At 69.7% G+C, this 44,056-nt stretch carries 42 protein-coding genes and 2 pseudogenes; 25 read left to right on the top strand and 19 right to left on the bottom strand.

Features of this window, described 5'->3' with window-relative positions:
* Positions 1 to 115 precede the first annotated feature (115 nt).
* The 8 genes from ACH4EW_RS30465 (at position 116) to ACH4EW_RS30430 (ending at position 7,004) form a co-directional block, all read left to right on the top strand.
* Positions 116 to 760: an HAD family hydrolase gene (locus ACH4EW_RS30465; RefSeq protein WP_398262453.1), complete on the top strand. Its 645-nt coding sequence runs from the start codon at positions 116 to 118 to the stop codon at positions 758 to 760.
* 42 nt (positions 761 to 802) lie between these two features.
* On the top strand, positions 803 to 2,011 hold the full coding sequence (locus tag ACH4EW_RS30460; RefSeq protein ID WP_398262451.1) for an MFS transporter: 1,209 nt from the start codon (positions 803 to 805) through the stop codon (positions 2,009 to 2,011).
* On the top strand, positions 1,980 to 3,152 hold the full coding sequence (locus ACH4EW_RS30455; protein WP_398262449.1) for an acetoin utilization protein AcuC: 1,173 nt from the start codon (positions 1,980 to 1,982) through the stop codon (positions 3,150 to 3,152). Before ACH4EW_RS30460 ends, ACH4EW_RS30455 begins: the two co-directional genes overlap by 32 nt.
* A gap of 121 nt (positions 3,153 to 3,273) precedes the next feature.
* The gene (locus ACH4EW_RS30450) at positions 3,274 to 4,089 is read left to right on the top strand and encodes a phosphatase (RefSeq protein WP_398262447.1); all 816 of its coding nucleotides are present in this window, start codon (positions 3,274 to 3,276) and stop codon (positions 4,087 to 4,089) included.
* A 128-nt stretch (positions 4,090 to 4,217) separates the two neighbouring features.
* Complete coding sequence (locus tag ACH4EW_RS30445; protein ID WP_014046653.1) at positions 4,218 to 4,430, top strand: helix-turn-helix domain-containing protein; 213 nt, start codon at positions 4,218 to 4,220, stop codon at positions 4,428 to 4,430.
* A 110-nt stretch (positions 4,431 to 4,540) separates the two neighbouring features.
* Entirely contained in the window at positions 4,541 to 4,639 is a 99-nt protein-coding gene (locus ACH4EW_RS30440) for a 30S ribosomal protein bS22 (protein WP_003948845.1), read from the top strand.
* A 187-nt stretch (positions 4,640 to 4,826) separates the two neighbouring features.
* Entirely contained in the window at positions 4,827 to 5,921 is a 1,095-nt protein-coding gene (locus ACH4EW_RS30435) for an NAD-dependent epimerase/dehydratase family protein (RefSeq protein ID WP_398262445.1), read from the top strand.
* Between the two features lie 15 nt (positions 5,922 to 5,936).
* Positions 5,937 to 7,004 (top strand): lysophospholipid acyltransferase family protein, encoded by a 1,068-nt coding sequence (locus tag ACH4EW_RS30430; protein WP_398262443.1) that lies wholly within the window; start codon positions 5,937 to 5,939, stop codon positions 7,002 to 7,004.
* 89 nt (positions 7,005 to 7,093) lie between these two features.
* Here ACH4EW_RS30430 and ACH4EW_RS30425 read toward each other — a convergent pair whose 3' ends face one another.
* From ACH4EW_RS30425 to ACH4EW_RS30415, 3 genes are all read right to left on the bottom strand, one after another.
* Complete coding sequence (locus ACH4EW_RS30425; RefSeq protein WP_398262441.1) at positions 7,094 to 8,281, bottom strand: DUF5667 domain-containing protein; 1,188 nt, start codon at positions 8,279 to 8,281, stop codon at positions 7,094 to 7,096.
* A gap of 224 nt (positions 8,282 to 8,505) precedes the next feature.
* Positions 8,506 to 9,282 (bottom strand): ECF subfamily RNA polymerase sigma factor, BldN family, encoded by a 777-nt coding sequence (locus ACH4EW_RS30420; RefSeq protein ID WP_398262439.1) that lies wholly within the window; start codon positions 9,280 to 9,282, stop codon positions 8,506 to 8,508.
* 366 nt (positions 9,283 to 9,648) lie between these two features.
* Positions 9,649 to 10,599 (bottom strand): HAD family hydrolase, encoded by a 951-nt coding sequence (locus ACH4EW_RS30415; RefSeq protein ID WP_398262437.1) that lies wholly within the window; start codon positions 10,597 to 10,599, stop codon positions 9,649 to 9,651.
* Between the two features lie 169 nt (positions 10,600 to 10,768).
* On the opposite strand from ACH4EW_RS30415, the gene ACH4EW_RS30410 reads away from it, so the two are divergent.
* From ACH4EW_RS30410 to ACH4EW_RS30375, 8 genes are all read left to right on the top strand, one after another.
* Entirely contained in the window at positions 10,769 to 11,044 is a 276-nt protein-coding gene (locus ACH4EW_RS30410) for a glutaredoxin family protein (protein WP_398262435.1), read from the top strand.
* 272 nt (positions 11,045 to 11,316) lie between these two features.
* Positions 11,317 to 12,084, top strand: coding sequence for a redox-sensing transcriptional repressor Rex (locus ACH4EW_RS30405; RefSeq protein ID WP_398262433.1), 768 nt, complete (start codon positions 11,317 to 11,319; stop codon positions 12,082 to 12,084).
* Positions 12,081 to 13,574, top strand: a complete 1,494-nt coding sequence (locus ACH4EW_RS30400; RefSeq protein WP_398262431.1) for a glutamyl-tRNA reductase — start codon at positions 12,081 to 12,083, stop codon at positions 13,572 to 13,574. The genes ACH4EW_RS30405 and ACH4EW_RS30400 overlap by 4 nt, the downstream gene beginning before the upstream one ends.
* A complete protein-coding gene (gene hemC / locus ACH4EW_RS30395; protein ID WP_398262429.1) occupies positions 13,571 to 14,551 on the top strand; it encodes a hydroxymethylbilane synthase in 981 nt (326 codons plus the stop codon). The genes ACH4EW_RS30400 and hemC overlap by 4 nt, the downstream gene beginning before the upstream one ends.
* Entirely contained in the window at positions 14,548 to 16,218 is a 1,671-nt protein-coding gene (locus ACH4EW_RS30390; RefSeq protein WP_398262427.1) for a uroporphyrinogen-III synthase, read from the top strand. Before hemC ends, ACH4EW_RS30390 begins: the two co-directional genes overlap by 4 nt.
* 147 nt (positions 16,219 to 16,365) lie before the next feature.
* The gene (gene hemB / locus ACH4EW_RS30385) at positions 16,366 to 17,364 is read left to right on the top strand and encodes a porphobilinogen synthase (protein ID WP_398262425.1); all 999 of its coding nucleotides are present in this window, start codon (positions 16,366 to 16,368) and stop codon (positions 17,362 to 17,364) included.
* Between the two features lie 151 nt (positions 17,365 to 17,515).
* Positions 17,516 to 18,730 (top strand): hypothetical protein, encoded by a 1,215-nt coding sequence (locus ACH4EW_RS30380; protein WP_398262461.1) that lies wholly within the window; start codon positions 17,516 to 17,518, stop codon positions 18,728 to 18,730.
* Between the two features lie 121 nt (positions 18,731 to 18,851).
* Positions 18,852 to 19,781 (top strand): tyrosine-protein phosphatase, encoded by a 930-nt coding sequence (locus tag ACH4EW_RS30375; protein WP_398262423.1) that lies wholly within the window; start codon positions 18,852 to 18,854, stop codon positions 19,779 to 19,781.
* A gap of 176 nt (positions 19,782 to 19,957) precedes the next feature.
* Here the strand turns inward: ACH4EW_RS30375 and ACH4EW_RS30370 are convergent, their stop codons facing one another.
* Positions 19,958 to 20,770, bottom strand: coding sequence for a DUF6597 domain-containing transcriptional factor (locus ACH4EW_RS30370; RefSeq protein ID WP_398262421.1), 813 nt, complete (start codon positions 20,768 to 20,770; stop codon positions 19,958 to 19,960).
* Positions 20,771 to 20,860: 90 nt separating this feature from the next.
* On the opposite strand from ACH4EW_RS30370, the gene ACH4EW_RS30365 reads away from it, so the two are divergent.
* Together ACH4EW_RS30365 and ACH4EW_RS30360 are read left to right on the top strand one after the other, a co-directional pair.
* A complete protein-coding gene (locus tag ACH4EW_RS30365; protein WP_398262419.1) occupies positions 20,861 to 21,433 on the top strand; it encodes a TIGR03086 family metal-binding protein in 573 nt (190 codons plus the stop codon).
* 385 nt (positions 21,434 to 21,818) lie between these two features.
* The gene (locus ACH4EW_RS30360) at positions 21,819 to 22,916 is read left to right on the top strand and encodes a MarR family transcriptional regulator (protein WP_398262417.1); all 1,098 of its coding nucleotides are present in this window, start codon (positions 21,819 to 21,821) and stop codon (positions 22,914 to 22,916) included.
* Positions 22,917 to 22,950: 34 nt separating this feature from the next.
* On the opposite strand, the gene ACH4EW_RS30355 is transcribed toward ACH4EW_RS30360, so the two are convergent.
* From ACH4EW_RS30355 to ACH4EW_RS30340, 4 genes are all read right to left on the bottom strand, one after another.
* Positions 22,951 to 23,739 carry a DUF4253 domain-containing protein gene (locus tag ACH4EW_RS30355; protein WP_398262415.1) on the bottom strand — a complete coding sequence of 263 codons (789 nt, stop codon included), beginning with the start codon at positions 23,737 to 23,739 and terminating at the stop codon, positions 22,951 to 22,953.
* Between the two features lie 83 nt (positions 23,740 to 23,822).
* Positions 23,823 to 24,488, bottom strand: a complete 666-nt coding sequence (locus ACH4EW_RS30350; RefSeq protein WP_398262413.1) for a 1,4-alpha-glucan branching protein — start codon at positions 24,486 to 24,488, stop codon at positions 23,823 to 23,825.
* 30 nt (positions 24,489 to 24,518) lie between these two features.
* Entirely contained in the window at positions 24,519 to 24,770 is a 252-nt protein-coding gene (locus tag ACH4EW_RS30345; protein WP_398262411.1) for a DUF397 domain-containing protein, read from the bottom strand.
* Positions 24,767 to 25,552, bottom strand: a complete 786-nt coding sequence (locus tag ACH4EW_RS30340) for a Scr1 family TA system antitoxin-like transcriptional regulator (protein ID WP_398262459.1) — start codon at positions 25,550 to 25,552, stop codon at positions 24,767 to 24,769. The genes ACH4EW_RS30345 and ACH4EW_RS30340 overlap by 4 nt, the downstream gene beginning before the upstream one ends.
* A gap of 151 nt (positions 25,553 to 25,703) precedes the next feature.
* On the opposite strand from ACH4EW_RS30340, the gene ACH4EW_RS30335 reads away from it, so the two are divergent.
* The gene (locus ACH4EW_RS30335) at positions 25,704 to 26,171 is read left to right on the top strand and encodes an ATP-binding protein (RefSeq protein WP_398262409.1); all 468 of its coding nucleotides are present in this window, start codon (positions 25,704 to 25,706) and stop codon (positions 26,169 to 26,171) included.
* Here ACH4EW_RS30335 and ACH4EW_RS30330 read toward each other — a convergent pair.
* A complete protein-coding gene (locus ACH4EW_RS30330) occupies positions 26,096 to 26,899 on the bottom strand; it encodes a HEAT repeat domain-containing protein (RefSeq protein WP_398262407.1) in 804 nt (267 codons plus the stop codon). The genes ACH4EW_RS30335 and ACH4EW_RS30330 overlap by 76 nt on opposite strands.
* Positions 26,900 to 27,167: 268 nt before the next feature.
* Here ACH4EW_RS30330 and ACH4EW_RS30325 point away from each other — a divergent pair, with 268 nt between their 5' ends.
* Positions 27,168 to 27,623 (top strand): VOC family protein, encoded by a 456-nt coding sequence (locus tag ACH4EW_RS30325; protein WP_398262405.1) that lies wholly within the window; start codon positions 27,168 to 27,170, stop codon positions 27,621 to 27,623.
* Positions 27,624 to 27,803: 180 nt separating this feature from the next.
* On the opposite strand, the gene ACH4EW_RS30320 is transcribed toward ACH4EW_RS30325, so the two are convergent.
* Both ACH4EW_RS30320 and ACH4EW_RS30315 read right to left on the bottom strand, forming a co-directional pair.
* The gene (locus ACH4EW_RS30320; RefSeq protein WP_398262403.1) at positions 27,804 to 28,490 is read right to left on the bottom strand and encodes a hypothetical protein; all 687 of its coding nucleotides are present in this window, start codon (positions 28,488 to 28,490) and stop codon (positions 27,804 to 27,806) included.
* Positions 28,491 to 28,577: 87 nt separating this feature from the next.
* Complete coding sequence (locus tag ACH4EW_RS30315) at positions 28,578 to 29,318, bottom strand: DUF4232 domain-containing protein (RefSeq protein WP_398262401.1); 741 nt, start codon at positions 29,316 to 29,318, stop codon at positions 28,578 to 28,580.
* A 310-nt stretch (positions 29,319 to 29,628) separates the two neighbouring features.
* Between ACH4EW_RS30315 and ACH4EW_RS30310 the strand changes: the two are divergent.
* Positions 29,629 to 29,781, top strand: a pseudogene (locus ACH4EW_RS30310) (helix-turn-helix domain-containing protein); the annotation flags it as partial.
* Between the two features lie 216 nt (positions 29,782 to 29,997).
* Positions 29,998 to 31,077 (top strand): transcriptional regulator, encoded by a 1,080-nt coding sequence (locus ACH4EW_RS30305; protein WP_398262463.1) that lies wholly within the window; start codon positions 29,998 to 30,000, stop codon positions 31,075 to 31,077.
* Between the two features lie 44 nt (positions 31,078 to 31,121).
* Here the strand turns inward: ACH4EW_RS30305 and argS are convergent, their stop codons facing one another.
* Positions 31,122 to 32,894 (bottom strand): arginine--tRNA ligase, encoded by a 1,773-nt coding sequence (gene argS / locus ACH4EW_RS30300; RefSeq protein WP_398262457.1) that lies wholly within the window; start codon positions 32,892 to 32,894, stop codon positions 31,122 to 31,124.
* Positions 32,895 to 33,051: 157 nt separating this feature from the next.
* Here argS and lysS point away from each other — a divergent pair, with 157 nt between their 5' ends.
* Positions 33,052 to 34,815, top strand: coding sequence for a lysine--tRNA ligase (gene lysS / locus ACH4EW_RS30295; protein WP_398262399.1), 1,764 nt, complete (start codon positions 33,052 to 33,054; stop codon positions 34,813 to 34,815).
* A gap of 136 nt (positions 34,816 to 34,951) precedes the next feature.
* Here the strand turns inward: lysS and ACH4EW_RS30290 are convergent, their stop codons facing one another.
* The 3 genes from ACH4EW_RS30290 to ACH4EW_RS30280 all read right to left on the bottom strand — a co-directional run bounded on the left by ACH4EW_RS30290 (position 34,952) and on the right by ACH4EW_RS30280 (position 38,458).
* Positions 34,952 to 36,355, bottom strand: coding sequence for a DUF2637 domain-containing protein (locus ACH4EW_RS30290; protein ID WP_398262397.1), 1,404 nt, complete (start codon positions 36,353 to 36,355; stop codon positions 34,952 to 34,954).
* A 184-nt stretch (positions 36,356 to 36,539) separates the two neighbouring features.
* Positions 36,540 to 37,409: a DUF3558 family protein gene (locus ACH4EW_RS30285; RefSeq protein ID WP_398262395.1), complete on the bottom strand. Its 870-nt coding sequence runs from the start codon at positions 37,407 to 37,409 to the stop codon at positions 36,540 to 36,542.
* A gap of 233 nt (positions 37,410 to 37,642) precedes the next feature.
* A complete protein-coding gene (locus tag ACH4EW_RS30280; RefSeq protein ID WP_398262455.1) occupies positions 37,643 to 38,458 on the bottom strand; it encodes a DUF3558 domain-containing protein in 816 nt (271 codons plus the stop codon).
* A gap of 170 nt (positions 38,459 to 38,628) precedes the next feature.
* On the opposite strand from ACH4EW_RS30280, the gene ACH4EW_RS30275 reads away from it, so the two are divergent.
* The gene (locus tag ACH4EW_RS30275) at positions 38,629 to 39,822 is read left to right on the top strand and encodes an RtcB family protein (protein ID WP_398262393.1); all 1,194 of its coding nucleotides are present in this window, start codon (positions 38,629 to 38,631) and stop codon (positions 39,820 to 39,822) included.
* A 25-nt stretch (positions 39,823 to 39,847) separates the two neighbouring features.
* On the opposite strand, the gene ACH4EW_RS30270 is transcribed toward ACH4EW_RS30275, so the two are convergent.
* From ACH4EW_RS30270 to ACH4EW_RS30255, 4 genes are all read right to left on the bottom strand, one after another.
* The gene (locus tag ACH4EW_RS30270) at positions 39,848 to 40,606 is read right to left on the bottom strand and encodes an SDR family NAD(P)-dependent oxidoreductase (protein ID WP_398262391.1); all 759 of its coding nucleotides are present in this window, start codon (positions 40,604 to 40,606) and stop codon (positions 39,848 to 39,850) included.
* A 54-nt stretch (positions 40,607 to 40,660) separates the two neighbouring features.
* Positions 40,661 to 40,996, bottom strand: a complete 336-nt coding sequence (locus tag ACH4EW_RS30265) for a YnfA family protein (RefSeq protein WP_398262389.1) — start codon at positions 40,994 to 40,996, stop codon at positions 40,661 to 40,663.
* A 148-nt stretch (positions 40,997 to 41,144) separates the two neighbouring features.
* The gene (locus tag ACH4EW_RS30260) at positions 41,145 to 42,602 is read right to left on the bottom strand and encodes an FAD-dependent monooxygenase (RefSeq protein ID WP_398262387.1); all 1,458 of its coding nucleotides are present in this window, start codon (positions 42,600 to 42,602) and stop codon (positions 41,145 to 41,147) included.
* The gene (locus ACH4EW_RS30255) at positions 42,599 to 43,336 is read right to left on the bottom strand and encodes a Mut7-C RNAse domain-containing protein (protein ID WP_398262385.1); all 738 of its coding nucleotides are present in this window, start codon (positions 43,334 to 43,336) and stop codon (positions 42,599 to 42,601) included. Before ACH4EW_RS30255 ends, ACH4EW_RS30260 begins: the two co-directional genes overlap by 4 nt.
* Positions 43,337 to 43,536: 200 nt before the next feature.
* Here ACH4EW_RS30255 and ACH4EW_RS30250 point away from each other — a divergent pair.
* Positions 43,537 to 44,056: pseudogene (locus tag ACH4EW_RS30250) on the top strand (IS200/IS605 family accessory protein TnpB-related protein); the annotation flags it as partial.

The following is a 44,056-nucleotide window of genomic DNA, read 5'->3' as shown; positions in this document are numbered from 1 at the left end:
GTACTGCAGGGGGGACCCTGTGGGAGAGTAGGACGCCGCCGAACTCCTTTTCGGGAAAGCCCCGTGCCCTTGTGGCACGGGGCTTTTCTGCGTTCTGAGCGTCTAGGCTCGAACCATGCGCTACGAACTGGTCATCTTCGACAACGACGGTGTGCTCGTGGACAGCGAGCCGATCTCCAACACCATCCTGGCCGAGTACCTCACGGAGCTCGGTCACCCCACCTCGTACCAGGAGTGTCTTCGCGACTACATGGGGTCTGCCGTGGACCGGGTGCACGATCTCGTCGAGGAGAGGACCGGGGAGAAGCTACCCGCGGACTTCGACGAGACGCTCCACTCGCGGATCTTCGCTGCGTTCCAGCAGGAGCTGGAGCCGGTGGCGGGTGTCGACGACGTGCTGGGGAAGCTTGTCGCCGACGGGGTCGCCTACTGCGTCGCGTCCTCCAGCAGCCATGAGCGGATCAGAGTCGGGCATCGCAAGACCGGCCTCGACCAGTGGTTCGAGGAGGAGTGGATCTTCAGCGCGGAGGATGTGGGGCAGGGAAAGCCGGCGCCCGATCTGTTCCTGCGTGCCGCCGAGCGGATGGGCGTACCTCCTGAGCGGTGCGTCGTCATCGAGGACAGTCCGCTCGGAGTGGAGGCGGCCAGGGCCGCGGGGATGGATGTGTACGGGTTTACGTCGATGATGCCGGCGGACCGGCTCGCCGGGGTGATCGGGCACTTCTCCGACATGAGTCAACTGCGGGAACTGCTCGCCTGATCCATCTACCCACGGGTAGAGACTGGCCCTACGCTCACGGCCATGACAGATGCTCGGTTGCGGCACGGCAGGGCCTCCCTCGCGTTGAGCTTCTTCGTACAGGGAGTCACCTTTGCCCTTCTCGTGACGCGGATTCCCGCCATCCAGGACCGGTACGGGATATCCGACGGGCTGTTGCCGGTGTTCCTGGCCGCTGTACCGATCCTGGCCGGGACGGGCAGCGTGGTCACCGAGAAGGTGGTCGCGCGGGTACGGCCCGGGGCGGTACTGAGGTGGGCGCAGCCTGTCGTGCTGCTCGCGCTGCTCGGTGCCGGGGCCGGGAGCGCGTTGTGGGAGGCGGCACTGGCACTCGGTGTGTTCGGGCTTGCCGTCGGGGCGCTGGATGCCTCCATGAACATGATGGGGGTCAGCCTTCAGCGGGCGTACGGGCGTTCCATCATGCTCGGGTTCCATGCCGTGTACAGCCTGGGCGGGATCGCCGGGGCGTCCATGGCGTGGGCCGGGGCCCACTGGGATCTGTCGCTGCTGGTCTCGTACCTGCCGGCGGTTGTCGTGCTGCTGCCCGTAGCGTTCATCGGGAGCCGGTGGTACGTGGCCGGCGTGTCGGTGAAGCAGGGGCCGGGGGAGGCGCAGGGGAAGGGGGCCGCCTCGGTCTCCTTCAAGTTGCTGATGCCGCTCTGTCTGGTGATGAGCTTCGCGTACATCGGGGACTCGACGGTCTCCAACTGGAGTGCCAAGTATCTGCAGGACGTGCTGGGGAGCTCGGAGCAGCTGTCGACCGTTCCGTACAACGTCTACATGGTGACGACGCTGCTGGGGCGGGCTGTCGGGGACTTCGGGGTGCGGCGGTTCGGGGCCGTGGCCGTGGTGCGGTTCGGGAGTGTGCTGGCTGCTGCCGGGTTCTGTGTGATGGCGGTGGCCGGTGGGGCGTGGGTGGGGATGCTCGGGTTCACTCTGCTGGGGCTCGGGCTGTGTGTGATCGTGCCGCAGACGTTTGCCGCTGCCGGGCGAATATTTCCCGGGGCGAGTGATACGGCCGTCGCGCGGCTGAATGTCTTCAACTATGTGGGATTCCTGGTGGGGTCGCCGCTGGTGGGGGCGCTCGGGGACGCCTGGAGCTATCGGGGGGCGATGCTCGTGCCGATGGTGTTGGTGCTTGCGACGCTTGTGTATGCCAAGTCGTTCGGCGCGGAGCCTGCTGCCCGATACGGTGACGGGCATGAGCGGCCGCACACAGTTGATGTGGGATGACGCAGTAACGGGATACGACTTCGGGGAAGCCCATCCGATGGACCCCGTCAGACTCGCCCTGACGATGGGGCTGGTGCGGGCGTTCGGGCTGGACGGTGCGGTGGACGTGGTGGCGGCCAAGCCCGCCGGGGAGTCCACGTTGCGGCTGGTGCACCGTCAGGACTACGTGGCCGCCGTGCGCGCCGCCTCTGCGGATCCGAAGCACGCCGATCAGAACTACGGTCTCGGGACGGTGGACGATCCCGCGTTCGTGGGGATGCACGAGGTGTCGGCGCTGATCGCCGGGCAGTCGGTGGCGGCGGCCGAGGCGGTGTGGCGCGGCGACACCGCGCATGCCGTGAACTTCGCGGGCGGGCTGCACCATGCCATGCCGGGCGGTGCGGCGGGGTTCTGCATCTACAACGATCCGGCGCTCGCCATCGCGCGGCTGCTGGAGCTGGGTGCGGAGCGGGTCGCGTACATCGATGTGGATGTGCACCATGGGGACGGGGTGCAGGCGGCCTTCTGGGAGGATCCGCGGGTTCTGACCGTGTCGCTGCACGAGCACCCGCGCACGCTTTTTCCGCAGACCGGATGGCCGGAGGAGACCGGTTCCGGGGCGGGCGAAGGCAGTGCCGTGAATGTGGCGCTGCCGGCCGGTACGGGGGACGCGGGGTGGCTGCGGGCGTTCCATGCGGTGGTGCCGGAACTGCTGGCGGACTTCCGGCCGCAGGTGCTGGTGAGTCAGCACGGGGCCGATACGCATTTCGAGGATCCTCTCGCTCATTTCGCGGTGTCGCTGGACGCGCAGCGGGCGGTGATGGCGGCTTGTCACGATCTCGTCCATGAGTACGTGGACGGCGGGCGCTGGGTGGCGCTGGGCGGAGGCGGCTACGCGGTGGTCGATGTGGTGCCGCGGTCCTGGGCGCATCTGGTGGGGATTGCCGCGCATGCGCCGGTGGACCCGGAGTCGGTGATTCCGTCCTCGTGGCGGGACGAGGTCTATGCCCGGACGCGGCAACTGGGGCCGGCCCGGATGACGGACGGGCGTACTCCTTCCTGGAAGTTGTGGGAGGAGGGGTACGACCCCGCGGACCGGCTGGATCAGGCGGTGCTGGCGACCAGGCGGGCGGCGTTTCCGTTGCGGGGGCTGCTGACCTGAGGCGGGCGGTGCGGTCGCGGTGTGGCCGATTTTGCGCGGTGGCGGGGAATGGTTGCGCCAACGGTGGGGCGTAACCGGGTTTCTGGCCCCCCGTCCGGGTGATTGGGGGAGCATCGGTGGGGTGTTGAGCACCGGAGCGCTGCGTGCGCATCTGCTGGCGGCCCGGCTGGCCGGGCCCGTGGCCACATCGAGGGAAGTCAGTCTGCGGAGCTATCGGCTCTTCGCGGCCCGCGACCCGCGGGTGATGCTCGGCCTCGACCCCGAACGGGGCTGGAAAGAGGCCGATCTTCTTCGTCTCATGGCCGACAAGTGCGGGGTCTCGGACGATCCTGCTCATGTCTCGGGCCCTGATGTGATCGATCCGGAGCTGACCCTGGCACGTCTGGATGCCTTTGCCGGGCGGCTGTCGTATGCCGCGGTTCGGCGGACGCCGGTGTTGTTCGGGACCGGTCATCCCCACCGGCTGCTCGGTTTCTACGCAGAGTTGGCAGACGCCATGTCGGCGGCCGGGTGTCCCGTACTCACTCCGGCGCAGGGGCGATGTATCGACATAACGACCCGGTTCGGCGTACGCACGTACCGCCTCGACTACGTACGAGGTGTTGCGATGGTGCGCGAATCCGGCGTGCGCGCTCCCGGTGGTGACACCGGCGCACACACCCATTCGCCGTTGCCGGTCCGGGTCGCTCTGGAGGCGGTCGCGGAGAGCTGCGGACGGCTGCCGGAGCTGGTCGTCGGGGACCACGGATGGGTCTGCGGGGCAGGTCAGCTGGGCATTGAGGCGATCGGTGTCGGGGATACGGACGATCCGGCGCTGTTCGTCGGGGAGGCCGAGGGGCGGGTGTCGGTCGCCGTTCCGCTCGACGACGCGGTGCGGTCCGCCTACTACCGGCCGCTCACTCGCTATGTACTCAATCGGGCGTGTCTGTCACAGTAGGCGGCCGATCGTCTCTCCTCTTCCCCACTCGCATCACGCGCCCCTAACCTGGGGAGTGAGCGCACAACGACGAAGAGTCACCGGAGGGGAAGCCGGTGCACGTCTCGTGTGGAAGGTACAGGTGGGTCATGGCTGCTGGCAGCGAGAGGCCTCTCAACGAGGTCAAGTTTCTGACCGTGGCGGAAGTCGCCTCGGTCATGAGGGTGTCGAAGATGACCGTGTACCGCTTGGTGCACAGTGGTCATCTGCCGGCGATCCGGGTGGGGAGGTCCTTCCGGGTTCCGGAGCAAGCGGTTCACGAGTATCTCCGCGAGTCGTTTGTGGGGGTGGAGTCCGCCTGAGGTTCACCTCGGATTACGCCCCTCACGCGGTGGCGGGTAGGCTAGGCCGACGTAGGTCGTGTGGGCCCAGACGCCCCGCACCAGTGAAGAAGAAGTGAGCGAGGGTAGTCGTGGGCTCTGTTATCAAGAAGCGGCGCAAGCGGATGGCCAAGAAGAAGCACCGCAAGCTCCTCAAGCGCACGCGCGTTCAGCGTCGCAACAAGAAGTAGGCGAACGCAGTTCGTGAATCCGCAGCCCTTCCGCCGACATGGCGGGAGGGCTGCGGTGCGTTGTCGGCGGAACGTACGCGCATTCGGGCCAAAGACTTGATGGAAGGCCGCCGTGCGGTCATCGCAGGGCAACATCCACCCGCTACGGTGACGGCCAGGGGAAACCTTTCGACGGAAGGCGCTGATCTTGGGGAAGGTCGTGCTGGTCACGGGAGCGGCCCGGCAGCTGGGCGGCCGCTTCGTGCGGCGCATCCAGCGGGATCCGGAAGTGGACCGGGTGATCGCCGTCGACGCGGCCGCGCCCGGACATCGGTTGGGCGACGCCGACTTCGTCCGCGCGGACATCCGCCAGCCCGCGATCGCCAGAGTTCTCGCCGAGCACTCCGTCGACACGGTCGTCCATCTGGACGTCTCCGCCAAGGCGGTCGGCACGGGTGGCCGGACGGTGGTCAAGGAGACCAATGTCATCGGCACGATGCAGCTGCTCGGTGCGTGCCAGAAGTCGCCGAGCGTACGGCGGCTGGTGATCAAGTCCAGTACGAATGTGTACGGCTCCGCTCCCCGGGATCCTGCGGTCTTCACCGAGACCACCCCGCCCAAGTCCCTGCCGAGCGGGGGTTTCGCCAAGGACGTGGTGGAGGTCGAGGGGTACGTACGGGGCTTCGCACGCCGTCGGCCGGACGTCGCCGTGTGTGTGCTCAGGTTCGCGAACATCCTGGGGCCGGAGGCGGATTCGCCGCTCGCCGACTATCTGGCGCTGCCCGTACTGCCGACGGTGTTCGGATACGACCCGAGGCTCCAGTTCGTGCACGAGGACGATGTCGTCGACGTACTGGGAATCGCCTCGCGTGAGCCGGGACGCGGGACGCTGAACAGCGGCACCTTCAACATCGCCGGGGACGGCGTGCTGTTGCTCTCGCAGTGCTCGCGGCGGCTGGGGCGGCCGACGATGCCGCTGCTGCTGCCCGCTGTCACCTGGGTGGGCCAGGCGCTGCGTACGGTCGGCATGACGGACTTCTCGCCGGAACAGATCCGGCTGCTCACCCACGGCCGGGTCGTCTCCACCGTCCAGATGCGCGAGACCCTGGGTTTCCACCCGCGGTTCAGTACCGCGGAGACGTTCGCGGAGTTCGCGCGCAGCCAGGAGCCGGGACTGCTGCCGCCGGAGGCGGTGGGCAGAGCGGTCGACCGGCTGGCCTCCATGCTGTTCGCCGGGGCGGCCGGCGAAGTTCCGGGGACCACCGGGGCGGGCGACACACACCCGTCCCCCAGCGCCAGGTAGAGGAGCGCATCGACGATGGCGGATGCCAAGGTCATTCCGTTCGACGACGACCGTTCGCGGTCGGGCGGCTCACCGCGCTCTGCGCGACGCCGGTCCGCAGGGGGCGGCAGCCGGGGCCCAGGGCCCTCGGCGGCCTCTGCGGTCGGGACCGCGGCTGTCAGTGCTCTTCCGGGGCAGCAGGACGTCTCGCTGCCGCAGGTGGAGCCCGAGCAGGCCGGGCAGCCCCCGGAGGGGGCCGAGCGCGGTGGCTGGGACCGGCGCATCGCCGGCGGGCTCGCGTTCCTGCGGCGGCGCGTCACCGGTGAGTACGACGTCGACGAGTTCGGGTACGACAAGGAGCTGACCGATCAGGTCCTGATGTCGATGCTGCGGCCGATGTACGAGAAGTACTTCCGGGTCGAGGTGAAGGGCATCGAGAACATCCCGTCCGACGGCGGGGCGCTCATAGTGTCCAACCATTCGGGGACGGTGCCGCTCGACGGGCTGATGCTCCAGGTCGCCGTGCACGACAACCATCCGGCGGGGCGGCATCTGCGGCTGCTCGCCGCCGACCTCGTCTTCGTGCTGCCGGTGGTCAACGAGCTTGCCCGCAAGGCCGGGCACACGCTGGCCTGTACGGAGGACGCGGAGCGGCTGCTGCGGCAAGGCGAGGTCGTCGGGGTGATGCCGGAGGGCTTCAAGGGCATCGGCAAGCCGTTCGGTGAGCGGTACAAGCTGCAGCGCTTCGGGCGGGGCGGCTTTGTGTCCACGGCGCTGAGGGCCGGGGTGCCGATCGTTCCGTGCTCGATCGTGGGGGCGGAGGAGATCTACCCGATGATCGGCAACTCGAAGACGCTGGCGCGGCTGCTGGGGTTTCCGTACTTCCCGATCACGCCGACGTTTCCCTGGCTGGGGCCGCTCGGGGCGGTGCCGTTGCCGACGAAGTGGACGATTCAGTTCGGGGAGCCGATTTCCACGAGCGGGTATCCGGTGGAGGCGGCGGAGGATCCGATGCTGATGTTCAATCTGACGGATCAGGTGCGGGAGCAGATTCAGCACACGCTGTACAAGTTGTTGGTGCAGCGGAGGTCGGTGTTCTTCTGAGGGGTGCGCGCGAGGCGTACCGGGGGCGCCCGGTGGGCGCTTCGTCCTTGATCGCCGGACGGGCCTTGACTGCCCGTCCGGCGATCGAGCTAGGGCGTGTTCTCGCCGTTGATTCCCAGGCCGGGGAGCAGGCCGGGGAGGAGCGGGGGCAGGGTTACGTCCGGGGCGGGCGGGGGGCTGACGCGGCCGTTGGTGGATGGCGTGGCGCCCGGGGGCGGGGTGCCGGGAAGGCTGTCCGTGCCGCCGGTGATCAGGCCGTCGGACGGGGTGTTGCCGGAGTCGGACGGGTGGGGCGAGGTGCTGCCGCCCGTACCGCCTTGTGAGGCTTCCGGTGACGAGGGCGAGGACTGGTCCGTACGGGACGGTCCTGTGCCCTGCTCCGTTTCTTCCGACTGCTGCGAACCGCTGTTCCTGTCCGGGGTGCGGGGCAGCAGCGACTGCAGCGGTTCGACCTCTTCGTCTATGGCGTCGAAGACCGAGCTGACCTGGTCGCCGACATCGCTCAGCTGTACGGGCAGCCGGTCGCGCAGGTTGCTCCAGCTGTTGCGGTGCGAGCGGGAGAAGGACTCCAGGGTCTGGATCGGGCCGATGGCGCCGTCCCGCTGGTAGGCGGAGCGGAGCAGGCGGTGGCCCTCGGTGGCGTCGTGCGTCATGCCGTTGAGCGTGCGCCTGACCTCGCCGAGCTGTTCGTGGTCCAGATCGCCGGAGCGGGCGCGCTCCATCAGCCGGCGGGCTTCGCTGAGCCGGGTCGATGCCTGGTCGAGGTAGACCTCGCCGCGGTCGGCATCGCCACTGGCCATGCCGAGGTGGATGTCCTCCATGCCGCGCTTGAGCCCGTACAGCGAATCACCCGGCAGGGCGTCGGAACTGGCAGCGGCCACTCCGCCGAAGGCTCCCGCCGCCACACCGACGGTGAGTCCGCCGGCCGCGAGGCCCTTCGTCCAGCGTGAGCGCGGTCGCAATTTCCGGAGCGGAGAGGCTCGGTGGGTCCCCTTGGTCCGCTGGTCGGGCACCGTAGGGCCCGCGGACGCACCGCCCTCGGCAAACATGGCCTCCATAGCGGCGACGAGCTGGGCTCGCTGCACCACTTTGACTTCGGGATCCAACTCCGGTCGCGGTAGTTCACCGAGGCCGTTCGCCAGGGCCAACAGCGGTCCGTGGGCGGCCGGTTCGGCCGGTCCCTCGGGCTGTACGGCCGCCGCACCGTGGAGCGACTGCTCCTCCAGGGCCTGGGCGAAGGCGTTCGCCCGCCGGTGTGCCGAAACGTTTGCGATCACTGGCGGCACCTCCTCTCGTCATGACGGTCGACTCCCCTGGGGGTTCGGAAGGTTGCACACCTTGAGCGCTTCCACACGAAAGAGTGAGTGTCGGCGGACATGGGGCGACGACAGGGGGCCTGCAACCGGCACAACGAGGGGCGCGGCACTTGGGTTACGCACGAAAGATGATCGGACCAGTGCGCGATGAACATATCGTCGGGAGTGATTCGGCCGGGGTGGGGTCAGCGGGCATCGTCCGGAAGGAGCCGGGCCAGGGTGCGGACGGCGCGGTACTGGAGAGTCTTGATCGCGCCCTCGTTCTTGCCCATGACCCGGGCGGTCTCGGCGACCGAGAGGCCTTGCAGGAAACGCAGGGTCACGCACTCCTGCTGCTGGGGGTTGAGCCGCCGCACGGCCTGCAGCAGTGCGGCGTTGGAGAGGGACTCCAGGACGGAGTCCTCCGGGCTGCGCTCGACCTCGTTGGCGTCGAGCATTTCGCCGGTGGTCACCTCCAGCCGGAAGCGGCTGGACTTGAAGTGGTCGGCGACCAGGTTGCGGGCGATCGTGACCAGCCAGGCACCGAAGTCCCGGCCCTGCCAGGTGAACGTGGAGATGCGGCGCAGGGCGCGCAGGAAGGTCTCACTGGTGAGGTCCTCCGCCGTCGCCTTGCCGCCCACGCGGTAGTAGATGTAGCGGTAGACGGTGTCGCTGTACTGGTCGTAGAGGCGGCCGAATGCGTCGGCCTCGCCGGCCTGTGCGCGCTCGACGAGTTCCATCATGCGCGCGCTGTCGCTGTCGGCGGCGGGCCGGCGAACGGTGGACGTAGTAGTTGCGCCGCGGTTGCTGCGTCTTCCGACCGCCGCACCGCGTTCGGCCATGGCGTAGCAAGGGCCGACAGGTGCAGGGGCGGCAAATGCGGGTACGGCGTACGCGGTGGGGACGAAGCCGCGCAAGCGGTTGGCGACCGATGCGCGCAGCGTAGCCAGGCCCGAGGCGTCAACCCCGACGTGTGGGTACACGGGACTCCCAGAGGCAGAGCTTCCATCACGTGCAGTGCGAAACCGTCACTCGTCGTAGTGAGTGGTGGGCTCCGGAATGCGTCTGAGGAGAATAACGCTTCGTACAGGGATTGCTACGCCCAGTTGCTAAAATCACCGATTACGTCGTTTCTGTAGCAACTAATCGACGCATCAAGTGGCACATCGTGACCGGTTATTGATCGGACTACTTCGCGATCTGCCTATGGGCGCGACGGGTTGTGGTCGGGTGCGAGCAAGCCGACTGGCGGGAGCGGCCGGTGGGCAAGGGGCTCCGATCGGTGGCAGGCGTTCGGGCATGGCCCGGCGCCGCCCGGCGGGATCGGGCGGGGCGCGAACGGGTGTGCGTCAGCGGCGGCGGCGGTGCAGGGCGACGGCAGCCGCGGTGCCGCCCGCGAGGGCGCCGACACCGGCCGCGGCCGGGATGCCGACCTTGGCCGCCTTGCGGCCTGTCCGGTAGTCCCGCAGCCGCCAGTCGAGCGCGCGGGCGTGCTTGCGGAGCTTGGCGTCCGGGTTGATCGCGTACGGGTGTCCGACCAGGGACAGCATCGGGATGTCGTTGTGCGAATCGCTGTACGCCGCACAGCGATCGAGGTCCAGGCCCTCGGCGGCCGCCAGGGCGCGGACCGCCTCGGCCTTCGCGGGGCCGTGCAGCGGCTCGCCGACCAGGCGGCCGGTGTAGACGCCGTCGACGGATTCGGCGACCGTTCCGAGTGCGCCGGTCAGGCCGAGGCGGCGGGCGATGATCGTGGCGGTCTCCACCGGGGCGGCGGTGACCAGCCAGACCCGTTGTCCGGCGTCGAGGTGGGCCTGGGCGAGGGCGCGGGTGCCGGGCCAGATGCGGTCGGCCATGTACTCGTCGTAGATCTCCTCGCCGATGGACATCAGCTCGGAGACGCGGTGGCCCTTGACGATGGACAGGGCGCTGTCGCGGGCGTCCTGCATGTGTTCCGGGTCCTCGACGCCGGCCAGTCTGAACCAGGCCTGCTGCCAGGCGAACCTGGTCAGCTCGCGGCGCTGGAAGAACTTCCGCTTGTACAGGCCCCGGCCGAAGTGGAAGATCGCCGCGCCCTGCATCACGGTGTTGTCCAGGTCGAAGAAGGCGGCGGCCCGTTCGTCGCCGACGACGGGGAAGGGTGCCTCGGTCGCGCCGGGGACAGAGGTGTCCTGGTCGGTGGCGGAGGACTGATCGTCGGGGAGAGAGGACTTCCGCGCTGCCTCAGCTGCTGCCTCGCCTGCCAGCACGCTCCGTGCTGTCGCGGGGCGCCTACGGGGTGTGAGCCATCCAAGAGCCGCCATGTCGTGAGCATAGCCAGTCGGTCCGTCCCTTCCCGACCTGCCGCGATGCCGTGCCGTGAACTCTCGGTTGCCGATTTGCCGAACGGGCGATCCGGGGCGTATCGGATCAGGGGGGAGGAGGTCCCCGGCCGGCTCGGAGCGGCGGTCCTTCCCGGCGCAGAATGAATCCATGAGTGCACTGCTGCGACGAACGAAGAAGAAGCCCGCGGACCGGGTGGTGACCCTGGTCGGGAAGCCCGGATGTCACCTCTGTGACGACGCGAGGGCGGTGGTGCGGGAGGTCTGTGCGGAGACCGGTGCGTCCTGGGAGGAGAAGGACATTACCCAGGACGAGGAGCTGCATCGGGAGTACTGGGAGCAGATCCCGGTTGTCCTGATTGATAACGAACAGCACACATTCTGGCGGGTGGACCCGGTGAGGCTGCGCAACGCACTGCGTTCGTGAGGAAAACGCGGTTACCATCGTGGGCGTTTTGAGTGGTCTCGGGGGAGTGGTTATGAGGAGTGTGAACCGCTTTGCCCCCTTCGGGCCTGCAACGGGCTGATGCGATCCCTGGTTCCGGGATCGCGCGACGAATGTGCGTGACCCCGGTCACTTTGACCGGACAAAACGGACACTATCTTTGTGCACACGTTCACAAAGACATAGCCTGCATTCGACGGGGCGGCCTTGGGACATGCGGCCGCCTGCAGCCCCGCTCATCCCGCAGGAGCACCGTGGCAACTGGCCGAAATCACCGACCGGCGACTCGTAGCCGAGGAATTCCCGAGGCCACCGTCGCCCGGCTTCCGCTGTATCTGCGCGCACTGACCGCGCTCTCCGAGCGCTCGGTCCCCACGGTCTCGTCCGAGGAGCTCGCAGCGGCGGCGGGGGTCAACTCTGCCAAGTTGCGCAAGGACTTCAGCTACCTGGGGTCCTACGGGACGCGTGGTGTCGGGTACGACGTCGAGTATCTCGTCTACCAGATCTCCCGCGAACTCGGGCTCACTCAGGACTGGCCGGTCGTGATCGTCGGTATCGGTAACCTCGGCGCCGCGCTCGCCAACTACGGCGGCTTCGCCTCCCGTGGTTTCCGGGTTGCCGCACTGATCGACGCCGACCCGGCGATGGCCGGAACGCCCGTCGCCGGGATTCCCGTGCAGCACGCCGACGAACTGGAGCAGATCGTCGGCGACAACGGCGTGTCGATCGGTGTCATCTCAACCCCGGCCGGTGCCGCTCAGCAGGTCTGCGACCGGCTCGTCGCCGCGGGCGTCACCTCCATCCTGAACTTCGCGCCGACGGTGCTCTCCGTGCCCGACGGCGTCGACGTCCGCAAGGTCGACCTCTCCATCGAGCTTCAGATCCTCGCCTTCCACGAGCAGCGCAAGGCCGGCGAGGACGTCACCGAGAGCATCCCGGACCCGACCGCATCGCCCGTGAGTACCGCCACCGGGGGCCGGAAAGGACCTGACGGGGACATGCCCGCCGTGATGCCGACATGAGTCTTCTTGTCGTTGGGCTGAGCCATCGCAGCGCCCCCGTCTCCGTACTGGAGCGGGCCTCGCTGGCTGCCGAGACGCAGGCCAGGCTGCTCCACGACGCCCTCGCCGCGGAGCCCGCGGCCGAGGCCGCCGTGCTGGCCACCTGCAACCGCATCGAGCTGTACGCCGACGTGGACAAGTTCCACGCGGGCGTCGCCGAGCTGTCCACGCTCCTCGCCCAGCACAGCGGCGTCGGGCTGGACGAGCTCACTCCGTATCTCTATGTGCACTACGAGGACCGGGCCGTCCACCACCTCTTCTCGGTGGCCTGCGGGCTGGACTCGATGGTCGTCGGCGAGGGTCAGATCCTCGGCCAGATCAAGGACGCGCTGGCGCTGGGGCAGGAGCTCCACACCGCCGGCCGGCTGCTGAACGACCTGTTCCAGCAGGCCCTGCGGGTCGGCAAGCGCGCCCACAGCGAGACCGGGATCGACCGGGCCGGGCAGTCGCTCGTCACCTTCGGCCTCGAACAGCTCGCGGCCGGTGCGGATGTCGCCGACTGGGCCAGGGGCAAGCGCGCCCTGGTGATCGGCGCCGGCTCGATGTCCTCGCTGGCCGCCGCCACCCTGGCCCGTACCGGTGTCGCCGAGATCGTCGTCGCCAACCGGACCCGGGCCCGCGCCGACCGGCTCGTCGAGATCCTGGGCCAGCCCGGTGGTACCGGAGTGGCCGCTCACGCCGTGGAGATGGCCGCGGTCCCCGACGAACTGACACGTGCCGACGTCGTCGTCTCGTGCACCGGCGCGACGGGTCTCGTGCTGACCGCCGAGGCCGTCGCCGGAGCGCTCGGCCTGGCCTTCGACCCAGGGCACGAGGCGCCCGCCGCGACCGTCCCCGCGCCGCCCGCCGACGCCGACCGGCACGCCGCCTGGGTGGAGAACGGCACCGCCGGTACGGTGCGCCAGGCCGCCCGCCGGACCACCGTGCCCGCCCATGGCACCGGCCCCGTCCGCCTCGCCCTGCTCGACCTCGCCATGCCGCGCGACATCGACGGAGCCACCGCCCGCCTCGACGGTGTGCGCCTCGTCGACATCGAGTCGCTCGCCGAAGCGTCCGCGGACGCCCCGATGGCCGCCGACGTGGACCAGGTACGCGCCATCGTCGCCGACGAGGTCGCCGCCTTCGGCGCGGCCCAGCGCGCCGCCCACATCACCCCGACCGTCGTCGCCCTGCGCACCATGGCCGCCGATGTGGTGACCGGTGAGATCGCGCGGCTCGACGGACGCCTCCCCGACCTGGACGAGAAGCAGCGCGCCGAGATCACGCAGACCGTGCGCCGCGTCGTCGACAAGCTCCTGCACGCGCCCACCGTGCGGGTCAAGCAGCTCGCCAGCGAGCCCGGCGGCGCCGGGTACGCCGATGCGCTGCGGGAACTCTTCGACCTCGACCCGCAGACGGTCGCCGCCGTCTCCCGGGCAGACCTGAACGACCCGAATCGAGGGCGGTCATGACCGACAACTCACCCCTGGGCGCCACCAAGCCGCTGAGGCTGGGGACCCGGCGCAGCAAGCTCGCCATGGCGCAGTCCGGCCTCGTCGCCGACGCGGTCAGCGAGGTGACCGGGCGCGCCGTCGAGCTCGTCGAGATCACCACGTACGGCGACACCTCCCGGGAGCATCTCGCGCAGATCGGCGGCACCGGCGTGTTCGTCGCCGCGCTGCGCGAGGCGCTGCTGCGCGGCGAGGTGGACTTCGCCGTCCACTCGCTCAAGGATCTGCCGACCGCCCAGCCCGAGGGCCTCGTGCTGGCCGCCGTACCGGTGCGCGAGGACCCGCGCGACGTACTGGTGGCGCGAGACGGGCTGACCTTCGAGCAGCTGCCGTCCGGTGCCCGCATCGGCACCGGCTCGCCGCGCCGCATGGCGCAGCTCAACGCGTACGCCCGTAACCACGGCCTCGACATCGAGACCGTGCCGATCCGGGGGAATGTCGATACGCGTATCGGATATGTACGAAGCGGGGAGCTCGACGCGGTGGTACTCGCCGCGGCCGGGCTCAGCCGCCTCGGCCGGACCGGTGAGGCGACAGACTTCCTGTCGCTCGACACCGTCCTGCCTGCTCCCGGCCAGGGAGCACTGGCGATCGAATGCGCTGCGACCAGCGCAGACCTCGCCGCCGCGCTCGCCGAGCTCGACGACCCGTACACGCGGGCCGCCGTGACCGCCGAGCGTGCCCTGCTCGCCGCCCTGGAGGCCGGTTGCTCCGCACCTGTGGGTGCGCTGGCCGACCTCCTGGTCGACGGACAGGCTGTCAACGAACTGCGCCTGCGCGGTGTCGTCGGTTCCACCGACGGTTCCTCGCTGGTACAGATGTCCACCACCGGTCCCGTCCCCACGTCGCACGACGACGCGGCGGCCCTCGGTCGCGAACTCGCGGCCGAGATGCTCGCCAAGGGTGCGGCCGGTCTTATGGGGGAGCGAGCACTTTGAGCCCCACCGGCCCCGCAGCATCCGACTTTCCGATCCTGTCCGCACAAGGGCACGTCACCTTCCTCGGCGCCGGTCCCGGCGACCCGGGACTGCTGACTCTGCGCGCTGTCGAGGCGCTCGCGAGCGCGGACGTCCTTGTCGCTGAGCCGGACGTTCTCGGCGTCGTTCGCTGCCATGCGCGGGCAGGCGTAAGCGCGCCTGAGCTGACGGTTGTTGACGCACAGTCTGCAGCCGCCGGTGTCCCCGTGCTCAGGGATGCGGTCAATCTTGTCATGGAGGCAGCCAGGGGCGGCAGGCGGGTCGTCCGTGCCGTTTCCGGCGACCCGGGGCTGGACGGGAGCGCCGGCGCCGAGATGCTCGCCTGCGCCAGCGCCGGTATCCCCTTCGAGGTCGTGCCGGGTGTCGCCAACGCTGTGGGCGTGCCCGCGTACGCCGGTGTGCCGCTGCGTGACGCGCAGGGCGCCGACGTCCGGTTCGTCGACGCCCGTACCGCCTCGGACCGGTGCTGGACCGAGGTCGGCGCGAGCGATGCCACGGCCGTCATCTCGACGACCCTCGACTCGGTGGCCTCGGCCGCCGGTGAGCTGGTCTCGGCGGGCCGCAAGCCCGACACCCCGCTGGCCGTGACGGTGGCCGGTACGACCACTCGCCAGCGCACCTGGACGGCGACCCTCGGGACGATCGCCCAGGTCCTGAAGCAGGCGAAGGTCCTTCCGTCGCCGGACGGGCACCAGCCCGTCATAGCCGTGGTCGGTGAGCGCAGCTCCGCCGCCCAGCAGGACCAGCTCGCGTGGTTCGAGTCCAAGCCGCTCTTCGGCTGGAAGGTGCTCGTCCCGCGCACGAAGGAGCAGGCGGCGTCGCTCTCCGACCAGCTTCGTTCGTACGGTGCCGTGCCGTACGAGGTCCCGACGATCGCGGTCGAGCCGCCTCGTACGCCCCAGCAGATGGAGCGCGCGGTCAAGGGCCTGGTCACGGGCCGCTACGAGTGGATCGCCTTCACCAGCGTCAACGCCGTGAAGGCCGTCCGGGAGAAGTTCGAGGAGTACGGGCTCGACGCCCGTGCCTTTGCCGGGATCAAGGTCGCGGCCGTCGGCGAGCAGACCGCCGCCGCGCTCGTCGACTTCGGTGTGAAGCCGGACCTGGTGCCGTCCGGTGAGCAGTCCGCCGCCGGTCTGCTGGAGGACTGGCCGCCGTACGACCCGGTCTTCGACCCGATCGACCGCGTCTTCCTGCCGCGCGCCGACATCGCCACCGAGACGCTGGTGGCCGGGCTGATCGAGCTGGGCTGGGAGGTCGACGACGTCACCGCGTACCGGACGGTCCGCGCCTCGCCGCCGCCCGCCGACACGCGTGAGGCCATCAAGGGCGGCGGCTTCGACGCGGTGCTCTTCACCTCGTCGTCGACCGTACGGAACCTCGTCGGCATCGCGGGCAAGCCGCACAACGTGACGGTCATCGCGTGTATCGGCCCTGCGACGGCGAAGACCGCCGAGGAGCACGGCCTGCGCGTCGACGTCCTGTCGCCGGAGCCTTCGGTGCACAAGCTGGCCGAGGCCCTCGCCGCGTTCGGTTCGCAGCGCCGGGAGGCGGCGAAGGAGGCCGGTGACCCGGTGACGCGGCCGAGCGAGCGGCGTCCGGGGGCGCGGCGGCGTCGTACGACGACCTGACCGGCCCGGTCGACGGTGACAGGGGTCCGGCTGCTTCGGCGGCCGGGCCCCTGTCCGGTTTCCGGCCCGGTTTCCGGTCCGCTTCCCGGTCTTTTTCCGGTACGGGTGTCGGTAAGACGGTGATGTGTACGGGTCTAATCTCGAAGGATGACTGTGTACGGAAACTTCCCCGGCTCCCGCCCCCGGCGGCTGCGGACGACCCCGGCGATGCGGCGCATGGTCGCCGAGACACGGCTCGACCCGGCGAATCTGATCCTGCCCGCGTTCGTGCGCGAGGGCATCGACACGCCCGTCGCCATCTCGGCCATGCCCGGCGTCCAGCAGCACACCCTGGACACCCTGCGGAAGGCCGCCGTCGAGGCGGTGTCGGCCGGGGTCTCGGGGATCATGCTCTTCGGCGTCCCCACGGACGAGAAGAAGGACGCCCGGGGCACGGCGGGCACGGACCCGGACGGCATCCTCCAGGTCGCTCTGCGCGCGGTACGGGAGGAGGTCGGTGACGATCTCGTCGTCATGTCGGACCTGTGCCTGGACGAGTACACCGACCACGGCCACTGCGGTGTCCTGACCGCCGAGGGCCGCGTCGACAACGACGCGACGCTGGAGCGGTACGCCGAGATGGCCCAGGTCCAGGCCGACGCGGGCGCCCATGTGGTCGGCCCCAGCGGCATGATGGACGGCCAGGTCGGTGTCGTCCGTGACGCGCTCGACCAGACGGGCCACGAGGACGTCTCGATCCTCGCCTACACGGCGAAGTACTCGTCGGCGTTCTACGGGCCGTTCCGCGAGGCCGTCGGCTCCTCGCTCAAGGGCGACCGCAAGACGTACCAGCAGGACCCGGCGAATGCCCGCGAGTCGCTGCGCGAGCTGGCGCTCGACCTCGAAGAGGGCGCCGACATGGTCATGGTCAAGCCGGCCGGACCGTACCTCGACATCCTGGCGAAGGTCGCCGACTCGGTGGACGTGCCGGTTGCCGCGTACCAGATCAGCGGCGAGTACGCGATGATCGAGGCCGCCGCCGAGAAGGGCTGGATCGACCGGGACGCGGCGATCATGGAGAGCCTGACCGGGATCCGGCGGGCCGGTGCGCAGATGATCCTGACGTACTGGGCGACGGAGGTCGCGCAGCGGCTGGGGCGCGCGTAGGGCCTGCCGCCGGGGGGTCCTGGACCGACCCGACCGGCAAGGTTTGTCCCGTCGCGAGGGGAAAAACCTTGCCGGTCGCGGCACTTGTCATCGGACGGAATCAGCCGCTGGCTACACGCACGAGCCGGGCAGCCGCTACGGTGCTGTTGTGATGATCGACGGGGAGGACACGGCATCCGGGACTGCGCTGCTGCTCGCGGCGGCCCCGGTAGGCAAGACCCGTCTTGTTGACGCAACCAGCGTCCTGCCTCCGCTCGCGGCGGTCCCGCCCAGCATCCTGACCGGCACGGCAGCGGCCACCATCGTCGAGCTCGCCGACCCGACCGACCCGCAGACCGTCCTCACCCGCATCCGCGCCGCGGCCGCCACACCCGGTCCACTCACCGTTTACATCACCGGACAGCTCCATCTCGACCACAAGCAGCGCCTGATCCACCTCGCGCTCGCCCGGACCACGCCGACCACCTTGCGTTACACCGGATTGCCCTGGCACTGGCTGGCCGGCGAACTCAAACTGCGCCGCCCGGGCACCACCACCGTCGTCACCGATGTGGTCGCCGCCCCGGACGCCTGGCAGCAGCTCCGTACCGAGGGTCTCGTCCTCGGCCACGGGATCCGCGTATACGGCCGGATCACCCCGCCGCCGCCCCGCCACCGGCTCGTGGAACCGGCCTACCTGAAGGCCTTCGCCGCCACCTGGCGCAGCGGCGTCAACCCGCCGCTCGCCCAGCTCCACGAAGAGGCCGCCGCCCAGGCCGGACCCGACGACGCACTGTTCCTGGCCGTCGACGACACAGCCGTCCCCGCCGCTGCCCCTGCGGCGTCGGATGTCCAGGTACGGAACCGGTCACGCCAGGAGCCTGCACCTGTTCCGACGGCGCCCGCTCCGGTTTCGGAGAACACCGAGGTGGCCGAAGAGGATCCACTGCCCGCGATTTTCGCCGCCGCCCACGCGGGGCGGCACGGCGAGGCCGCGTCACTGATAGCCATGTGGGAGGGATGGGCTCTGCGTACCTACGGCGCGGGCTCCGTGCAGGCCATCCACTGGCTGGAGGTCCGGGCCGACCTCGCTCGTCTCGCCGGTGATCCGGCGCGTAGCTGCGAGTTGTGGATGGCTGCCGCCGACGCCCGCCTTGCCCGGCAACAGTCCCCGGACGACCCTGCCGTAGAAGGAGCCGTGGACCGCGCCCACCACCAGTGGCAGGAACTTCGCGACCCGCAGCGGGCCCGGGAACTCGGCCCGGCCCTGGTCTCGTTGCGCCGCCACGTTCCTGGCCGGCGCTCCGGGGCGGTCGACGCCGTCCAGCGCCGACTGGAGATGCTGCACACCATGCCCCCGGTGGCGGCCCGTCGTGCGGCATCCTGACGAGGGACGGTTCACCGGCCGCATCCCCCTTTTGGCCGGCTGCCCCGTGCTGTCGGGTATTCAGTTCTTGTGGCCTCCGCGCTACCGTCCCGCCTCCACGCAGGAGGAAGGACACCCCCTGATGAGAAACACAGTCCGCGGTGGGCTCGCGCTCGCCGCCGTGGTGGCGCTCGTCGGCCCGCTCGTTCCCGCCGCAGCGGCAGCCGCAGCCGCAGCCGGCCGTGCCCCGGCCGTACACGCCGCATCCCTGTCGACGCTCACGGCAGGTCGGGTGCGGGAAATACCGGGCACCGTCAACGCCCGTGACGTGGGCGGCTATCGGACGTACGACGGGGAGACGACCCGGTGGTCCGTGGTGTACCGGTCGGATTCGCTGGCGAAGCTCCCGCCGGAGGGCGTGACCGCGCTGGGCGGGCTGGGTCTGTCCGCCGTGATCGATCTGCGTACACCGGCCGAGGTCCAGGCCGACGGTGCCGACAAGCTGCCGGCCGGGGTCACGGCCGTCGCCCTGCCGGTGGACGACACGTCTCTGTTCGCGTTCATCGGCTCCGTGGTCCTCTCGAAGGACCCGGCCCACCAGCAGGCGCAGTTGGGCGACGGCAAGGCGGAGGAGCGGATGCGCGCGCTGTATCGCGGCTTCGTCACCAACTCGGCGAACCGTGCCGCGCTCGGCGCCGCCGTGAAGCGGGTGGCGAACTCCGCCGGCCCGGTGCTGTTCCACTGCTCGGCGGGCAAGGACCGCACGGGCGTCCTGGCCGACACGATCCTGCGGGCGGTCGGTGTGCCGTCAGCCACGGCCGAGGGCGACTATCTGCTGTCGAACGAGCTGCGTGCCGACGCCGACAAGGCGCTGCGGGACCAGGTGAAGGCGGCCGGGTACATGCAGAACCCCGACCTCCTGATCCCCTTGCAGGAAGTCCGCTCCTCCTACCTCGCCGCCTTCCGAGATCAAGCCACCGCGAGTTATGGGTCGTTCGGGAAGTTCCTGACCGACGGACTCGGCCTGGACTTCGCCACGCTGTACCGGCTGCGGGAGCGGCTCGTCACCTGACCCGGGCGCGTCAGCACACAACTGCGGCACCTGCGGGCAGGGGCTGCGGCGCCGGCCGAGGGCCTGGGACCGGCCGGGGGCCTGGGGACCGTTCGACGGTCCGGGAGTCGGCCGTTTTGGTGGCCGTGGCTCGGGCGGTCGGTAACGGACCGGTCCGTCCGGCGCCGAGCCTCCGGTCAGCGCTGGGCGAAGGCTGTCGGGGGGACGCCGACCGTCGTCGTGAAGTCCCGGATCAGATGGGCCTGGTCGCTGTACCCGAGTTCCGCGGCGAGAGCCGCCCAGTCCACCTCCGGCTCCGTCTCGGCCCGCTCCAGCGCCTCGTGGATGCGGTAGCGGAGGATGACCCACTTGGGGCCGACGCCGACGTACGCGGCGAAGAGCCGTTGCAGCGAGCGCGACGAGAGCCCTTCGACGCGGGCGAGCTGGTCGACGCGGCGCACCGTGCGGTCCGTGCGCACCAGGTCGACCAGGGCCATTGCCCGGTCCACCTGCGGGTCCGGTTCCGGGGCGAGCGCCAGCAGGTACGCGTCGAGCGCGGCCACCCGGGCGTCCTCGTCCGCCTGGTCCAGCACGGCCGACGGTGAGGAGGGCGGGGCGAACACCTGGTCGGCGGGAAGCCGCCGCCCCGTCCATGCGGAGACCGGGCGGTCCGGCGCGAACGGACGGAACCCACCGGGCCGGAACTGCGCCCCGCAGACCCGTCCCCGGCCCTCGAGCTTCTGTGTGAAGAGATCCAGACCGATGCCAGAGACCTCCGCGAAACCGGCGTCGTGGCCCTGCCCGGTCTCGTATTGCTGGAAGACCAGGTTCACGGACGGGTGTGGCACCAGGTGGGAGGCGTAAGGCCGCTTCAGGTCCCAGTCGATGAGCCAGTAGTGCTCCAGGTACGGCTGCAGTGCGGAGGCGGGCTCGCGTCGGCGGAAACGTACCTGCGCGAAGAGTTCGGAGGCGTCGATGATGCCCCTGGTGTCGCGTCGAGGACCTGCCATGGCGGCGATCCTATGGCGCACGGAGCCCGGTTGCCGGGCGCTGTCGCGTTTCTTCAAGCCGTGCACCGGCCCGGCGCACAGGGTTGAGGCATGAAGAAAGTCAGCGAGTTGCTCGAAGTGGCTGCGGAACGGGCCGTTCCCGTGATCGACGGGATAACCGACGACAGGCTGGGAGACCCCACGCCGTGCGCGGAGTACGACGTACGGGCCCTCGTCAACCATCTCTTCCAGGTGGTCGTCAACTTCCAGGCCCTGGCGGCCAAGGAGCCGGTCGAATTCGGGGAGGCGCCGGACGTCGTCACGGGGGACTGGCGGGCCCGATTCGGTGCGGAGACGGCGAGACTGGCGGCGGCCTGGGCCGTGCCCGGTGCCGACGAGGGGACCGTGGGTTCCATGGGGCTCCCGGCCCGGACCGTCGGGAACATGGTGCTGGGCGATCTGACCGTCCACGCCTGGGACCTGGCGCGGGCCACCGGCCAGGAGTTCGCCCCGGACGAGTCCGTGCTGGGTGAGATCGGCCCCGGGCTGGCGGCGATGGCGCCGATGGGACGGGAGGCGAAAGTGTTCGGTGAGCCGCATCCCGTATCGGACGGGGCCGGGCCCTTCGAACGGGTGCTGGCGGTGACCGGCCGGGATCCGGGGTGGCTGCCGCCGGGCACGTGACGCCGGGCACGTGACGCCGGGCACGTGACGTCGGGGAAGTGACGTCGGGAGGTCGACGTAGCCGGGCGGTGAGCCTCGGGATTCGGGCGTCGGGATGCGAGCGCCCGGATTCGAGCGTCGGGACTCGGGCTCCGGGATTCGAGCGACTTCTTCAACCGGGGGGTAAGGAAGGGTGGTTGAGGGAACCGACCCCACCTCCCTGACCCGTCACGGCCAGCAAGTACGACTAATCGTGACCGACTTGCAGCGCGGCGTCACGACTGCTTACGGTTCCGGCAACAAAACGACCCCGACACGGTGTTCGTCGCACCGGGTCAGGGTCTCACCCCAAGATCGAAGAGAGAAAGAGCGATCTCGTGGCTACTCAGAACCTTAGCCCCGCCCCGTGCGCACCCGCATCCTCCCCCGCGTATCCGAGGCCAAGCCCGGTTACGGCAAGCGGTCCGCGCCGGACCAACGTCCGCCTCACGCCGATGACTTCGCTCTGCTGCCCGAACGGGAGCGGTATGTCGCCGGGTTCGTCGACCACCTGCCCGACGGTGCGGCCATGAATGTGAAGACCCTGGCCAAGCAACTGCCGCTGTACGGACAGCAGGCCGTCGGCAGTGCCCTGACCGCCTTGTCGGTGGCGGGGCACCTGCGCCGGGTGCGTTGCCTGGTGGGCGAGGGAGAGCAGGTCCGCTGGGTCTTCCGCACCTTCTGGTCCCGCACCGCGCGCGACAACGAATGGTGGAACGCCTACCTGGACGCGGAGGACCACCGGGCCGTGGCCGATCCGGAGGACGGTGCCGTGCCCGGGGCGGGGGCGGTGCTTGGTACGGGGGCCGTGCCCGGGGTGAGGCCCGCGCTTTGTGCAGCGGCTGAGCCCTGGGCAAGGGCCGTGCCGGAAGCACCGACGACCGCGCCCCTGTCGCCCCGGACCCGCGCGCAGGTCCCGATTCCGGCACCTGGGGCCCCCGCCGATACGCCTGCCACGCCCACACCCACACCCGTACCCGCCGTACCCGCGCAGCCGGGTCCGGGGTGCCTCTCGCCCGCGTACCTGGCCCTGGCGCGGCTCGGGCGCGTGGACCACCGGCTGGCCCTCTCAGCCGCCGACTGCGAGGCACTGGAGGCACGCGCCACGGAATGGCTCGCACGCGGCGTGAGTACGGACTACCTCACCCAGGCGCTCACCGCCGGACTTCCCGCCCGGGTCGACTCACCCGTCGGTTTCCTGCGCCACCGGCTCAAGGACAAGATTCCGCCCGCGCTGCCCGCCGCTCCGGACATCCCTACCGGTTCTGCCCGACGGGTGATGGTGGAATGCGCCCAGTGCGGCACGCCCGGCCGCCCCGACGCGCTTCCCGACGGCCTCTGCCGTCCCTGCCGACAGGCCGCCCATGGTGCGGCCCTCGCTACGGATGCTGTCAATGGGCACGCCGCCGGGCGTGAGGTGCGTGCCTATGTGAACGAACTCCGCGATCTGCTCAAGGCCCCCTGACCCCGCAGTTGTCGCGGGACATGAGTTGCCGTACTCAGTCCCACCAGAAGGCCCACGTCTCCTGGTCCAGCAGGGCCTTCTCCGCATACGCGTCCAGGCTGCTGAGCGTTGACTGGTTGAGGTTGTCCGGGCAGAACGCGAAGTGTTCGGCGGCCAGGGCCCGTGCCTCCTCGATCGTCGTGGGCGGTCGGCCGACCGAGACGATCAGAGTGTCGAAGCCGAGCGCCACGACCCGTATACCGAAGCGGTCCTCCCAGGAACGCAGCACCGCGCAGAGCCGTGCCACGTCGTTCTCATGGTTGAGCGGGCCCGTCCAGCCGATCGCCGCCGGAATGTCCGCGCTGCGGCGTGCGGGGGCCAGGGCTATCCGTAGCCCTTCCAACGGCCCTCCGGGATCGGTGAGCTGGTCGGCTATCTCGGTCGCGAGGTCGTCCGCGGTGTCGGGCCCGGACACGGACGGGGCGGGCGCCAGACCCGGCCACTCGTTGTCGGCGTCGAGCTCGTCGGGGGCGTACGCCTCCCAGAACTCGCTGAGCACGTCCTCGGCGTCGTGGTCGCCCGGGTACGTCATCATGGCCGGGGCGAGAGACCAGGAATCCGGCCAGTGGTCGCGTATCCCGCCGTCCACCAGCACGGGCAGAAGCCCGACCGGCCGCCCCGCGGTGCGCATCGCGGCCCATGTCCCGGGGGACGCGGGTTCGTCGGCGTACCAGAGCAGCGGCTCGTGCCACGGCTCGTCGATCGTCGTGTCGACCAGTTTGCCGGGCGGGAGCTGGAGCCCGGAGGCTGCCAGTGAGGAAAGCGGATTCGGGAGCGTCGCCATGACTGCGACTCTAGACGCGGCCACTGACAGCGGCTGGGGTGCGGTCGGCTTCCCACACCGCCCGCGGCCGGACTCGGTGTGGATTACGGGTGTGCGCGGACGACGGCGAAGGCGGTGCGTGCGGTGGTGCCGTCGGGCAGCGGCGCGTCCGCGGTGACGTGGCCGAGTGCCTGCCCATCGGTGGCCTGGCCGGGCTGGAGAACGCGGTTGATGTGGACGGTCAGGCGGCGTCTGCCGGATGCCGTCTCCACGAGGAGGTCCGTACCGCTCGGGTCGTCGGTCACGGTCGTGGAGGCGATCGCCGCTGTGGTGCCGGACTCCGCGAACCAACCGATGACGGATGGGTCGGGGGTGTCGCTCGTGCTCTGCATCTGCGGCTCGGCCTCGCCGACGATCAGCGCGAACAACTGGGCGACGAGAACCGGGTCACGCGTCCCGTCGTAGACCCATCGCTTCCCCAGCACCCCGTGCTCGGTGGTGCCGATGAGCGCTTCGTCCGCGCCCGCGATCGGTGCGCCTCGGTAGCTGAACGGCACCTGGTACGTGACCGGTTGGTCCCCGGACGTGTCGGTGACCGCCATGAACTCGATGCCGACTTCGCCGTCCGGGTCGTCCAGCCGGAAGCCGCCGGTCCTGGCCAGCTCCGGCTGCTGTCCCGCCTTGCCGCGGTACCAGGGCTGCGCGGGCAGCCAGGTGGCGAGGAGTTCCAGCTTGGTGGGCGTCAGGGTGGTGCGGTGGATGACAGCCATGGCGGTGGTATTCCTCCCGTGAGTGTGGGCTCAGCCGAGGCGCCGGTCGGCGGCGAAGCCGGCGAAGGCCGTCCAGGTGGTGGGCGCGACGGTGAGGGTGGGGCCGTCGGGGTTCTTGGAGTCACGGATGTGGATGGCGGTGGGGTGGGCGGCGATTTCGAGGCAGGCGCCACCTTCGCTGCCGCTGTAGCTCGACTTGCGCCATTCGTAGGCGACTTCGAGGCAGGCGCCGCCTTCGTCGCTGCTGTAGCTGGACTTGAACCACTCGCGTGCAGTGCTCATTGCTCTCCCAGCAGACGGTCCAGCAGGCCCACGGTGTCTTCGGGGCTGAGGGCCTGGGCTCGCAGCATCGCATATTTCTGGGCGAGGATGCTGACCTCGTCGGGGTCGGAGACGAGCACACTGCCGCGCTGCGTCTCGGAGTAGGCGACGCGCTGGAAGTCCGGTGTTTCGAGCAGGATGAAGGGGCCGTCGAGCCCAGCGTGGGTGCGGCTGCTCAGTGGCAGGGCCTGGAGGCAGATGCCGGGGAGCGCGGCGCACGCCCGCAGGTGGCGCAGTTGCTCGGCATGCCCCTCGTCGTCAAGGAGTTGGAGCATCAGGACCGGTTCCCAGACGACGAAGCTGATGGTCGGGGGCGAGGGGCGGTGCAGAATTTCCTGGCGCGTCAGGCGGCCCGTGGTCTGGATGGCGATCTCGTCCTCGCTGAAGACGGGGACTCGGTTGCGGAAGACGGCTCGGGCGTACGGCTCTGTCTGGAGGAGTCCCGGGAGCACCTGGTTGTCGTACCAGGACAGTGCCAGGGCTTCGCGTTCCAGGTCCAGGTAATGCTCGACCCACGCCGGGATCAGGTCCACCTCCGGCATGTTGTCCACCGCCGTCTCCAGCGCCCCCTTTGTCTCCAGTAACTGGTCCAACCGGCGGGCCAGTTCCGGCAGCAGTGCGCGTCGGCCCTGCTCGATGGAGGCGATCGTCTCCACCTGGTGGCCCACCCGATCCGCGAGCTGGGCCTGGGTCAGGCCGGCCGCGATGCGAAATACGCCGACCAGTTTGCCCACGAGTTTCATTGCCGACGCGTTCTTGCGCTGCCGCTTTCTGGGGTGCATACGGATCGAACTCCCACCTACATGCGTACGTCACGCGCGCACGACCCGTACAAGAAATCTGTACGGGTGCGCATACTGCGGCAGCGTAGTCACAGAGTGTGACTCTCGCCGCATGAACGAGACGATGCAACTCTCGCTGCTGCGTGAGCGGTTCTACCGGCGTGATCGCCGATCGGTGCCTGCTGCACGGGAGTTCGTGCGAGGGGCTGTCGCCGACTGGGGGTTCGGTGCGCGGCTGGATGACGTACTGCTGTGTGTGAGCGAGCTGTCGACCAATGCGCTGGTGCACGGGGCGCCGCCGGGGCGGGGGTATCTGGTGCGGTTGCTGCTGCGGGAGGAAGGGAAGTTGCTGCGGGTCGAGGTCCACGACAGCGGGGACGGGGAGCCGGGGGTGCGGGAGCCGGACGGGGAGTCGGGGCGCGGGCTGCTGCTCGTGGCGGCGGTGGCCGATCGGTGGGGGGTCGGGGAGCGGAACCCGGGCAAGGTGGTGTGGTGCGAGTTCGGTCAGGGCTGCGGGTCGGGCGTGGCCCACTCGACGGCCTCCCGGACCTTCGCGTCGGGGTCCTGGGAGAGGCGCTGAAGGAGTGCGCCGACGCCCGGTGCCTTCCAGCGGAAGACCGCCTCGACGAGGGCTGCCCGGACTTCCGGGGCGGGGTGGTCCGCGAGGTGGACCAGCTGGTCGAGCGGTCCGCGTCGACGCATGCCGAACAGGCGGAGGGTCTCGGTGAGTCGGGCCGGGTCGCCGGGGGTGCCCGCCGCAGCGATCCGGCGGAGGAGGACCGAGCTCGCAGGGGCGGGGCCGTCGAGGGGGTGCGGTCGGCGCTGCCGCAGGCGTTGCGATCCGTACTCGCCGCGTACCCGGCAGCCGAAGCAGGTGCAGGGCGGCCTGCCGTGCGCGTCGGGGAGGTACCGCCAGCCGGTGACCTGGCTGACCGCGCGGATGCGGTGCACCTCGCGCTTGGTGACCGTCCTGGGAACGAACACCTCCCAGCCGCGCGGGTCGGTCACGGCGGCGACACGGCGGACGGCTTCGGCGGCGGTGACGGTCGCGGGGTCGCGGTAGTAGCGGCCCACGGTGACGGGCTCGTCGTCCGGCAGACGTATGTGCACGGCGACGAGGCCGCGCGGGCGGCCGTGCCTGGCCAGCTCGCGCAGCCACTGGTGGGTGAGGGTGTACGAGGGGAGCACGGGGAAGCAGTAGAGGCCCCGCGACCGTGCCACGTCGCGGCCGTGGCTGACGGCGCGTATTCCGGAACGGCGGATGCGTGCCGCGTTCACCGCGGGTGTCAGGTGCACGAACATTGCCATGCGGGCGATGCTAACGAGTGCGTGCGCGGCCGGCCGAGGTGGCCGTGTACCAGGTCGGGCGCCCGCGTACAGTGCCGAATCCGCGGAGACCTGGATCGGGTAACGGGCCGCCCGCCGGTCGTCGTTGATCACCAGGAGTGCAGAATGAGCCGTATGTCGATTGACGACTTCGTCGTGCTGAGGGATTGGGCCATGGGCCTGGACCACCGTCCCTAAGGTGTGTTGCGAAAGTTGATCGCCTGTCAGACCTGCCTGGGATGCTCCGAGCATGGAGATGACAGTGCAGCTGACGATCGACTGCTCCGATCCGCAGAGAATGGTGAATTTCTGGGCCGAGGCCCTGGGCTACGTGCCTGAGCCTCCGCCGGGCGAGCACGCCACGTGGCGTGCTTACTGGGCGGCGATGGGGGTGCCCGAGGCAGAGTTGCCGGCCGGTGCCGGCGATATTCCGGAGTCGATCATCGATCCCGCGGGACGTGGACCGAGGGTATGGTTCCAGCAGGTTCCGGAGCCGAAGGCCGCCAAGAACCGGTGGCACTTCGACCTGAAGGTCGGTGGGGGCCGTGACGTCCCACTGGACGTCCGCACACAGCGGGTCAAGGCTGCGGTGGAACGGCTGATCAAAGCTGGTGCCACCGTGCTGCGGATCAAGGATGAGCCGGACATGGGGCTCTACGCCGCCGCCATGCAGGATCCCGAGGGCAACGAATTCGACGTCGTCTGAGGGTCGTTGCGACGGCCCGGTGGCGCTTGAGGCGGTTGGTCCCGCACTCGACCGCGTGCCGCTGCTCGTAGTCGTCCTTGTCGAACCTCGGCGGCCGGCCGCCGAGCGAGCCGCGCTTGAGCCGGTTGCGGACCCGGTCCGCAGGCACCGGGATGGTGGCCTTAGCCGTGGCCGCAGGCCCTAGAGCTTCTTGCCGCACAGGACGCGGTCGTTCTTGACCGGGTCGGAGTCGAACATCGGGTTTTCGGTGAAGACGGCATCGGCTTTGTAGTCGCACGGGTCGTCGAAACCGACCGCGAACCTGTCCTCGACGATCTTTATGATCTTGTGGGTCGCGCCGTCCTTTTTGCCCTTGGTCCGGCAGGCGGCCTCCGTGATCACGTCCCCCTTCTTCCCGTCGCTGTGCACGCAGTCGCCGACCTCGATCCTGGGGCCGCCGCCCCCGCCGATGTCGCCGGGGTGCGGAGGCTTCAGGTTGCGCATGCAGGCGTAGCCCTCGCCCGAAGCCTGGGTGCCTTCCAGGGAGGCGAGGCTGATCGGCACGTTGATCGCGAAGTCGGTGGTCTCCGAGCAGGAGGTGGCCGAGAACGGCTCGGCGTAGCCGGCCTCCATCCGGTAGGTGACCCGGGCGACGGCCTTGGAGTCGCCGCACGGGACCTCCCGGTAGACGCCCTTCTTGCCGGGCTCGGGGGCGGCGCACTCGTTCTCGGCGAGGTACAGCTCGCCGTAGGACGGGTTCACGGACGGGGTCGGCGAGGAGGTGGGGCTGCTGGATTCCTTGTCCGACGTGCGGTACTCCGCCGCCTGGCCGCAGCCGGTGATCAGCACCAGTGCTGCTGCGGCTGCTGCGGCTGCCGATGCCCGCATGTCGCCCCCCTCAGGTTTGGAGATCCGATCCTACGATCTACTGCCTTTGGGGGGCGACGAGTTGGCGGTTCTTTGTGTGATGAGGGATCAGTACGTGAGGGCGTCGTCCATGTTGCTCTGCCAGTAGGTGACGAAGCCGTTGTCGCCCCAGTAGGTGTTGGCCGGGAGCGTCAGTTCGGCGGGGGCGCCAATGGAGCCCGAGTTGCTCTTGGGCATGAAGTACACCGCGAGGTGCTTGCCCTTGTGCAGGTCCTTCCCGTCGGGCTCGCCGAACAGCCCGATGGACGCGTAGGCGGACTGGCCCGGTTCGAGGGCGACCACGGCCTGCGGCATGCTGTTGCGGGCGACCGGGAAGGCGGCCTGGGCGTCGTCGAACCGGAGTGCCGGCGCGTGGTACGCGTAGCAGGGGCGGGAGCCCGTGTTGGTCGCGGTGAGCAGCAGGTGGTTGATCGGTCGGCTCACCTTGGTGACGGTGACCTTGGTGTTCCCGCCCGTGCAGGTGACGGGGGAGCTGCTGCTGGTCCCGGTGGCGCCGGTGTTGCTCTTCCGGCCGGCCGTGGCGCCGGCGGAGCCCTTGGATGTGGATGCGGAGGTGGAGGCGGTATCCGCGGCGGAGGTGTTGGACTTGCTGCCGGCGTCCTTGGCGTCCTTGCCTGTGTTCGGCGTGGCGGCGGCCGGGGACTGCTGGTCGGTGGCGCTCCCTGCCGGAGCCGCCGCTCCCGCCTTGCCGTTGTCACTGCTGCCGTTGTCACTGCAGGCGGTGAGCGAGAGGGCGGCCAGGAGGGCGGTCGCGGCGAGGACGGTGGTGCGGACGCGGTTGCTGCGCATGGTGGTGGTACTCCCCGTGTGTCTTGGTGCGGTCGTTCAGTCAGTGGAGGCAGATCAGGACCACGACGATCGTGGACACGATCACTACGCCGATTGCCACGGCATCGATCAGGTCGATGCGGGAATGGGTTCGCACTGCGTCGTCCCGGTGGTCTCTGCGGTGTGGTCACAGACTGCGGGACGGCGGATTCCGGCCGCAACGCCGAACGGGCCATTGGGGAAGCTGGAATGCTTGCGCGTACTGTGACCTGGGCAGATTCCACGTCCCTGGAACGGTGTTCCGGGACGGACCAGGAGGGGGAACGCCGAAGTGGCGACGCCGGAAGCCGAGGAATTCGCGGCTCTGCTGAAGGAACTGAAGGCTCGGTCGGGGCACAGCTACGGGGTTCTCGCCAGAAGACTGCACGTCAGCACATCGACGCTCCACCGGTACTGCAACGGGGACGCCGTGCCCAACGAGTACGCGCCGGTGGAGCGGCTGGGGCGGCTGTGCGGGGCGAGCCCGGACGAGCTGGTGGAGCTGCACCGGCGGTGGATCGTGGCCGATGCGGCAAGACGGCGGCCTGCTCCCGTTCCCGATTCTGTTGCTGCTCCCGTTTCCGTTCCTGGTTCTGTTTCTGATTCCGTTTCTGATTCCGGGTCCGTTGCCGAGCCGGGAGCTGCGGCTGTCACTGAGGTTGTGGCTTCTGAGGCTGTGGCTTCGCCCGAGGACCGGGACGGGGACGGGGGCGAGGACAAGGGCGACGACGCGCCCGTGGCCGAGATCGTGACGACCGGGGCGAGCCGGCGCCGGAGGCTCTGGTCCTCCCCGCGGATGCGCGTCCTGCTCGCGGCCGTCGCCGTCGTCGCGCTCACCGTGCCCACCGCGGTCATCGTCAGTAATCTCTCGGGCACGGACACCAGCGGCCTCGGCGATCTCAGCAATATTCCCGCCCTGGACGCCGTGGAGAACGGCGCACCCGAACTGCCCGACCACGGCGAGAGCGCGTCCGCGTCGCCCGGCATGGTGAATCCGTCGGGCAAGCCCACCAGGTCCGGCGCTGCGGGCGTACCGTCCCCGCCGTCCGAGCGCGCCTCCGTCTCCGCGTCCACCGGGCACGGCGCGGGAGCGGGCGCAGGGCCCGGTGCGCAGACGGGAGGGGGCGTGCCCCTGAGCGCCACCATCAGCTCGTACAACTGGGAAGCGCCCTGCAATCAGTACTACGTGCTGGACCAGAAGCCGGACGACGTACCTCCGCCACCCCCGCCGCAGGACACCCGCGGCTGGGCCAGGGCGCTCGGCGGGGTGGACGGCGGCCAGATGCTGCTCGAAGTCACCGTGCAGGGGAAGTCGGGGGAGGCCGTCGTGCTGAACGGACTGCATGTGCGGACGCTGTCCCGGAAGGCGCCGCTGCCGTGGTCGGTGTACTCGATGGGGGACGGCTGCGGGAGCGGCATCACGCCGCAGTCCTTCGACATCGACCTCGACGACATCCGGCCGGCCGTCACGCCGGTGGCGGGGCAGCAGGGGGACGAGCGGGTGCCGCCGAAGGACTTCCCGTTCCGGGTGACCTCCACCGATGTGGAGGTGTTCGACCTCGACGTACATGTCGAAGGGCATGACGTCAGCTGGTACCTGGAGCTGGAGTGGAGCAGCGGCGGCCGTAAGGGGACGCTGCGTATCGACGACGGCGGGAAGCCGTTCCGTACGAGCAGCATCAAGGCGCGGCCGTCGTACATCTACCGGCACGACACGGCCCAGTGGGTGACCAAGGAGTAACGGTCACAGCCACCGGGCCGGGTGCGTATGTGTGCGGACGGGGCTCAGAGGCGCTCGGGGGTCCTGATGCCGAGCAGCTCCATGCCCTGGCGCAGGGTGCGGGCGGTGAGGTCCGAGAGGAAGAGGCGGTTCTCGGCGACATCGCCCGGAACCTCGGACTTCAGCACCGGGCACTGGTCGTAGAACGTCGTGAAGAGCGACGACAGCTGGTAGAGGTACGAGGCCAGCTTGTGCGGCTCGTACGCGGCGGCGACCTCGGCCACGACCTCGCCGAACTGGTCCAGGTGCAGGCTCAGCGCGCGCTCGGCCTGGGCCAGCTCCAGCTCCGGGTGCGGCTGGGGCTTCAGCTCGCCCGCCTTGCGCTTGATGGAGCAGGACCGGGCGTGCGCGTACTGGATGTACACGCTCGTGTCGCCGGTCAGCGACACCATCTGGTCCAGGTCGAACTTGTAGTCGCGGGCGGCCGACGTGGACAGGTCCGCGTACTTCACCGCGCCGATACCGACCTGCGTGGCGCGCTCGTTGATCTCCTCGTCGGTGAGGTCCTTCGCCTTTTCGCGCACGACGGTGGACGCCCGGTCGATCGCCTCGTCCAGCAGGTCCGCCAGCCGGACCGTCTCGCCCTCACGGGTCTTGAACGGCTTGCCGTCCTTGCCGAGCACCGTGCCGAAGGCGAGCTGCGTGGCCTTGACGTCCTCGTTCAGCCAGCCGGCCCGGCGGGCCGTCTCGAAGACCATCTTGAAGTGCAGGGACTGCCGTGCGTCCACGACGTACAGCAGGGTGTTCGCCTTGAGGTTCTGGACCCGGTCGCGGATCGCGGAGAGGTCCGTCGCCGCGTAGCCGTAACCGCCGTTCGACTTCTTGACGATCAGCGGCACCGGGTTGCCGTCCGGGCCCTTCACATCGTCGAAGAACACGCACAGCGCACCCTCGGAGCGGACGGCGACGCCCGACTCCTCCAGGATGCGGCAGGTCTCCTCCAGCATGTCGTTGTAGCCGGACTCGCCGACGATGTCGGCGTCGCGGATCTCCATGTCGAGCTTGTTGAAGACCGAGTAGAAGTAGATCTTCGACTCGTCGACGAAGCGCTGCCACATGGAGAGGGTTTCCTCGTCACCGGCCTGGAGGGCCACGACCCGGTCCCGGGAGCGGGCCTTGAACTCCTCGTCGGAGTCGAAGAGCGCCCGCGAGGCCTTGTAGAGCCGGTTGAGGGAGGACATGGCGGCTTCGCCGTCCGCCGCGCCGCCGTCGCCCTCGTGGTTCAGCTCGCCCGGGTGCTCGATCAGGTACTGGATGAGCATGCCGAACTGGGTGCCCCAGTCGCCGATGTGGTGCCGCCGGACCACGGTCTCGCCCGTGAACTCCAGGATCTGCACCATCGCGTCGCCGATCACCGCGGAACGGAGATGGCCGACGTGCATCTCCTTGGCCACGTTCGGCTGCGCGTAGTCGATGACCGTGGTGCCCGCGGCGCTGTTGTACGGGACACCGAGCCGGCCCTCGTTGTCCGCGTCACGCGCGGCAAGGGTCTCGATGATCGCCCTGTCGGAGAGCGTCACATTCAGGAAGCCGGGGCCGGAGACCTCGATCTCCTTGATCAGGCCGCCCGCCGGGATCGCGGCCGTGACCTGGGACGCCAGCTCGCGCGGGTTGCCCTTGAGCTTCTTGGCGAGGGCCAGGATGCCGTTGGCCTGGAAGTCGGCCCGGTCGCTTCGGCGCAGCAGCGGGTCCGCGGTGCCGGCATCCGGCAGCGCTGCCGTCAGGGCGTCCGCCAGCTGCTGCTGGAGCGTGGAAGCGAGGGAATTGACCGAGGCCATGGGCTGGCTGCCGTTTCCGTAGGGGTACAAGGGATCGCACCCAGTATTCCACGGCGGGTAAACGCGTTTTCGCTCTGCTGGTGGGACCTGGGAGAATGGGCGGTGCCCCTACCAGTCCCACAAGGGTGTTCCTACGAGTCCTACAAGAGAGAAGGACGTGCAGACCGTGGCTCAGAGTCAGAGCAGCACCGAGACCGACTGGGTCTCCCGCTTCGCGGACGATGTCATCGCCGAGTCGGAGCGTCGTGCGCCTGGCAAACCGGTCGTCGTCGCGTCCGGCCTCTCCCCGTCGGGCCCGATCCACCTGGGCAACCTCCGCGAGGTCATGACCCCGCACCTGGTCGCCGACGAGATCCGCCGCCGCGGGTACACCGTCCGGCACCTGATCTCCTGGGACGACTACGACCGCTACCGCAAGGTTCCGAACGGCGTCCCGGGTGTCGACGAGTCCTGGGCCGAGCACATCGGCAAGCCGCTGACCTCGGTGCCCGCCCCGGCCGGGTCCACGCACCCGAACTGGGCCGAGCACTTCAAGGCCGCCATGACCGCCTCGCTGGCCGAGCTCGGCGTCGAGTACGACGGCATCAGCCAGACCGAGCAGTACACGATGGGCGCGTACCGCGAGCAGATCCTGCACGCGATGAAGCACCGCGCCGACATCGACGCCGTTCTCGACCGGTACCGGACGAAGAAGGACCCGGCGGCGGGAGCCAAGGGCGGTAAGAAGCCGCAGCAGCAGAAGAAGGTCGACGAGGCCGAGCTGGAGGCCGAGGCGGGATCCGGCGCGGCCACCGAGGACGACGGCAGCGGCGGTTCGGCCGGCTACTTCCCGTACAAGCCCTACTGCGGCAACTGCGAGAAGGACCTCACGACCGTCACGTCGTACGACGACGACAGCACCGAGCTGAACTACACCTGCACGGCGTGCGGCTTCGCCGAGACCGTCCGGCTGAGCGAGTTCAACCGCGGCAAGCTGGTCTGGAAGGTCGACTGGCCGATGCGCTGGGCGTACGAAGGCGTGATCTTCGAGCCGAGCGGCGTGGACCACTCCTCGCCGGGCTCCTCGTTCGTCGTCGGCGGCCAGATCGTCCGCGAGATCTTCGACGGTGTGCAGCCGATCGGCCCGATGTACGCCTTCGTCGGCATCTCCGGCATGGCGAAGATGTCCTCCAGCAAGGGCGGCGTGCCGACCCCGGCCGACGCGCTGAAGATCATGGAGGCGCCGCTGCTGCGCTGGCTGTACGCGCGCCGCAAGCCCAACCAGTCCTTCAAGATCGCCTTCGACCAGGAGATCCAGCGGCTCTACGACGAGTGGGACTCGCTGGCGCGCAAGGTCGCGGACGGCTCGGTGCTGGCGGCCGACGCCGCCGCGTACGCGAGGGCCATCGGCACGGCCGCCGGTGAGCTGCCGCGTACGCCGCGCCCGCTGCCGTACCGCACGCTCGCGTCGGTCGTCGACATCACGGCCGGGCATGACGAGCAGACGCTGCGCATCCTGAGCGAGCTGGACCCGGAGGACCCGCTGACCTCGCTGGACGAGGCCCGGCCCCGTCTCGACCGCGCCGAGAGCTGGATCACCAGCCAGGTTCCGGCCGAGGCCCGCACGATCGTCCGCGACGAGCCGGACAAGGAGCTGCTCGGCTCGCTGGACGAGGAGGGCCGCCAGTCGCTGCGGCTGCTCCTGGATGGGCTGGACTCGCACTGGTCGCTGGACGGGCTCACCACGCTCGTCTACGGCGTGCCGAAGATCCTGGCGGGCCTGGAGCCCGACGCCAAGCCGACGCCCGAGTTGAAGACCGCGCAGCGGTCGTTCTTCGCGCTGCTGTACCGGCTGCTGGTCAGCCGGGACACGGGGCCGCGGCTGCCCACGCTGCTGCTGGCCGTGGGGGCGGACCGGGTGCGGAGGCTGCTGGGCGCGTAGGGGGTTCTTGTACGCAGGGCCGTCACCCGGTGGTTCGGGTGGCGGCCCTGCGTCGTTGCCGGGTCCGCGTCGTCAAGCGCCGGACGGCGGGGGCGTACGGTGCCGGACGGCATCGGACGGGGTCGGACGGGTGTTCCTATGCGATGTGGTCCGCTTCGAGTTGTGCGTGGTACCGGTTCTTGAACTCCGGCATCATGCGGCGGATCAGCGAGGCGCTGCGCGGGTGCCTGACGTTGTGGCCGTCCGAGACATATATGTCCAGGGCATCGACGCTCGGGAAGTCGTTGCGCTGGTTCACGAACGCGGCGAACGCCTCGTACGCGATCTCGACGAACTCCGCGTCCTCCTCCGCCCACTCCACCGGGTCCTGCGCGGGCTCGGGCGCGGGCTCGGGCGCGGGCTGGGGCTCCGGCTGAAGCTCGGGCTGGGGTTCCGCGGCGCGGGGGGCCGGGACGGTGTCGATGGTGCCCACGTTGCCCAGCGGGCGGGTGCGGCCGTTGGGGCCCGACGGGACCCTGACCGGGGCGGGCTCCAGGCCCTCGTCGTACGCCGGGTTGGGCGCACTCTTGTGCGCGTCGTCTGGCAACCGGGGACGCGCGAACCACGGGTTCTCGTGCGAGCCGGGGTCCTCCTGGGGCCACTCCTCGGCGGTGGCCGGGTCGGAGGGGTGGGTGTGTTGCTGCTGGTGGTGCTCGTGCTGGTGGTGCTCGTTCTCGTACTGCTGTTGTTGGTGCTCCTGTTCGTGTTCGTGCTCGTACCGCTGGGGCTGGGGCCCGGCGTACGGCAACTCGGGCTGGAACTCGCCCTGTTCGACCTGGGCCGGAGCCGGGGCAGGGGCCGGAGCCGGGGGCAGCAGGGCCGGTTCGATGCCTGCGGCGGCGAGGCCGGCCCCGGCGGTCTCGGCCAGCGGAACGCCGTACTTCGCCAGGCGCAGCGGCATCAGGGACTCGACGGGTGCCTTGCGGCGCCAGTTGCGGCCGAAGCGGGCCTGGAGGCGGGCCTGGTAGATGAGCCGGTCCTGTTCGAGCTTGATGACCTGCTCGTACGACCGGAGCTCCCAGAGCTTCATCCGCCGCCACAGCCGGAACGTCGGCACGGGGGAGAGCAGCCAGCGGGTGAGCCGCACGCCTTCCATGTGCTTGTCGGCCGTGATGTCGGCGATCCGACCCACGGCGTGCCGGGCGGCCTCGACGGAGACCACGAACAGCACCGGGATGACCGCGTGCATGCCGACGCCGAGCGGGTCGGGCCAGGCCGCGGCACCGTTGAAGGCGATCGTTGCGGCGGTCAGCAGCCAGGCCGTCTGGCGCAGCAGCGGGAACGGGATGCGCAGCCAGGTCAGCAGCAGGTCCAGGGAGAGCAGGACGCAGATGCCCGCGTCGATGCCGATCGGGAAGACCAGCGAGAAGTTCCCGAAGCCCTTCTGCAGGGCGAGCTCGCGCACCGCCGCGTACGAACCCGCGAACCCGATCGCGGCGATGAGTACCGCGCCTGCGACCACGAGACCGATGAGTATCCGGTGGGTGCGTGTCAGCTGCATCGCGGCCACCGCGTTCCCCTCCCCGCTTTCCTTGTTCGACGTCCTGCTTCGACTTCTGGCGGGCACAGCCTGGCACATGAGGGAGCGGCATGTTGCGCAGGGAGGGGCGAAGCCCGGTGCTCGGGGGAGGACCGGGCTTCGTGGAAGTGTTCCTGGCAGGGGCGTTGGGGCGGGCCCTGTCGGCCTAACTCGTCTTCTTGTCCGTGGTCTTCTCGCTGGACTTGGCCTTCTCGCCGGACTTGGTCGACCCGCTGGACTTGGTCGACCCGCTGGACTTGGTCGACCCGCTGGACTTGGTCGACCCGCTGGGCTTGGTCGACCCGCTCGGTGCGACCGACTTCGTGTCGGCGTCGGCGACCGAGGCCACTGCCTCCTTGGCCGCCTTCTCGGCACCCTTCAGGATGTCGCCGGCGGACGGAGTCTTCGCGCCCGCGTAACCCGCGCCGTTGTAGGTGAGGGTGATGACGACGTTCCCCGTGCGGGTCACGACCGTTGCGTACTTGAAGTCCTCACTCGTCTTGGCGAGGTCATACGTGATCTTGGTGGCTGTCTCGCCGATGCCGGAGACGGGCGCCTCGGTGACCTTCTTCGCACCCTCGGTCGCCTTGGCCTTGGCGACCTGCTTCGCGTAGTCCTCCTGCGCGCGCTTGGCGCCGCTGCCCAGGGTCTGGTCCGAGTCGAAGCGGGTGAAACCGACGTCGAGCCAGCGGTACTGGGAACCCTTCACGCCGTTGTCGTCGAGGCCGTTCCAGGAGCAGCCCGCGCGGTACGTGGTGTCGCTGGAGCCGGCAGGTGTGCCGCCCTTGGACTTCGCCTTGGGGACCAGAGAGGTGACCGTCTTCGTGCTGATCGACTTGCACGGGTCGGGCAGTGCGGCGAACTTCGCCGGCTCGACGCTCGCTTCCGACTTCTTCGCGCTCGGCGAGGCGGACGACGAGGACGAACCCGAGTCCTTCTTGTCACCGGAGTCCGACGAGCAGCCGGCGACGACGAGCATCACCGGAACGGCGGCGCAGGCGAGTATGCGGGAGAGTCGCGGGGCTGAACGGTGCATGGTTCCTTCACTCGGGTGGCGCGGCGGACGTGCTGCCATGTGGTCGGGCACGGGCGGTCGGGGCTCGGCCGGTCGGGGCTCGGGCGTCGGGGCTCGGGCATCGGCGGGTGGATCGGCGGATGGTTCGGCGGGTGTTCCGGAGGGCCACGGTACGACGGACGGCGACCGGATGCCGCCTCGGGCGGGCAGCCGACGGGCGTGGGTGACGCCGGTCCGGGGTGCCCCGGACGGGGCTATTCGTTGAACTCCTCGACCAGCGCCCGGGCCAGCGACTGGGCCTTGTCCTGCAGTTCTTTGCTGTCGGGGAGCACGGTGGAGACGGTCGGCTGCTCGGTGTACTCGATGGTCACGATGACGTTCGATGTGCGGAATACCACGCTCACCGTGCGGTTCTGTGCGGTGGAACCTGCCCGTGTGAGCTGATCGTCCAGAAATGCACCGTCTCCGAGGTCGTCGAGGTTGCGTGGCGCAAGGCTTTCGTCGGTGCTCCCGCCCGCGGGCTCGTCCGTGTTCTTGTCCTGGGAGGCCGGGCCGGGCAGGGAGGGCGAGGCGGAGTCCTCCTCGGGCTCCGGGGAGAGGGGTGTCTGCTCCTCCTCTGCGCTGCCGGGCGTGGCGGAGGGCGAGGACAGACCGGCGGCGGTCTCCTTCTTCGCGTACACCTCGCGGGCGCGGTCGTCGTCGCTCACCGCGGGGTCGTAGGACACGACGCGCTCGAAGTCGATGAAGAGGGTGTGCGAGGAGTGGGGGGCCTCGGACTTCCAGCGGCAGCCGACCCTTCGGTCGGTGTCATAGGTGGCGGTGGCCGTGCCCTCGTACACCTTCTTCTGCTGGTCCTCGGGGAGTTCGGCGGCGCCCGGGAGCAGGTCCTTCAGCGTGGACGGCGCAACGGCGCGGCAAGGGTCGTGGAGGGTGCGGTACTTGCCGGGGGCCGCCACGGTGACGGCCGTCTCGCCGGGCTTGCTGTCGGGGGCGGAGCCACCCGTTCCGGTGCTGGCACTGCAGCTGACGGCAAGCGCCGCCAGTAGCACGGTGCCGGGTACGTACGCCACTCGTCGCACGGTCCTGGGCTCCCTTCGTGCGAAAAACGGTTGCCGCTCGACGGCGACCGGTGGACACAATGTGTATCGCACGCGCCGCTGTGAATGCCGGTCGACCGACTTGTTTGCCGACCTTGGCACCGGTTTTGCGCTTTCAGGCTTTTCGGGGGAATCGAGGAACTATGTCTTATGTAGAGGTGCCGGGCGCCAAGGTTCCCATCCGCATGTGGGCCGACCCGGCCTCGGTCGAGGACGTCGCGATGCAGCAGCTGCGCAACGTGGCCACTCTGCCCTGGATCAAGGGTCTCGCCGTCATGCCGGACGTCCACTTCGGCAAGGGGGCGACGGTCGGCTCGGTGATCGCGATGCACGGTGCGGTCTGTCCGGCGGCGGTCGGCGTGGACATCGGCTGCGGAATGTCCGCGGTGAAGACCTCCCTGACGGCCAATGACCTGCCGGGCGACCTGTCCCGGCTGCGGTCGAAGATCGAGCAGGCCATTCCGGTGGGCCGCGGCATGCATGACGAGGCCGTGGACCCGGACCGGCTGTACGGTTTCCCGGCGAAGGGGTGGGACGGCTTCTGGAAGCGGTTCGACGGTGTGGCCGATGCGGTCAAGTTTCGTCAGGAACGTGCCACGAAGCAGATGGGAACGCTCGGATCGGGCAACCACTTCATCGAGTTCTGCCTCGACGAGTCGGGTTCGGTCTGGCTGATGCTGCACTCCGGATCGCGGAACATCGGCAAGGAACTGGCCGACTTCCACATCGGGCAGGCGCAGAAGCTGCCGCACAACCAGGACCTGATCGACCGTGACCTCGCCGTATTCATCGCCGACACCCCGCAGATGGCGGCGTACCGGAACGACCTGTTCTGGGCGCAGGAGTACGCGAAGCACAACCGCGCCATCATGATGGCGCTCTTCCAGAACGTGGTCCGCAAGGAGTTCAAGAAGGCCAAGGTCACCTTCGAGCCCGTCATCTCCTGCCATCACAACTATGTGGCGGAGGAGCGGTACGAGGACATGGACCTGTTGGTCACACGGAAGGGCGCGATTCGTGCGGGTTCCGGAGACTTCGGGATCATCCCGGGCTCGATGGGCACCGGCTCGTACATTGTGAAGGGCCTCGGGAACGAGAAGTCCTTCAACTCGGCCTCGCACGGCGCCGGCCGGAAGATGAGCCGGAACGCTGCGAAGCGGCGCTTCTCGACGCGGGACCTGGAGGATCAGACGCGGGGAGTGGAGTGCCGTAAGGACTCCGGTGTCGTGGATGAGATTCCGGCCGCGTACAAGCCGATCGAGCGGGTCATCGAGCAGCAGCGGGACCTGGTGGAGGTCGTCGCCAAGCTCAAGCAGGTTGTGTGTGTGAAGGGCTGAGGCCTTTTGCGCCCGACGCGGGCTCTCAGGCGGTGCGGTGGACCTTGGTGTTGGAGGCCTGGGCGCGGGGGCGGACCACCAGGAGGTCGATGTTGACGTGGCTGGGGCGGGTGACGGCCCAGGTGATGGTGTCGGCCACGTCGTCGGCGGTGAGCGGGGACTCGACGCCCGCGTACACCTTTGCCGCCTTCTCGGTGTCACCGCGGAAGCGGGTGGTGGCGAACTCCTCCGTCTTGACCATGCCGGGGGCGACCTCGATGACGCGGACCGGGGTACCGACGATCTCCAGGCGGAGGGTCTCGGCCAGGACGTGTTCGCCGTGCTTGGCCGCCACGTAGCCGCCGCCGCCCTCGTAGGTGGCGAGGCCTGCGGTGGAGGAGAGGATCACGACCGTGCCGTCGCCGCTCTCGGTGAGGGCGGGGAGCAGGGCCTGGGTGACGTTGAGTGTGCCGATGACGTTCGTCTCGTACATCTGGCGCCAGTCGGCGGGGTTGCCGGTGGCGACGGGGTCGGCACCGAGTGCACCGCCGGCGTTGTTGACGAGGACGGCGAGGGTACGGAACGCCGTGGCGAACTCGTCCACCGCATTGCGGTCGGTGACATCCAGGGCGTAGGCCGTTGCCTGGTGGCCCGCCTCGTTGATCTCGGCGGCGAGCGCCTCGATGCGGTCCTTGCGGCGGGCGGTCAGGACTACGCGGTAGCCGGCGGCGGCCAGCTGTCGGGCCGTCGCGGCTCCGATGCCGCTGCTCGCTCCGGTGATGACGGCGATCGGGGTGGCAGCCATGGCGGACTCCTCGGACAACTGATCGGTACGGGGTCAGGATAGGCAGGCGCGCGGTCAGTGGTTGCGCGGGGCGTACATGATCACGGCCATGCCGGCCAGACAGATCAGCGCGCCGATCACGTCCCAGCGGTCGGGGCGGTAGCCGTCGGCGACCATGCCCCAGGCGAACGAGCCCGCGACGAAGACACCGCCGTATGCGGCGAGGATGCGGCCGAACTCGCCGCCCGGCTGGAGCGTGGCGACGAAGCCGTAGGCGCCCAGCGCAATGACGCCCGCGCCGATCCAGATCCAGCCCCGGTGCTCACGCAGGCCCTGCCAGACGAGCCAGGCACCGCCGATCTCGAAGAGTGCGGCGACGACGAACAGAGCGACGGAGCGGGCGACAGTCATGGAAGCAGCGTGCCATGAGGGGCGAGGAGGATGGCGAGGGGCTGGCTCCGGCCACCGGGGATGAGTACGTGTTCTGACGCGCCTTCCGGCCTCTGGTGGGCGATGCGGGTGCTGGGGGCGCCACAGGCGCTGCGGGTGCCGGGCGTGTTCATCGGGTGAGTGCGGCCTGCAGGGCCGCCGGGTCGGCGTGGTCGCTCGCCCAGGCGATGTAGCCGTCGGGGCGGACGAGCAGGGCGGTGGTGCGGTCGCTCCTCCAGTGGGCGTGCACCAACGGCGTCGATGATGCCGGAGTGGCGGTGTCGGCGGGGGTGACGAGGACGAACGTGCCGTCGCGCAGCAGTTGGTGGAGGCGGCCCTCCTGCAGGCTCAGGTCGGGGGCGCGCCTCGCGGTGAGGGTGTGGGCGCCGGACGGTGCCGCGTAGGAGATCGAGATGCCGGAGACCAGGCCTATGGCCTTGTCGGAGGCGGGCCGGATCGTGGACAGCACCCTGACGGCGAGTGCCCGGACCGTCCGCTGGAGCGGGGTACGGGCCATGGCGAGGCGGATGAGGGCGCCGCTGGAGCGGAGCACCATCGCCCCGACCGGGTGCCGTTCCGTGTGATAGCTGTCGAGCAGTGCCTCCGGGGCGGCCGTTTGCCCGCGCAGTACGGCGGCGAGCTTCCAGGAGAGGTTGGCCGCGTCCTGGAGGCCGGTGTTCATGCCCTGGCCGCCCGCGGGTGAGTGGACATGGGCGGCGTCCCCGGCGAGGAAGACCCGGCCGGTGCGATAGGCGGGCACCTGGCGTTCGTCGCTGTGGAAGCGGGAGATCCAGCGCGCCTCGTGCATGCCGTAGTCGGTGCCGAGGGCGCAGCGGGTGATCTCGCGCAGTTCGTCGAGATCGACGGGGTCGCTGTCGGCGGCCTGGTGTGCGCGGTTCCAGCCCATCACGCGGTACCAGCCGTCGCCGAAAGGGACGATGAAGGCGAAGGCGTCCCCCACGGCGTCGGCCGTCAGGAGGCCTGGGGGCTCCTCGGCGAGCCGGACGTCGGCGAGGACGATCGACCGGATCACGGAATCGCCGGGGAAGGGGAGGCCGAGTGTCTGACGCACTCGGCTGTGCACCCCGTCGGTACCGACGAGGTAGCGGGCGCTGAGCGTGGTCAGGCTGTTGTCCGCCTCGCGCAATTCGGCGGTGACGGTGTCCGATGCGGCGCTCTGGTGGAGCGCGGTCAGCTCCGTGCCGTACCGGAAATGGACGCCCGCGGTGCGGGCGCGGCGCTCCAGCAGGCGCTCCACCTCGTACTGCGGGGTGATCAGCACGAAGGGGAAGCGGGTGTGCAGCCGGGAGAGGTCGACCGAGAGACCGCTGAAGAAGCGCAGGGCGGAGAGGGGCGTGCCCGTCTTGACGAGCTCGTCGGCGAGACCGCGGGTGTCGAGCAGTTCGAGTGTGCGGGCGTGTACGGCGAAGGCGCGCGTCATGTTGCTGGTCCCGTGCGGGCGGCGCTCCACGAGCGCGACCGAGAGGCCCTGGCTGGCGAGGTCGCCCGCGAGCAGCAGGCCGGTGGGGCCTGCGCCCACGACGAGTACGTCGACCGTGTCGGGTGAGGTGCTCGGGGTGGTGGTCATGGCTGTCTCCTGGGCGCGAAGTCGTGGAGCGCCTTCGTGACGATCGCGTCCAGACGGGTGTGGTGGGCACCCCGCCAGTAGACGCGGTCGCACTCCGTGCACTGCGCGAAGACGTCGTACGAGCGCCGGGTGCCGTGCTCCAGATGGTCGCTGACGGAGTCCTTGTCGGCCGCCTTCAGCGGGCCGTTGCAGGCGGTGCATCTGGTCCAGGGGGCCAGATGTGGCGTGAACCGCTCAAGAACGTCCTGCAGTTGGTCGTCCGGCCGGTCGCTGTAGACGTACGCCCCGGCCCAGATCTCCCGCCGGTGCAGCAGCCCGCGGTCCCGGGAGAGCAGCACACGGCGCTCGTCCGCAGACCGGGTGGCCAGCGCGGCGTCACCGATGTCCTCGCTCTCGTACGCGGCATCGACACCCAGCAGCCGAAGCCGCCGGGCGAGCGTGCCGAGATGGACGTCGAGCAGGAACCGCAAGGGCGCGCCCGGGACGTGCTGGGGGCGTTTCACGGCGCGTACCTCGACCAGTTCGCCCGCCCTCGGGATGTGCGAGACGGCTGCGGGGCGGCCGTCGACCAGGAGCTGTCCGGCCTCGGTGAGCGGGATGCCGAGCGACTCCACGACATGGCCGAGGGTGGAGGAGCCGTCGGTGGCCACGGCCGAGCGTCCCCGGCGGCGTTCATGAGCGACGAAGAGCCGCAGTTCGGGGTCGACTTCGAGGTGGATCTCCGGTCCGTTCACCTCACCAGGATGTCATCGCGAGGGGTTGCGAGCTGCTGCCGGTTTGCTGCACTGAAGTGAGTTGTGGTGAGCGGGGGTGAGTCCTTGCGGTGGGTTCGCTGGGTGGGAACGGAGGTTCTGGAGCCGAATGGGTGACCTTGGCGGCTGTTGCTCGTTGGGCTGGGTGGCAGGTGTCCGGCCTCGGGGGAGGGGGTGGTGTGGTGGGTGGGCTGAGGGAGTTGGCGGCGTCCTTCGTGGTGCCGGGGCCTGCTGGGGTGGCAATCCGGGACCGTCTCAAACACCTCACGCTGCACGACGAGGGAGTCCTGCGCGCGGTCGGTGCGCATCAGGGTGCGCTCGCTTCCCGTGATCTCAAGGCTCGCTGTGCGGATGGTCTGGAGCACAGCGCGGACACCTGGGCGTCGCGCAAGCGGGACCTGACTCCGCTGTCGTCGTCACGGATCGCGGGCGCGATCACCAAGGCCACGCACGATCAATGGGCGCTCGCACGCCGTGGCCAGGCAGCACACATCCGGAATCTGGAAGCCGGGATCAGGACGCTGCGGCACCGCCTGTCCCTACCGATCGGTGAGCGGGGCACGAAGCACGCTGCGGGCGGCTACCGCTCCCGGAGCGAGTGGTTCCGCAAGTCCCGGCGCCTGGCCGCGCTGGAGGCGCGGCATGCGGCCGTTGTCGCCGACCGGCAGGCCGGGCGGGTGCGTGTGGTGCGGGGCGGCAGAC

The organism is Streptomyces sp. NPDC018000 (genome assembly GCF_044328025.1).
GTDB lineage: Bacteria > Actinomycetota > Actinomycetes > Streptomycetales > Streptomycetaceae > Streptomyces.
Note: the sequence above shows the minus strand (reverse complement) of the source record. Positions and strands in the feature narration are given on the sequence as shown.

Coding starts and splice junctions, on each gene's coding strand:
- ACH4EW_RS30465 (WP_398262453.1), top strand. CDS start 116: ATGCGCTACGAACTGGTCATCTTCGACAACGACGGTGTGCTCGTGGAC.
- ACH4EW_RS30355 (WP_398262415.1), bottom strand. CDS start 23,739: ATGGCGACGCTCCCGAATCCGCTTTCCTCACTGGCAGCCTCCGGGCTC.
- hemB (WP_398262425.1), top strand. CDS start 16,366: ATGACTGTGTACGGAAACTTCCCCGGCTCCCGCCCCCGGCGGCTGCGG.
- ACH4EW_RS30365 (WP_398262419.1), top strand. CDS start 20,861: ATGAAGAAAGTCAGCGAGTTGCTCGAAGTGGCTGCGGAACGGGCCGTT.
- argS (WP_398262457.1), bottom strand. CDS start 32,894: ATGGCCTCGGTCAATTCCCTCGCTTCCACGCTCCAGCAGCAGCTGGCG.
- ACH4EW_RS30275 (WP_398262393.1), top strand. CDS start 38,629: ATGTCTTATGTAGAGGTGCCGGGCGCCAAGGTTCCCATCCGCATGTGG.
- ACH4EW_RS30325 (WP_398262405.1), top strand. CDS start 27,168: ATGGAGATGACAGTGCAGCTGACGATCGACTGCTCCGATCCGCAGAGA.
- ACH4EW_RS30460 (WP_398262451.1), top strand. CDS start 803: ATGACAGATGCTCGGTTGCGGCACGGCAGGGCCTCCCTCGCGTTGAGC.
- ACH4EW_RS30415 (WP_398262437.1), bottom strand. CDS start 10,599: ATGGCGGCTCTTGGATGGCTCACACCCCGTAGGCGCCCCGCGACAGCA.
- hemC (WP_398262429.1), top strand. CDS start 13,571: ATGACCGACAACTCACCCCTGGGCGCCACCAAGCCGCTGAGGCTGGGG.
- ACH4EW_RS30340 (WP_398262459.1), bottom strand. CDS start 25,552: ATGAAACTCGTGGGCAAACTGGTCGGCGTATTTCGCATCGCGGCCGGC.
- ACH4EW_RS30265 (WP_398262389.1), bottom strand. CDS start 40,996: ATGACTGTCGCCCGCTCCGTCGCTCTGTTCGTCGTCGCCGCACTCTTC.
- ACH4EW_RS30455 (WP_398262449.1), top strand. CDS start 1,980: ATGAGCGGCCGCACACAGTTGATGTGGGATGACGCAGTAACGGGATAC.
- ACH4EW_RS30260 (WP_398262387.1), bottom strand. CDS start 42,602: ATGACCACCACCCCGAGCACCTCACCCGACACGGTCGACGTACTCGTC.
- ACH4EW_RS30375 (WP_398262423.1), top strand. CDS start 18,852: ATGAGAAACACAGTCCGCGGTGGGCTCGCGCTCGCCGCCGTGGTGGCG.
- ACH4EW_RS30400 (WP_398262431.1), top strand. CDS start 12,081: ATGAGTCTTCTTGTCGTTGGGCTGAGCCATCGCAGCGCCCCCGTCTCC.
- ACH4EW_RS30270 (WP_398262391.1), bottom strand. CDS start 40,606: ATGGCTGCCACCCCGATCGCCGTCATCACCGGAGCGAGCAGCGGCATC.
- ACH4EW_RS30330 (WP_398262407.1), bottom strand. CDS start 26,899: ATGGCAATGTTCGTGCACCTGACACCCGCGGTGAACGCGGCACGCATC.
- ACH4EW_RS30315 (WP_398262401.1), bottom strand. CDS start 29,318: ATGCGCAGCAACCGCGTCCGCACCACCGTCCTCGCCGCGACCGCCCTC.
- ACH4EW_RS30285 (WP_398262395.1), bottom strand. CDS start 37,409: ATGCACCGTTCAGCCCCGCGACTCTCCCGCATACTCGCCTGCGCCGCC.
- ACH4EW_RS30345 (WP_398262411.1), bottom strand. CDS start 24,770: ATGAGCACTGCACGCGAGTGGTTCAAGTCCAGCTACAGCAGCGACGAA.
- ACH4EW_RS30430 (WP_398262443.1), top strand. CDS start 5,937: ATGGCGGATGCCAAGGTCATTCCGTTCGACGACGACCGTTCGCGGTCG.
- ACH4EW_RS30410 (WP_398262435.1), top strand. CDS start 10,769: ATGAGTGCACTGCTGCGACGAACGAAGAAGAAGCCCGCGGACCGGGTG.
- ACH4EW_RS30290 (WP_398262397.1), bottom strand. CDS start 36,355: ATGCAGCTGACACGCACCCACCGGATACTCATCGGTCTCGTGGTCGCA.
- ACH4EW_RS30320 (WP_398262403.1), bottom strand. CDS start 28,490: ATGCGGGCATCGGCAGCCGCAGCAGCCGCAGCAGCACTGGTGCTGATC.
- ACH4EW_RS30350 (WP_398262413.1), bottom strand. CDS start 24,488: ATGGCTGTCATCCACCGCACCACCCTGACGCCCACCAAGCTGGAACTC.
- ACH4EW_RS30445 (WP_014046653.1), top strand. CDS start 4,218: ATGGCTGCTGGCAGCGAGAGGCCTCTCAACGAGGTCAAGTTTCTGACC.
- ACH4EW_RS30370 (WP_398262421.1), bottom strand. CDS start 20,770: ATGGCAGGTCCTCGACGCGACACCAGGGGCATCATCGACGCCTCCGAA.
- ACH4EW_RS30380 (WP_398262461.1), top strand. CDS start 17,516: ATGATCGACGGGGAGGACACGGCATCCGGGACTGCGCTGCTGCTCGCG.
- ACH4EW_RS30335 (WP_398262409.1), top strand. CDS start 25,704: ATGAACGAGACGATGCAACTCTCGCTGCTGCGTGAGCGGTTCTACCGG.